Below are 57671 nucleotides of genomic sequence, written 5' to 3'. Positions count from 1 at the left end.
TACGAAGAAAAAGGCGAAGGGCCTGCCGTGTATTTCAAAATACCCGGTGCAAAGGGATACGTGGGGTTCATTTCGCCCATCAGCCATCACTTTTGCGCCCGGTGCAATCGGGTAAGACTCACCGCCGACGGAAAGCTGAAGCCCTGCCTCGATTCGGAAGACGAGGTAGACGTAAAGATGCTTTTGAGGGAGAGTGCTTCCGATGAAAAATTGAGGCAGGTTTTCATCGAAGCCCTCGCTAAAAAACCGGCAGGGCACAAAATGAACGTGGTGCCTTTCGAAAGAACAAAGAGGAACATGTGTCAGATAGGAGGATGAAAATGGAATTTACCCATATTGACAAAAGTGGAAGGCCGAAGATGGTAGATGTAAGTGAAAAGCCCGATACGGTGCGAAGTGCCGTGGCAAAGGGATATGTGGTGATGAAGCCGGAAACCCTGCAAATGGTAAAAGAGGGCCGGATGAAGAAAGGCGACGTGCTTTCGGTGGCGCAGGTAGCAGGCATAATGGCAGCCAAAAAGACGCCGGATATAATTCCTCTATGCCACAATATAAATCTCTCTGGGGTGGAAATGGAGTTTCAAATTTTAGAGGACAAAAATGCGGTGGCCGTTCAGGCCGTCGTACGCTCTGTAGGAAAAACGGGCGTGGAAATGGAGGCCTTAACGGCGGTATCGGCTGCGTGCCTTGCCATTTACGACATGTGCAAGGCGGTGGATAAAAGCATAGTGATAAAAAATATCCAGCTTGTTGAAAAAACCGGAGGCAAAAGCGGAGATTTCAAGAGGGAGGAGGAATTGCCATGGGAAGGATAGTGGCGGTTTCGATAAGCGAGAAAAAGGGAGAGAAAAAGCAAAACGTGAGGAGAGCCCGCCTTATAGAGGATTTCGGCCTTGAAGGCGACGCCCACGCGGGCTCATGGCACCGTCAGGTAAGTCTCCTTGCTAAAGAGAGCATAGAGAAGATGAAAAAAATGGGACTTGCGGTGGGACCGGGGGATTTTGCTGAAAATATAACCACCGAGGGAATTGATCTTGGCTGCTTGCCTGTAGGGACTAGACTCGAGATAGGCGATGCTCTTTTGGAGGTGACCCAGATAGGGAAAGAATGCCACAGCGGATGTGCCATCTTTAAACAGGTCGGACAGTGCATCATGCCGAGGGAAGGCATTTTTGCCAGGGTTCTCCGGGGAGGCGTTGTTTCGGAAGGTGATGAGATTAAGGTGATTCCTCTGATAAGGGTGGGGATACTGACCGCCAGCGACCGGGGGGCCAGAGGGGAGCGGGAAGATAAAAGCGCTAAGGTTATAGAAGAGTTGATTGCGACCGTAAACGGAAAGGTGGAGGAGTACATCCTGGTCTCCGATGACTTGGATGCGATAAAGGAATCCCTGATGGCCTTATGCGAAAAGGGACTGGATCTGATTTTGACCACAGGAGGGACCGGATTTTCTCCCCGGGACAATACGCCGGAGGCCACCCTTGCAGTGATAGAAAAGCAGGTGCCCGGGATTCCGGAAGCCATGAGGCAAAGGAGTCTAGAAAAAACCCCCCACGCCATGCTCTCCCGTGCGGTTGCGGGTATCCGGGGAAAGTCTCTTATCATCAACCTGCCGGGAAGCCCAAGAGCCGTTCGGGAAAATCTAGAAGTAGTGCTGCCTGCCCTGCCTCACGCCGTGGAACTTTTAAAAGTGGGGGTGAGGGATTGTGGGAGGATGGAAGAATAACGTATATTTTGCAGTGCATGGAGCAAAATATAATTAGTAAATACACAAAAAAGATTGAACTTGAATTAGGGAGAATTAAGGAAAAAGAGCCCAAAAACGCGGAGTTAAAAGATTTTTTTAGTTGTTTTGAGCCGTGATTTAAAATTGATTTTACAATTTTGTTAAGATATGATATAAATTGCTATTAGCACTCACCAATTGAGAGTGCTAATAATGTATGTTATGACCAAAAAAATTAAACAAAAAGGAGGGTTAACATGAACATAAAGCCATTAGGTGATCGCGTGGTTATCAAGGTTTTAGACAAAGAAGAAAAGACCAAAGGCGGTATAGTGCTGCCGGATACTGCAAAGGAAAAACCCCAGAAAGGTGAAGTGATAGCCGTAGGAACCGGAGAGGTCATCGATGGAAAGAAAGTGCCGCTTGAGGTTAAAGTGGGCGACAAGGTTATTTTCTCGAAATATGCGGGAACCGAAGTGAAGATAGACGATCAGGAATACCTAATCCTCAGGCAAAGCGACATCCTTGCCATCTTGGAATAAATTAAAGGGGGAGGTATGTAAAGATGGCAAAACAAATTAAATTCAATGAAGAAGCCAGAAGAGCCCTTTTGAGGGGTATCGATAAGCTTGCAAACACCGTAAAAGTGACGTTAGGGCCAAAAGGCCGCAATGTCGTCCTCGACAAGAAATTCGGGACCCCGACGATCACCAATGACGGCGTTACCATAGCGAGGGAAATCGAGCTGGAAGACCCCTTCGAGAACATGGGAGCTCAGCTTATAAAAGAAGTAGCCACCAAAACCCAGGATGTGGCAGGAGACGGTACGACCACCGCTACATTGCTGGCGCAGGCCATAATCCATGAAGGAATGAAGAATGTAGTCGCTGGTGCTAACCCGATGCTCATCAAGAGGGGTATCGAAAAGGCAGTAAAGGCTGTCGTAGAAGAGCTGAAGACTTTCAGCAAACCCGTAGAGACCAAAGAGGCCATTGCTCAGGTTGCGTCCATTTCTGCGGCTGACGAAGAAATCGGAAACCTGATTGCCGAGGCCATGGAAAAGGTCGGGAAAGACGGCGTAATCACTGTTGAAGAGTCCAAGACCATGGGAACCACCTTGGAAGTCGTTGAAGGTATGGAATTCGACAGGGGCTACATATCCCCGTACATGGTAACTGACCCGGAAAAGATGGAAGCTGTTTTGGGCGATCCATACATCCTCATCACCGACAAGAAGCTTTCCAATGTGCAGGACCTGCTGCCTATTCTTGAAAAAGTAGTCCAGTCCGGCGGAAAACTCCTCATCATAGCCGAAGATGTGGAAGGAGAAGCTCTGGCGACCTTAGTAGTGAACAAACTTCGCGGCACTTTATTGAGCGTAGCCGTGAAGGCCCCAGGATTCGGCGATCGCAGGAAGGCGATGCTCCAAGATATAGCAATACTCACCGGTGGCCAGGTCATTTCCGAAGAACTCGGCATCGACCTCAAGTCCGCAACCTTAGACATGCTCGGCAGAGCAAGACAGGTGAAAGTCAATAAAGAAAAGACCATTATAGTGGACGGTGCTGGCAGCAAGGAAGAAATCAAAAAGCGCATCAACTCCATCAAAGCTCAAATTGAAGAGACGACCTCCGACTTCGACAGGGAGAAACTGCAGGAACGCCTGGCGAAACTGGCTGGCGGCGTAGCGGTCATCAAGGTTGGTGCGGCTACCGAAACCGAGCTCAAAGAGAAGAAGCACCGCATCGAGGATGCGCTCTCTGCTACCAAAGCTGCGGTTGAAGAGGGTATTGTGCCCGGCGGCGGAACTGCATTCATCAACGCCTTGCCCGCACTCGACAAAGTCAACGCCGAAGGTGATGAGAAGATCGGCGTAGACATTATAAGAAGGGCCTTGGAGGAACCCGTAAGGCAGATTGCATACAACGCTGGCCTTGATGGTTCTGTGATCGTAGAAAAACTTAAGACCATGGAAAAAGGCATCGGTTTTGATGCACTCCGCGGAGAATTCGGTGACATGTTTAAGAAAGGCATCGTCGACCCGACGAAGGTAACCCGCTCTACGCTCCAAAACGCTGCAAGCCTTGCAGCCATGGTGCTCACCACCGAAGCCGTCGTGGCGGATATCCCCGAAAAAGAAAAGAACCAGCCTATGCCAAACCCTGACATGTATTAATCGAAAAAAAATCCCGCCGAAAATTTCGGCGGGATTTTTTTTTGCCTGTTGAAAAATTTAATCCGATGTTATATATTTTAAAGAGAAAACAAATGTTCGCAAAAATCGTGGCATAAAAATGAGTATGGCGACATATAGGTAGTATAAGGAGCTTTGTCCTATTTCGCGGTTTAAAACGTTCAGGGGGGAAAATAGATATGAATCCGGTGGTGTTCGAAATAAGGCGAAGGCTTGCAAAGGCACCTAGGCCTGCGTTCGTGGCGGCTTTGTTAAGGGATGACGGCACGGTTATCGACATTATACCGGCAATAGACAACAGGTCCATAGAAGCGGCAGCGAGAAGGCGAAGAGCCGGGAAAGCGGTTATAGTTGCGTTTCTTGAAAGCATATCGCAGGAAAAATTGAAGGAAATAGTTATGAGGTATAACGGCCTGATGCTGGAAACAGAATTCTATGCGATTGTACAGGATAGGCCGACATATTACACCGTGGCCTGGCTTAAAAAGAAAGCGGTGTGAAATGCCTTTATTTCCCAAGTCAGCCATGGCAATATGCAGTGGCTTATATCGGCTATGGCACCTTCACAGGACGATCTTCACTTCCAAAGTTTTTTTATCATACACCGGCACGCAGTCAATAACGTCAATTTGCAAACAGTAATCTATATCTTTTTCAAAGCCAAGGCCAAGAAGCCTTTTGTAGTGTGCTGCATGGGATATGAATGCTTTCAGGTTACTTTGGTATTTTAAGTAAAGGTCCCGGCAGGCGAAGGCCAGGTCCGAAAGCTCCGGTGGTTCTTTTTCCCTTTCTATGTTCCTTACCAGGATATCCACAATAAGGCCGGCACATGCGGAATCGTCGAGAGAAAATTCCCCCAGCGTCCCGGCGCAAACTATGGATACGCAGGGGGCTTCGCCGAGCAAGGCAAGCTTCAAGGCTTTTTCGGCTACTGCTGACGCGTTGAGAAAACAACCTATGAATACGTGCTCGGCGCTTTCGGAAGCCTTTATGGCCCTCGTTCCGTTGCTGGTAGTGAGGATGACCGTTTTGCCAGAAACCAGCTCTTTTTTGTATTCCAGGGGTGAATTTCCCAGGTCAAAGCCGGGAATCTTAACCGCGCCCCGCTCGCCGCCGAGGAGGACGTGACCTTCAAATTTCCTTGCTAGAATCAAAGCGTCATCCACAGAAGGCGCTGGGATGACCCTTTTTGCGCCGTTAAAAAGAGCTGTGGTTATGACGCTGGTAGCCCTGAGGACGTCTATTACTATTGCGGTTTTCCCGCTCAAATTTTTTACGCTGTCGCAGGTGGGATATACTTCAATTTGCATTCTTCTCTCCCCTTTGTGCAGAATTGCCCTTATTTTATTTATGTTTTATTAAATGCTTCCTCAACGGTTTTAAGAACAAACTCCGCATCTTTAATGGCCATTTCGACATATTCAGGCCCATACTCTTCGGTAGGGATGAAATCCTCGGCGCTGTAGAAGCTAAGTTCCTTTTCCTTGCGCAGGCGTTTCGAAATGCCTTTTATTTTTGTCGATAACAATTCTACCATTTCTTGGGCTTCCCGGACCATATCTGAATAAGGAGAAAAAATCTTCAACTCCGAGACTCATCTTTCCAATTTTTTTTGTTCACGAAAACCACCTTTTGGCCGGATTTCTTAAGGAAATTATATCAATCTTCATTTGACGCATCAACTTTTATGTTTTATAAATTGACAAACCTTTCGAAAAATGTTATATCTTTTAGTAAGGAAAATCGAATATAAGGGATACAGGTTCCGGCGAAATGCCGGCTAAGAGGGAAGTCCGGTGAAAATCCGGCGCGGTCCCGCCACTGTGATGGGGAGCCGCCTTATAGGATGCCACTGGGTGACCGGGAAGGCATAAGGCGGCGGTGAACCAGAGCCAGGAGACCTGCCTGTATCTTTTATACACTTACCTACGAGTGATAGGGGGTGTATAGAGGATGGATTTACACATAACCTCTTAACACTTCGTAGTTAAGAGGTTTTTTATTTTAAAAAATCTGAAAGGAGTTTTGAAAGTGAAAAAGACTGCTTCGTTCTTGACCTTGGTTATGCTTACCTTTTACCATGCCGAAGCTTATGCGATGCACATAATGGAAGGGTTTTTGCCCCTTTCATGGAGCGTCCTATGGTACGCTGTTTACATTCCGTTTTTGCTGGTTGGACTTTCATACATAAGAAAAAAGATCATGTCTAATGCTTCGGGCAAGGTGCTTCTGGGTTTTGCCGGGGCTTTTGCTTTCGTGCTCTCAGCCTTAAAACTGCCATCGGTTACGGGTAGCTGCTCCCATCCTACAGGTGTGGGCCTAGGGGCGATATTGTTCGGGCCCTTCCCGATGGCGGTAATAGGCGGCATAGTGCTGCTTTTCCAGGCTCTGCTCCTTGCCCACGGCGGGCTGAGCACCCTGGGGGCTAATTCTTTTTCTATGGCGGTGGCAGGTCCCTTTATTTCTTATTGGGTATATAGGGCGGCGAAGAGGGCGGGCCTTTCTCGAAATATCGCGGTATTTCTCGGAGCTTCTTTAGGGGACCTTGCAACTTACGCCGTTACTTCCTTACAATTGGCCCTGGCGTTTCCCGACAGGGTAGGAGGTTTTTTAGCTTCGTTTTTGAAATTTGCCGGGATCTTCGCAGTAACCCAGGTGCCCCTTGCAATAGCAGAAGGGATTGTAACGGTCGTTGCTCTGGATTTGCTTGAGCAGAGGGCAAAAGGTGCGGTGGAAAATATGATAAAAGGGGAGGGTCTTAATTGAAAGAAGGACGGCATTTGAGGCTTTTACTTGCCCTTATGGTCATCCTCTTGACATTGCTTTTTCTGTCATTTAAGCTTGACCTCGGATTTGAGGGCTCCGACGACAGGGCGATGGAGCTCATCTTAAATATTAATCCGGATTATACGCCTTGGCTTTCAAATCTATGGGAGCCCGAAAGCGACCTCATGGAGAAACTGCTCTTTGGATTTCAGGTAACGCTAGGACTTGTCCTCGGAATCTATTTTTATTTAAAACTGAAGGGAGCAGAAGATGTTTCTAGATAGATATGCTTACAACAATCGCTTAAAAGACGTAAACCCGCTTTATAAAATGGCTTTTGCCTTTTCGATGATGGTTCTGGGATTCGCTGGAGGGTTCTGGGTCCACCTTTTTATCTTTGCGATAATGGCGACTGCAGCGGTTTTTATAGCGGGGATAGACTTGAAGGGCTACGCAGGGCTGCTTTCAGGGGCAATGCTTTTTCTGCTGCCAGGAGCTTTTGTGGTATTCCTCTCTTCATATTCTCCAAGGGAAGCGGCTCTGCTTTGCAGCCGCTCCCTCGCGATGGTCTCGTGCTTTTATTTCCTTTGCCTTACTACTCCAGCCCTAGAAATAGTGGTGGCATTAAAAGGTCTGGGGGTGCCCCGGCTTTTTGTGGAGCTTGCTTTTTTGACTTACAGGCAGATTTTTACCTTGGCCGACTATGCGGGAATGATTTACAGCGCCCAGGCTGCAAGGCTCGGGTATATTAGTTTTGAATCTTCTCTTCGCTCCACGGGCCTTCTGGTCTCGGGACTTTTTACAAAGGCCATGGAAGGCTCCAATAAGCTTCAGATGGCGCTGGAGGCCAGGGGATATGACGGTGGAGAGCTGAAAGTCCTGGATATTCGTCCAAACGACAATAAGAAAGAAAATACCATTTTTGCAATGTGGGCTTCGATAATAGTCGTTTCGGCGATGATTCTCTCGGCTATTAACTCACTAGTAAAATGGGGAAAGGGATAAAATGGGAAAGTATTGGATGGAATTGATTGATGTCTACTACGCATATCCCGGCAGCGTTTGGGCTTTAAAAGGAGTAAACTTAAGGCTTGAAAAAGGGAAAAAAGTCGCCATATTAGGGCCGAACGGCGCGGGAAAGTCCACGCTGCTGTTTCACTTTATAGGTCTTTTGAAGCCCAAGAAAGGCGCTGTATATTACGAGGGTTCAAAGGTAGAGTATACAAAGGCTTTCTTGAAAACCTGGAGGCAAAAGGTGGGACTGGTCTTTCAGGACCCGGACGCCCAGATGTTTGCGGGAAGCGTATTTCAAGAGGTCTCCTTCGGGCCGATGAACCTCGGCCTCCAAGAAGATGAAGTGAGGAATAGGGTACTCAAAGCTCTTGAAACCATGGGAATAGATGAGCTGAAATATAGACCGGCGCATTTTTTAAGCTACGGACAAAAAAAGAAGGTCGCCATCGCCTCGGTTCTTGCGATGAACCCGGATGCGCTGGTGTTTGACGAACCGACGGCCTATTTAGACCCTAGGTCTTCGGCTGAACTGGTGGAAATGATGGAAAAATTATACCGCTTGGGAAAACAAATCGTAATATCGACCCATGACGTAGACCTGGCCTTTAGTTTTGCAGACTGGATAGTTGTAATGAAAGACGGCAAAGTCTTGGCGCAGGGAAACCCTTTAGAAATTTTTACCGACGATGAACTTATTGGAGAATCAGGTCTGGAAAAGCCCTTTATGGTAAAAATAGGCGATCTTCTTAAAAAGAGAGGACTGCTTAAAGGCTCTTTCCCCAGAGATTTTAAGCAGCTTGCCTCAATGCTCGAAAGCGACGGAGGGGATTGACTTGGCAAAAGGGTTCATGATTGCAGGAACCCATAGCGGTTCCGGCAAGACTACGCTGGCCCTCGGAATAATGGGAGCTTTTTCGGAAATGGGACAAGTGGCGGCCTTCAAGGTGGGGCCGGATTATATAGATACGGCTTATCACCGATTTGTAACAAAAACTCCATCGTACAACCTGGACATATTTATGCAGGGGGAAGAAAAACTCAGGGAATTGTATATAAAGAAATCAAAGGGCCGGTTTGTTTCGGTGGTAGAAGGGGTCATGGGACTTTTCGACGGCCTTGACGACACCGGCCATGCCAGCAGCGCCCACGTGGCAAAGGTCCTCGGGATTCCCGTGGTGTTGGTTGTGGATGCATCGGGAATGGCGAGGAGCATAAGCGCGATGGTAAAGGGTTACAAGGAATTCGACGAAGGCCTTAATGTTAAAGGGGTTATACTGAACAAGGTAAATAGCGAAAGCCACTATTTGCTCTTGAAACGGTGCCTGATGCAGGATTTGAAACTTCCGGCTTTAGGATACTTGCCGTACGACGAGGAGCTTTCCCTTCCGGAAAGACACCTGGGGCTTTTGCCCGTATGGGAAATGAGGAACCTGGAGGGGAAATTCCAAAAGCTATTTGAAAAAATAAAAAAATACATAGATCTGGAACAGCTTCTCGCAATGGTCTCCTGTGATGAAAATTTTGTATATCCCTGGGACAATATATCCTCCCGGGGAGTAGATCGGGTGAAAATCGGGGTTGCAATGGACGAAGCCTTCAACTTTTACTACCAGCAGAGCCTGGAGACCCTAGAATGTTTGGGGGCAGAACTTGTGTTTTTCAGCCCCCTTAAGGACCCTTTTCTTCCGGAGGGAATATCGGGGCTCATAATAGGAGGCGGTTTTCCTGAAGTTTTTGCTGAAAAGTTAAGCTCCAATAAAGAGATGATGAAATCCGTAAGGGAGGCATTCGAGGCCGGCATGCCGATTTACGCCGAATGCGGCGGATTGATGTACCTGGGCAGGAGCATAATAGACGGGGCAGGGAAAAGTTTTCCCATGGTTGGAGTGTTTGAGTTGGATTCGGTTATGACCGACGGACTTAAGCGTTTTGGATACGCCGAAGCTACGGTGGTTGATGAAACGGTTTTGGCCCCCGCTGGTGCTGTTGTAAAAGGCCATGAATTTCACTATTCCGAAGTTGTAAATGCAAAAGAAAAAACTTCCTACATCGTCAAAAAAAGAAGCAAAAGGACCTATAGATGCGGCTTTACGAAGAAAAATTGCCTTGGGACCTTTTTGCATCTGGATTTTTACGCAAACCCGGAGCTGGGAAGGCATTTTTTGGAAAAGTGTCGCCGCTTCAAGGAGGGAATTTTAAGATGAAGGCCTTACTTTTAATTGCCCACGGGAGCAGGGAAGGTAACTGCGCTCCTGTGATAAACAAGTTTATAAAAAAAGCGGAAAAATACGGGCGGTTTGAGCTGATCGATGCCGCTTATGTCCAATTCGAACGTCCTGCCATTAAAGATGTTGTAGATAAACTTGCTTCTTTGGGAGCGGATGAAATTTGGGCGGTGCCGGTGTTTTTGTTCGAAGGGGTTCACGTTAGGCACGACATACCTGAGCAGCTTAGGGAGGCGGCCTTTTACCATCCGGATATTCGAGTCGTGCTGACAAGGCCCATTGGTTACGACGAGAGAATTGTGGACATAATTTTCGATAGGCTCGATGGGGAAAAGATGGAAGTGAGGGATGGAAATTGGATTACCTGATAGAACCGATGGCGATAGAGAAAAAGAGCTTTGCGATAATTGAAAGGAGAATTAATAGAAAAATATTTTCCGAAGAAGAAATGGAAATTGCAAAGAGGGTGGTGCATGCTACCGCCGATTTTGAATTTGCTCGCTTGATGCGGTTCAATCGAAACGCAGTGGAGTCGGGTATCGAAGCCCTCAGGGCGGGATGGGATATCGTAACCGATACAAGGATGGCGAGAGCCGGGATAAGGAGGATTTTGGCGAGCAAATTCGGCTCCAGAGTGAAATGCTATTCGGTTTCGAAAAAAGCAAGGGAAATGGCAGAAGAAATGGGGATTACCAGGGCCATGGCGGGTATTATGATTGGTGCAGAAGAACCGAAAAATAGGATTTTCGTAATAGGAAATGCACCGACGGCCCTTTTTAAATTAAACGAGTTGATAAAAAAAGAGAAAATATCCCCTGCGTTGGTAGTGGGGGTACCCGTAGGTTTTGTCGGGGCGAAGGAGGCGAAGGAAGAGCTCCTCCAGCTTCCGGTGCCGAGCATCGCGGTTAAGGGATGCAAAGGAGGCACTCCCGTCGCTGTAGCGATAGTCAATGCGCTCCTTCTTCTTGCCGAGAGGCGGGATGGGGTTGAGTGACTACATTTTAAAAGACAAAAGAATGCTCAGGCTGGGTTATACCACCGGCTCATGTGCCGCGGCTTCGGCGAAAGCCGCCTCGTTGCTGCTTTTCACCGGAAGGGTGCCGGATTATGTGACGGTGGAAACCCCATCGGGAAAAACTTTAGAGATTAAAGTGGAGCAGAGCGAAAAAGGCGACGGTTGGGCAAAATGCGCTGTAAAAAAAGACGGAGGAGATGACCCGGATGTGACGCACGGCCTTTTGGTCTGGGCGAGGGTTGAAAAAAAGCTTTCCGGAGGCATAGAGATAGAGGCCGGCGAGGGCATAGGCGTCGTCACAAAACCCGGACTTTCGGTAAAACCGGGTGAGCCCGCCATAAACCCCAAGCCCAGGGAAATGATAGAAAGAGAGGTTTCAAAAGTCCTCCCCGAAGGGGAAGGCGTGAGAGTTGTAATAAGCATTCCAGGGGGAGAAAGGGTGGCCGAAAAGACCTTCAACCCCAGGCTGGGAATAATAGGAGGTCTTTCTATTCTTGGCACGACAGGAATCGTCACCCCGATGTCAACTGAAAGCCTGAAGGAAACGCTGGCTCTGGAGCTTTCGGTGCTTTCGGCAGAAGGCATAAAATCCTTCGCGCTCGTTCCCGGAAATTACGGGAGGGACTTTGCCAGGAAAATGGGATTTGAAGACGCATTTATAGTATCGTGCGGCAATTTCATAGGGTTTGCGCTGGATAAGGCTGTGGAGTACGGCTTTAAAAAAGTAAATATTATAGGTGAGATCGGAAAACTTATTAAGGTATCAGCGGGGATTTTCGACACGACAAACAGGATAGCCGACGCGAGGGCCGAAATTATTACGGCGTATGCAGCTCTCTTCGGCGTAGGGAAGGAGACATTAAAAAAACTCATGGACGTTGCCACTACGGCTGGGGCCTTGGATATTCTGGAAAAATATGGCGTCGACCTTAAAAATTTTTGCGGTTTTGTGGCGGAAAGGGTTTTGGAACGATGTGTCTGGTATACCCGGCAAAAAATAGGGATTTCCGTGCATCTTGTTTCCAGAGAAAGAGGACTTGTGGCAGTGGCGGGGGAGTGACCGGATGATAAGTGTAGTAGGGGTAGGCCCAGGCCACCTGGATTTTTTGACTTTTGCCGCCATAAAGAGGATAAAAGAGGCTGACCTGCTAATAGGGGCAAAGAGGCACCTGGAGCTGTTCCCGGACCTCCGGTGCGAAAAAATTGCATTCGATTCTAGAGTCGACCTGTGCGGGCTTTTGAAGAAAAAGGGGCGGATAGTAATCCTCGCCTCGGGCGACCCGGGAGTTTACGGAATTCTGGATGCTGTTTTAAAATGTGCCGATGAACGGGAGGTGGAGGTCCTGCCCGGAATAAGCGCTTTCCAGTATTTTATGGCAAAATTAAAACTTCCGGCAAAGGGAACGGCCGTATTGAGTATGCACGGGAGAAAGGTCGATATAGTGCCGGTGGTTAAAAAATACAAAGTGGTCGTGGTTTTTACCGATGGCGAGAACACGCCGCAGAAGATAGCCCAAACCCTCCTCTTGAACGAAATTACGGACAGGGTAATCCACGTGGGAGAAAACCTGTCGTATTCGGACGAAAGGCTGAAGAGTTTTACCGTAAGAGAGCTCGCATCGTGCCGCGACAAGTTTCAACTGAATTTGGTGGTGATAGAAAAATGTGGGAATACGGATTCGGAATACCCGATGACCTTTTTGTAAGAGGGGATGTCCCGATGACGAAAGAGGAAATCAGGGCGATTTCCCTTTCGAAATTGAGGCTTAAGAGGGATTCAGTTGTCTGGGACATAGGGGCGGGGACAGGGTCCATTTCGGTTGAAGCCGCGCTATTTTGCAAAGAGGGTGTGGTATATGCGGTGGAAAAGGACGAACAAGCGCTGAATCTCGTCGCGGAAAACGCGAGGAGATTCGGGCTTTCAAACCTGATACCCGTGCCGGGGGAGGCTCCTGAGGCGCTTTTAGACCTTCCGAGTCCCGACCGGATTTTCATAGGGGGGAGCAAGGGCAGGCTCGGAGATATCATAAGTTTCTCCTGCGAAAGGTTGAAGGAAGGAGGCAGGGTGGTGATAAACACCGTAACGGTGGAAAGCGCCTGTGAAGCCCTGAAAGCTCTGGAGTCTTCGGGTTTCAGCACGGAAATGGTGCTGCTTTACGTTTCCCGCGCAAAAAAAGTAAAGGACGTGCATATCTTAATATCCCAGAATCCGGTGTGCGTGATATCCGGCGATTTTAAAGGGAAAGGGGAAGGTGAATGAAAAAAGCTGCTGGGATTCTGTACGGAGTGGGCGTCGGCCCGGGAGACCCGGAACTCATTACCTTGAAAGCGGTAAGGGTCCTGCAGTCCGCAGATATGGTGGCGGCACCCGGCAAGGAAAAAAGTATAGCTTTGGAAATAGCAAAGCCCTACGTACGGGGGGATGTCATAGAGCTCAGGTTTCCGATGGGCCTTTCCGGTGCGGAAAGGGAAAGGGCTCTCGATGAAAACGAAAGGGTCTTGAGGGGATTTTTGAACGAGGGAAAAAAGATAGCCTTTATAACCTTGGGAGACCCCATGACGTACAGCACCTTTGCCTATATGGCCGAAAGGCTGAAGGACTTTCAGATAGAAATTGTCCCAGGGATAAATTCCTTTTCGGCGGCGGCCGCAAGGCTCAAACTATCCCTTGCCGAAGGGGACGAATCCCTGGCGGTGATTCCGGCCTCCAAGATGACCAGCTTGGATAAGGTCCTTGATGAATTTGAAAACGTAGTGGCCATAAAAATTTCGTCGCATTACGATGAGGTTCTGGAACTTTTCTCAAAAAAAGGGTTTTATTCTGCCCTCTCGGTAAGGTGCGGCCATGAAGGCGAAATCGCCACTTTCGAACCCGAAAGGTACAAGGGGCAAAAGGTTGACTACCTTTCGCTCCTCATAGGGAAGAAGGTGAAAAAGTGATATATTTTATCGGCGCAGGGCCGGGGGACCCGGAGCTGATTACCGTAAAAGGGAGGAAAATACTTTCTTCTTGCGACGTGGTGATTTACGCGGGTTCGCTGGTCAACCCCCTCGTTTTGAAGTACGCAAAAGGTAATGCCGGGATATACGACAGTTCCCGCATGGACTTGGATGAGATAGTAGAGGTGATGAAGGATGCCCACCAAAGGGGAATGGACGTCGCAAGACTTCACACCGGCGACCCGTCCCTTTACAGTGCGGTGAGGGAACAGGCTGTAAGGCTCGAAGAACTGGGGATCCCGTACGAGATAGTTCCCGGCGTCAGCTCCTTTTGCGCGGCATCTGCTGCGTTAAAAAGAGAGCTCACGGTGCCGGGAGTGAGCCAGACAGTAATAATTACCAGAATCCCCGGAAGGACTCCGGTGCCAGAAAACGAGGACTTGCAAAAGCTTTCGGCCCACAGAGCCACACTGGTGCTGTTTTTGAGCGCGGGCAACATGGAAGATGCTGTGGGGCGGATAATCGGCTCTTACGGCCCCGATGCGCCGGCGGCGGTGGTGTACAAGGCGAGCTGGGAAGACGAAAGGGTTGTGCGGGGAAAATTGAAAGACATCGCCGTCAAGGCAAAAAACGAAGGCATAGAAAAAACGGCCTTGTTGATTGTAGGAAACGCGCTCGGGGATAACTTTGAGCTTTCGAAACTTTATTCGCCCGATTTTTCCCACGGCTGTCGGGGTGCACGAAAATGAAGAGAGCTGTAATCGCAGTAACAGAAAGGGGCGGGAGTTTGGCCGCATTCATTGCAGAAAAGCTGAATGCGGACCTTTACCTCCCCGAAAAGTACGCAAAAGAAAAAGGCCTGGGCGAAAAAAAGGGCATATACCCGATAAGTGGGGAATTCGTGCCGTTCGTCGAGGGGATTTTTGACAGGTACCGGGCTTTGATTTTCGTTTCGGCAGTGGGTATAGCCGTGAGGGCAATCGCCGGAGCGGTAAAAAGTAAACTTCAAGACCCCGCGGTCGTGGTGGTTGACGAGGGTGGAAACTTTTGCGTGAGCCTGCTTTCGGGACATTTCGGAGGAGCCAACGAACTTGCGAAAGAAGTGGCGGGGTTGATAGGAGCCACACCGGTCATCACGACGGCCACGGATGTGGCGGGAATTAAAGCTCCCGATGACATGGCACGAAAGCTCAAGTTACACATAGAAAAGGCCGGGGACCTGAAGAAGGTAAATTCCTGCCTTTTGAGAGGAGAGAAGGTGGTTTGTGCGGTGGGGCCTGACTTTCCGAAAAAATTGATTGAAGACAACTTGTCCGTGCAAATTGTGGAATTGGATACTGTCCCCCGGGATGCAAAGGCGGCCGTTTTTGTCACCGATTATAAGATAGAGTCCCCAGGCATTCCTCACGTCGTCCTGAGGCCGAAAAGAATCGTTTTGGGAATCGGGTGCAAAAAGGGAGCGGATTTTCATAAGCTCAAATCTCTGATGGAAAGTTTTTTTCTGAAGCTGGGCCTTTCCGTTTCGGGTGTGGGGAAAATAGCGACGTTGGACATAAAAAAGGACGAAAAATGCATCCTTGAGCTTTCCGGATACCTGGGCGTTCCTGTCGATTTTTTCAGCGTCGGAGAATTAAAAAAATACGAATCTCTTTTCCCAGGGTCCTGTTTTGTGAAGGAAAAAATCGGCGTGGGAAGTGTCGCAAGACCTGCTGCCTTTATTTCGAGCTACAAAGGGGAGGAATTGGGATATATCAGCGGGGGAGGATTTACCCTTGCCGCGTACAGGAGGGTTTTTCATGAACTGGATTAAAGTGGTGGGAATCGGCCCCGGAATCATGGATGACCTGACTCCCAGAGCTTTAAGAGCCATCGTGGAAGCCAACGCCGTTGTGGGTTACGTCAAGTATTTGAAGTTCATCGACTCCCTCGTGAAAGGCAAAACGGTGGTGGCTTCCGGAATGAGAACGGAAGCCGAAAGATGCAAAAAAGCTATAGAACTTTATAAAAAAGGAATGAAAGTTAGCGTGATAAGCGGAGGAGACCCGGGGATTTACGGAATGGCCGGCCTCTTGCTGGAGCTTGCAGTGAAAGAAGGCTTAAGAGCCGAAATAGAAGTGGTACCGGGGATAACGGCTTTGAATTTTGCATCCTCTCTTCTGGGTGCCCCTATCATGCAGGACTTTGCGGCGATAAGCCTTTCAGACCACCTCACTCCCTGGCCGATAATCGAAAAGAGGCTCGATATGGCGGCGGCAGCGGATTTCGTGATTGCCCTTTACAATCCGGCAAGTTCCGAAAGGCCCGAAAACTTTAGAAAAGCCTGCGATGTTCTAATAAAGCACAAAAGAGCCGATACGCCGGTGGGAATAGTAAAAAATGCCTTAAGGGAAGGGGAGTGGGTGAAGCTGACAACTCTTTCCGAGGCCCCGGATTACCCCGTAGATATGAATACTATAATCATAGTGGGGTCTTCTTCCACGAAGGTGGTGGGCAACTGGATGATAACACCCAGGGGGTATAATATATGATACTGGTACTCGCAGGGACCGAGGAGGGGAGGAAACTTTCCGAAAACCTGTATAAAATGGGTCTTAATGTAATGGCCAGCGTCGTTTCCGAATACGGCAAAAGCCTTCTGGACCGCAATTTAAAGGCAAGGGCCGGTCCGCTGAACGAAGAGGAATTGAGCCAACTTATTGAAATACACGATATAAAAATATTAATTGACGCAACCCACCCCTTTGCCGCCGACATAAGCAGGAAGGCCATGAAGGTGTGCTCAGAAAAAAAAGTGAGGTACATCAGGTTTGAAAGGGAAAGCGCCGATCTGGACCTGCCGGGCGTGATAAGGGTTGATTCCTTCGAAGAGGCCAGGATGAAAGCGGAAGAATTCGAATCCATATTCCTCACTACGGGAAGCAGAAATCTTCACTTTTTTTCCGATTTAAAGAAAAAAGGGAAAAAGCTCAAAGTCCGGGTTCTTCCGAGCAGCGAAGTCATTAAAAAATGCGAAGAATTGGGCTTTTTGCCCGATGAAATAATAGCAGCCAAGGGCCCTTTCAGCGAAGAGATGAATTACATCATGTTCAGGGATTTTAAAGCAGAGGTAGTCGTGACAAAAGAAAGCGGGCCTACCGGAGGGGTGTTGGAGAAAATTAAAGCGTGCCGAAGGCTGAAGATACCGATTATCGTCGTTAGGCGGCCTTTTCTTCCATATCCTGTGGTGGTTCGAAACATAGAAGAACTTTTAAAGGAGATGGGACCTGAAATGGGATAGGCGAAATCTTCCTCGTAGGAGTGGACCACCGGGCGCCGGTGGAAGTTAGGGAAAAGGTAGCCGTAAGGAAGGATGATATAAAGGATTACCTTTTAAGGATAAAGGCGATTCCCGGTCTGAAAGAGGCGGTTTTGCTTTCTACTTGTAACAGGACTGAATTTTATGCGGTCGTGGGAGATGTGGCAAAACCCGGTGCAATGGAATTTTTTAAACTCTCGCGCGGAGATTACGAAGAAATTTCACGCTATATATACGTCCACGAAGGGGAAAAGGCAGTGAGGCATATTTTCAGGGTGGCCTGCGGATTAGAATCGATGGTCGTTGGAGAAGACCAGATTTTAGGGCAGGTAAAGGAGGCCTGGGAACGGTCTAAAGAATCGCAAAGCTCCGGCAAAATTTTAAACAGGCTTTTTCTTGATGCGGTGACCTTGGGTAAAAAGGTAAGGAGCGAAGTCAAAATATCGGACGTACCCCTTTCAGTGAGCTACATAGCTGTAAAATTTATAGAGGAATTTTTCGGAAGCCTTAAAGGGAAGAAGGTCTTCGTCCTGGGAACGGGCAAAACAGGCAGGATAACGATTAAAAACCTCATCCATAAAGGTGTAGAAGAAGTTTTCGTAACCAGCAGGACTTGGGAAAGAGCTTTAGCGCTGAAAGAGGAAATACCCGAAGTGAACCTGGTGCCTTACGAGGAAAAATACCGGGCTATGGCCCGTTGCCAGATTGTTATAAGCGCCAGCGGAGCACCGCACTATACTGTGGACCGGGAGAAATTTGCACAAATTTATACGGGAGGAGGCGTAGCTTTTTTGGACCTTTCCGTACCCCGGGATATAGACCCCGAAGTTGCCCGTTTGCCCAACGTCCAAATCTTTACTCTGGATGACCTCAAAAAAACCGCCGAGGAAAACCAAAAAAAGAGGCTTTACCTGGCTAAAAAAATCGAGGAAATGGTAGATAGTGCCGTAAAGGATTACCTGAATTGGTTGAAAACTCTTCAGGTGGTGCCGGTTATAAGGAAGGTTTCGGATTTTGCAAATACCGTATGCGCCGAAGAATTCGAAAATTTGACCCGCCGGCTGCAAAATGTGGACGACGAGGAAAAAAGGCAGATAAAGAGGGCCATGGAAAGGATTTGTTCAAAAATGACTGCAGTTTACCTGGAGACGATAAAACACCTGGCGCTCTTTGCTGGGGGTGATTTCGACGGCTAAATTGGTGCGGGTGGGCACAAGGCAAAGTGAGCTTGCCCTGATTCAGACGGAAATCATAATCGGAAAACTTTTAGAACATTTTCCCGACTGGAAATTCCAAGTCGTTAAAATAAAGACAAAAGGGGATAGGATGGAGAAAGCCGACCTCAAGGAAATTGGTGGGAAAGGCCTTTTCGTAAAGGAAATAGAAGAGGCTCTGCTTAGAGGAGAAATCGACTTTGCAGTCCACAGCATGAAAGATATGCCTTATGAAATACCGGAAGGCCTTGCCATAGCGGCAGTTTCGGAAAGAGAAGATCCCAGGGACGTTTTGATTTCGAAAAACAAAAAGACATTGAAAGAACTCGGTGCTCATTCAAAAATAGGCACTTCCAGTTTGAGGCGGCAGGTTCAGCTTAAAGCGCTCAGGCCCGACCTTGAGGTAATCCCGCTTCGAGGAAATATTGCCACAAGGCTGAGAAGGATGGACGAACTTGGTTTGGACGGCATAGTCCTTGCCGCGGCAGGCCTTAAGCGTTTGAAAATGGAAAGTCTTATCGCGGAGTATTTCTCCGTCTGCGAAATGGTGCCGGCCGCAGGGCAGGGAGCTCTTGCCGTGGAAACAAGAAAGGAAAGCGAATTCGAAAAGCTGTTAAAAAAGATAAATCACAAACCCACCGAAATTTCGATTTGCGCGGAGCGGGAATTCATGAAAGCCCTCGGCGGAAGCTGCAATTTTCCGATAGGAGCCTACGCCAGGATTGAAGGCGGTAAGATAGTTCTCACCGGCATGGTGGAGAAAAACGGAATGGTAAAAAAATCTACGACTTTCGGCGATATCGGAAATCCGAGAGAAGTGGGGGAAAATCTTGCAAAGTTGCTGGGTGATGAAGATGGCGGGTAAGGTTTATCTAGTGGGAGCTGGCCCTGGCGATGCGGGCCTCTTCACCTTAAGAGGGGCCGAATTGCTCAAAAAAGCCGACGTGGTCCTCTACGACCGGCTGGTAAACCCAGAGATTCTGAAATTCGCAAGAGAAGATGCCGAGCTCATAGATGTGGGGAAATCGCCGGGTGAAACCCCTGTGCCGCAGGATGAAATTAATAAACTTCTTTTCGAAAAAGCTAGAGAAAACCGCCTCGTGGTCAGGCTAAAAGGAGGCGACCCCTTCGTCTTTGGAAGGGGCAGCGAAGAGGCGCTCTATCTTGCGGAAAGGAAAATCCCTGTGGAAATCGTCCCTGGCATTACATCAGCCGTTGCAGTTCCGGCCTACGCCGGGATTCCCGCAACCTGCCGGGGGTTTTGCTCCTCTTTTCATGTCTTTGCGGGAAGCGAACATGTGGCGGATAAGTTCGACTGGAAATGCATCTCAAAGCTCGAAGGCACCCTGATTTTCCTGATGGGGGTGCAAAACATGGGCTACATTGTAAAAAACCTCATGGAGAACGGAAAGGACCCCAAGACCCCTTCTGCTGCGACGATGTGGGGAACTACCAGAAAGCAAAAAACGGTGGTAGCGGACCTTGAAAAAATAGAAGAAAAAGCCCGGAATGCGGGGATAGAAAACCCGGCGGTGCTCGTAGTCGGTGAAACCGTGAGTTTGAGGGAATATCTCAACTGGTTCGAGAAAAAGCCGCTTTTCGGCAAAAGGATTCTGGCTACGGGTAGTGGCGACGACTTTCCGCTTTTAAAAGAGTTGGGGGCCCAGGTCATCAGCTCCCCCACCATTAAAATAGTGTTTGATTTCGAGGAATCTAAAAAGGCCCTTGATAAAATGGTGGAAAAAGACCTCGTTATCTTTTCAAGTCCCAATGCGGTAAAGTCCGTAGTATCTGCCATGAGAAAAACAGGGTTTGATGTAAGAAACCTGGCGAGGGCGACTTTGGCCGCGGTGGGGAAAAAAACCGCAGAAATATTGAAGGAAAACCTGCTTTTTCCAGAAATCCTGCCTGAAAAATATACATCCGGGGACCTTTTAAAAGCAATTCCACCGGCGAAAAGAGGTGGAAAAGCCCTTGTGATTACCTCCGACATCGGCGGAAAAGAGCTAATAAAAGGGCTTGAGGAGTTAGGTTACGAAGCCGAAAAAATTGCCGCGTACAGAAATCTTCCCAATACCAGTGAAAAATGGAGGATTTTAAGAGAGGCCGAAATGGGATTTGACGCGGCGGTTTTTACAAGCCCTTCGACCTTTATGTACCTTGAACAATTGATAGAAGACCTCTCTTTTCTTAAGGGGAAAGCGATGATAGTTTCAATAGGACCCACTACGGCCAAAGCCATAGAAAAGAGAGGATTGAAAGTGGATTTGATGCCGGAGGAAAATACATTGGAAGGCATAGAAAAAGCCTTGCTGGAGCTATGGATGGGGAGGGAAAAAAGGTGCGGATTTTGAAAAGACCGAGAAGGCTCAGGATGTCGGAAGGTATCAGGGATATGGTAAGAGAAACCGAGCTTTCGGTAAAGGACTTAGTCTATCCTATATTCGTGGTGCCTGGCAAGGGTGTAATTCAGGAAGTGAAGTTAATGCCCGGGGTTTTTCGTTACTCTGCCGATATGCTTGCTCCAGTGGCGAAAGAGTTAAAGAGCCTGGGCATACCCGCGGTATTGCTTTTCGGCGTGCCAGAAAAAAAGGATTCCATGGCGAGCGAGGCATTCTCGAACGATGGAGCCGTGCAAAAAGCCATTGCCGCAATTAAGGAGGCAGAGCCTTCGCTTGTCGTTATCACCGATGTGTGCCTATGCGCTTACACCGACCACGGCCACTGCGGCCTGATAAAGGGTGGTGCGGTGGACAACGACTCCACTTTGGAGGTTCTATCGAAAGTGGCCCTTTCCCATGCCAGGGCCGGGGCCGACGTGGTGGCACCTTCAGACATGATGGATGGGCGGGTGCTGGCTATAAGGACCGCTTTGGACGAAAGTGGATATACCAATGTTTCCATAATGGCCTATAGCGCCAAGTACGCCTCGGCGTTTTACGGGCCTTTCAGGGAGGCGGCCGATTCCGCGCCGAGATTCGGGGACAGAAAGACTTACCAGATGGACCCCGCCAATTCAGACGAGGCTATAAGGGAAGTAGAGCTGGATATTGAAGAAGGGGCTGACATTGTGATGGTAAAGCCGGCCTTAGGGTACCTCGATATCATAAGGCGGGTGAAAAAGACATTTCCGGTGCCGGTTGCGGCCTACAGCGTAAGCGGCGAATACGCCATGATTAAGGCGGCGTCTGCGGCTGAGGCCATAGACGAAGAGAGGGCCGTTCTTGAGTTACTTACTTGCATAAAAAGGGCAGGAGCCGACATTATAATAACCTATTTTGCCAAGGATGTGGCAAGATGGCTCTTTACTTTCCTTTGATGATGAACCTGAAGGAGAAGAGGTGTGTTGTCGTAGGTGCCGGTGGTGTGGCCACAAGAAAGGTAAAGTCGCTGCTCGAGTGTGAGGCTCAAGTCGCGGTGGTTTCAAAGAGAGCCTGTTCGGACATAGTAAGGCTTGCACAAGAAGGGAAGATAAAATTAATAGAAAAAAGTTTTTCCCCTGAAGACCTCGACGGAGCCTTTTTGGTCTTTGTCGCTTCGGACGACCCGATTACCAACAGGCTGGCGGCCATGGAGGCTGTAAAGAGGGGCATTCCGGTGAATGTGGCAGACAGCCCCGAGCTTTCCACATTTTTAGTCCCGTCGTATTTTCGAAAAGGTCACCTAACCATCTCCGTTTCTACAGGAGGGAAAAGCCCGAGACTCGCAAGACGGCTGAAGGAATGGATTAAAAGTAATATACCTTCCGGTGTGGAAGAGCTTTTGTCAAAGCTTGAAAAGGAAAGGACCTTTGTAAAAAAATCGGGGCTTTCCATGGAGGAAAAGGTGAATTTTTACGATGAGATAATTGATAAAAGCGGAATTCTGAAAAAAAAGGGGGATATCGAAAATTGAAGTCGAGAAGTCTTTTCGAGAGAGCACGGGCCGTAATGCCCGGAGGAGTAAACAGCCCAGTCAGGGCTTTCCGGGTCGTGGGAATGGAGCCGGTTTTTATAAAAAGAGGTTACGGCAGCAGGATATGGGACGAGGACGGCAACGAATACATAGACTATGTTCTCTCCTGGGGGCCCCTGATACTGGGCCATTCTCATCCCGAAGTGGTCGAGGCCATAAAGAATCAGGTGGAGAAAGGCACGAGCTTCGGTGCGTGCACCCAAATGGAAGTGCTCCTTGCAGAAGAGATTGTAAGAAGCATTCCCTCGGTAGAGGTAGTGCGCCTTGTGAATTCCGGCACAGAGGCAACCATGAGCGCTATCCGGTTGGCAAGGGGCTACACTAAGAGGAAATACATCGTAAAATTTGCGGGCTGCTATCACGGCCACTCCGACGGCCTCCTGATAAAGGGAGGGTCTGGGCTTGTAACTTTTGGCGTTCCCGATTCGGCTGGGGTGCCTGAAGAAATTGCGGGCCTTACCATTGTAGCGCCTTACAACGACGAGGAGAAAGTAGCCGAAATTTTTGCCAAAAAAGGCGATGAAATAGCGGCTGTTATAGTGGAGCCGGTGGCGGGCAATATGGGAGTAGTGCCGCCAAAGGAAGGCTTTTTAGAAACTTTAAGGGAAATTACAAAAAAGTACGGGGCCTTATTGATATTCGATGAGGTGATAACGGGGTACAGGCTGTCTTTTTCTGGTGCACAGGGTTATTACGGCATAGAGCCGGACCTCACGACCCTCGGGAAAATCATAGGTGGTGGGCTGCCGGTGGGTGCTTACGGCGGCAGGGAGGAGATAATGAGGCTGGTTTCCCCCGAAGGGCCGGTGTACCAGGCGGGGACCCTTTCAGGGAATCCCCTCGCCACCGCAGCCGGATACGCCACTTTAAAGGTGCTTTCAGAAAATCCCGGGATTTACGATAAAATGGAAAGGCTCTCTGAAAAACTTTGCCGGGGGCTGAAGGACATTATGGAAAGGGCAAAAATACCCGTCTTTATAAACAGGGCAGGGAGCATGCTGACGATGTTTTTTACCGGCGAAGAGGTCAAGGATTACGATTCGGCGTTAAAGGCAGACACCACGATGTACGCCGCCTTTTTCAGGGAAATGCTAAAAAAGGGGGTGTACCTGCCGCCCTCCCAGTTTGAGGCCGTTTTTTTGAGCGCCGCCCACACCGAAGAGGACGTAGAAAGGACTTTGGAGGCCGCGGAGAGCGCCGCAGGAATCCTGGGAAAATTATAGGACTTGCAATAAATCCGCCTTTCTTTCATAGATTTTCATTAGGTAAATTGTAGTTTTGAAAGGAGGGCGGACCGTGTTCTATGACAGAGACTGGCATTCTGAAAAAGGAAAAATACCTCCGTACATGCCCGATAATCCAAGAGATGAAGAAAGACATGCTCTCTTGTGGCATTCGTTAAAAGAAGGGGGCCGCCCCGAGGATATAGATGAAGTAATAAAGGCCCTTTCACCTCCGCCCGATGTTACCACCATTGCACCGCCCGGCTGCTTTAAAGGGATGAGAGTCGGTATAATCGGAGGAGGACAAGCGGGACTTGCCGCAGCCTTTGAGCTCAGAAAGTTAGGTTTTGACATCACGGTTTTCGAGGCATTGAAAAGAATCGGCGGACGCTTTTACACCTATTATTTTGACGAAGAAGAAAGGTATTACGGCGAACTCGGGGCCATGAGGTTTCCTGTTTCCCACGAGACCACCTGGCATTATATTAATCTATTCGGACTCAATACCCGGCCCTTCGTCCAGAACAACCAAAATGCCTTATTGTATATAAAGGGCGAGAGAGTGAGAAACGACCCGAAAGGCAGAAACGTTGTGAAAAGGATATATCCGAGATTTAACCTATCTCTGAATGAAAGGAGCACTCTACCTGCAGAACTTCTGTTTTGCGCCCTCGAAAAGCCTCTTTTGAAGATGCCAGAAAGGATAAGACCAGAGATTGTTACGATAAGAGAAGCATATAGCCCCGAGATACTCTGCCTTGACCGCTACAGTGTAAGGGGCATTCTCCATGAGGCGGGCCTGAGCGAGGACGCCATAAGCCTTTTAGGGAGTCTTTCGCCCTTCGTAGGTTCCTTCCTCTATTACAACTACATGGAAATCCTTCAGGAAACGTACCCTTACGATTTCGTTTTCCTTTACGAAATAGTGGGAGGTGCGGTAAGGCTTCCCAGGGCTTTTTACAGGTCCCTTATGGACGAAAGCCCTTTTGAATATAAGGGTATCCCCAAGAACCTTCTGGGAAAGGTCTCCATAAAGCGCGGTGCTTACGTGGACGGGATATTCGGCCAGAGGCCCGACGGCAGGGTCACAGTAAGGTATAAAATTGGGGACACCGGGGACCACCTGCAGGAAGATTTCGACTTCGTTGTGTGCGCCCTTCCGTTTTCCACCTTGAGAAAGGCCAAAATAGACCCGCTTTTTTCCACGAGAAAAATGCAGGCAATACGGGAATTGGGCTACGCCCAGGCTCAAAAAAGCCTCCTCTTTTGTAGATTCCGGTTCTGGGAAAAGGGTGGACCCGAGGAGCGGATAATAGGCGGCGGAAGCTACACGGACCTTTTGATATCCCAGATTTGGTATCCATCCGATCATGCACGGTTGGTAAAAGCCGGAGAATACACCAAGTGGGATTTTCGCCCCGGCGTTTCTCCCGAGGAGCCGGGGGTGCTGCTTGCCTCGTATAACTTCACGCAGGATGCGGTAAGACTGGGCAATTTGCCGGAAGACATGGCTTTCGACACCGTCAAAAGGCAGGTGGAAGAGGTCCATGGTCTTCCTTTAGGCTATCTTGATAACGTAGCCATCGAGTTTGTGAGGGTTAATTGGGACGACGAACCGGCGCACCTCGGGGCTTTTTCGTATTACCTCCCTGAGCAAAAGAGGATATTCTCCTATGCCGTGTCCATCCCGGAATACAAAGGCCGGGTTTACTTCGCGGGGGAACATGTTTCCGGTACCCATTCCTGGGCGAACGGTGCTTTTAAAACTGCAATGCAGGCTGCCCTCGATATAGCAAAAGCCGCTTATAAAATTTAAATTTTTTTAATTTACAATGTATATACATCTAGACTTATATACCAAATAATGATATATTAAAAGTGGAGGGATTTTAATGTCGGTAAAAAAAGGGCCCATTCCAGCCTATTTCAGGCTAAAGAGAATAATAATGGACGATATAAAAAACCTGAGGATGAAGCCCGGGGACCCGCTGCCTTCGGAGAGGGAATACTGCGAGCGCTTCGGGCTCAGCAGAATGACGGTGAGGCAGGCTTTAAAGGAACTTGAGCACGAGGGAGTCATAGTGAGGGAAAGGGGGAGGGGGAGCTTCGTCGCAATTCCCCCGATAGAGCAGGAAGGCATAATGAGCTTTACCGAAATGGTCAAAGCAAGAGGCATGATACCTGAAACTAAAGTGTTGGAATTCAAAAGAATCCCTGCGGGGGAACTGGGGGATTTGCTCGAGATCGAGCCGAAAGAAGAAATATATAAGATAACCCGGCTGAGGAAAGCGAGCGGCGTACCGGTGGCGGTGGAAACGGTGTTCATCCCTGTGCTTTTAGTGCCCGGAATCGAGTCCGTCGACCTTTCCGGTTCGCTCTTTTCGACGTTGAGCGAACGCTACGGCATTGAGATCAGGAAATCGAAGACCAGTTTTTCTGCTATTTTTTCAACGCCGGAACTAAAAGAGCTGCTAATGCTGCGGGGGACAGAGCCTCTTTTAAAGGTGGAGAGCCTGAACTTTCAAGCAAAGCCGGTTTTTTACGAAATCTCGTACTACCGTTCGGACCAGTTCAAAATAACGGTAAATATCAACAGGTAGGGGGGATTTGAGGATGAAATTGATTATAGCAAAAGATTACGAAGAAATGAGCAAAAAGGCCGCGCAAATAATAGCGGAGGAAATAAAGAAAAAGCCGAATCTCGTGCTCGGCCTTGCGACGGGCGCAACGCCGGTGGGAACGTACCGGGAACTTGTGAAGATGTACAAAAACGGCGAGGTTGACTTTTCCCGGGTAATAACCTTCAACCTCGACGAATACCTGGGCCTTTCTCCCGATGACGAACGCAGCTATCATTACTACATGTACTCCAATTTCTTCAACCACGTCAACGTAAAGCCGGAGAACATACACATACCGAACGGTGTTGCAGAGGACATAGATGAAGAATGCCGTCGCTACGACGAAGCTATAGAAAAGGCCGGGGGTATAGACCTTCAGCTCTTGGGAATAGGCGTCAACGGCCACATCGGGTTCAACGAGCCGGGGGATGAGCTTTTGACGGCCACCCATGTCACCAATCTCGCGCCCGACACTATTAAGGCCAACGCCCGGTTTTTTGAAAGCATAGACGAAGTCCCGAAGAAGGCCATAACCGTGGGACTCGGGACCATAATGAAGGCAAAGAAGATAATTCTCCTTGCAAGCGGAAGGGAAAAGGCAAAAATAATGGCGGAGCTTTTGGATGAGGACGCCGTTTCGACGAAAGTACCGGCCTCGTTTTTGCTACTGCACCGGGACGTCACCATCATAATGGATGAAGAGGCCGCAAAAGTCTACTGCGGGAAAAAGGGCGGCGCACCGGGCACTGTCGGAAGGTAGGTGAACATAATGAATCTGGTCGTGAAAAATGCGAGGGTAATAACCCCTTATGAATTGTTGGAAGGGCATACGGTCATGGTAAAAAATGGCATAATCGTCGATATCAAGAAGGATTTGCCTGAAGAAAAGGCCGACGTCGTTCTGGACGCAAAAGGGCATTACTTAGGGCCGGGCTTTATCGACATCCACAACCACGGGAACTGCGGCAAAGACTTCATGGACGCCTCATTCGAGGCTTACGAGACCATGGCAAAGTTCCATTTGACCCACGGTGTCACTGGGTTTTTGGCCACCGTAATGACTGCTTCTTTCGACGAAATGAAAAAGGCCCTTTCTGTGGCGGCCACTTACATGAGAAAACAAAGCGGCGGAAAAAAAGCGAGGATGCTCGGGATATATCTGGAGGGGCCCTATTTTTCACCGAAAAAAAAGGGGGCCCAACCCTCCGAACATATAAGAAAACCGGACGTAAAAGAGTTGAAAGAATTGATAGAGGCTTCCTGCGGTACCGTGAAGGTGGTATCCCTTGCCCCTGAAGTGGAGGGGGCAGAAAACGCGATTAAGTTTTTGAAAGAAAAGGGGATTACCGTTGCCATGGGGCATACCGATGCCACGTACGAAGAGGCAAAAAGGGGTATAAATCTCGGTATAACCCTTGCTACTCATACCTTCAACGGTATGAGGGGGTTTGAACACCGGGAGCCGGGTGCGGTTGGGGCGTGCCTGACCGACGACAGGGTATACTGCGAGATAATATGCGATGGGATTCACCTCAGCAAGGCCGCCGTAGACCTTATAATCCGCGCCAAAGGCAGGGAAAAGATTGTGCTGGTGTCGGACGCCATGATGGCGGCCGGGCTTTCCGATGGCGAATATACCTTGGGCGGTCAGCGGGTTTTTGTGAAAGACGGCAGGGCCGCTTTGGCCGACGGCACTATCGCCGGCTCTACCCTCACCCTCGACAGGGCTGTAAGGTACTTGGTAAAGGAACTAGGGTTGCCTTTAAAAGATGCGCTCCGGATGGCGAGTTTGAATCCTGCCAGAGCCTGCGGGCTTGCAGGCAGAAAGGGCAGCATAGAGGTGGGGAAAGACGCCGACATGGTGATATTCGACGACAACCTGGAGATAAAAACTGTCATAGTGGGAGGAGAAGTTTTTGATTTTCGAAGTTGAAGGCGGAACTTAAAAGTACCCGCCCGATTTGTTTAACATGCGGCCCCCGAATTCCGGGGACTTTTTTCTCCTTCAGGTGAAAAGCGGTTCGTGCCCCAGACGCCGAGAAGAATCATTAATGCCCCTGCCGCATGGGTCAGGGTGAAGGGTTCGCGGCGGAAGACTACCCCCGCCAGGACCGAGATGACCGTGGTGAGATTAGAAAAGACAGCCGAACGGGAGGCAGGAAGTCTTGAAAGCGTGAAATTTACGAGGAAAAAAGCTACAACCGACGATAAAAGTCCAAGGTACAAAAGGGCGAAGATCACCTGGGGGTCGAAAAACGGTGAAAAATAATCGGCGACTTTACCAGACCTCATAAAAAGAATAAATGCGGCTCCATTGAAGAAGATCGCCCCGACCCACATCATGGCAAAAGTAATCTCAAAGGGAGAGTAATTCGATGAAAATTTTCTGCTGAAAATATTAAAAAATGCTGCGGATATGACGGCGCCTAGCAGTAAAACAAGCCCTATCTTGCTCCCAGCTACATCTGATGCTCCTTGCGAAGAGGCAATGACCATAACGCCTGCAACGGAGAGTACTGTGAAAAATATCTGGGGTACACTAAGCTTTTCGTTTAATATTAAGGCTCCTAGTACCGCAACAAATATAGGTATTAGGGCAATCATTAAGCCCGCCTGAGAGGCCGTGGTGTGCTTCACTCCAAGGGTTTCAAATATAAAATAGCATACCGGTTCCAAAAGCGAGACGAAAAGGAGCGGCTTGAAGCTTTTCCCTTTAAACGAGACAGGCACGATGCCAAGCGATGCTAATGTCGTAACCGCCAAAGCCGCCACGGCAAACCTGAAACCTATAAACCTTAGGGGATCGACTTTATCGAGAGCATTTTTTGTAAAGAGAAAGGAAAAACCGAAAATTGTGGAATAGCCCACTCCCGCAAGGTAAGCTTTTATTCTTTCTGCTTTCATAACATCACCTTGCTATATATTAACATAAATGTTTTGGTTATGGCAAAGAAAAATGGATTAAAAAGTAATAAGATTTTATGGCAAAATTTTAACTAAGCATAGATTTAGAAACTGAAATGTTGCTATAATAAACTATATAGCCTAAAATTTCAGTATAATATAGGTGGGGGAGTCAGCTTTGGCAACTTACACCGTCATAAAATCCTTCAACAACAATGTAGTACTTGCTTCGGACGAAAAAACAAAAGAGGAAGTAGTGCTGGTCGGGAGAGGTATAGGATTTAACGCTCGACCGGGTATCAGTGTTGACGATGCGAAGATAGAAAAAGTTTTTTATTTTTTCGACAAAGACCAATTTAGGCATTATGAAACTGTGATAAACAGAATAGATAAGCGCGTGATAGGTGTTGCAGAAGAGATCATAGCTATGGCGTGCAAGGAATTTAAGACTCCCCTGAACGAACACATCCACGTGGCCTTAGCCGACCATATAAATTTTACTCTGGAGCGCCTCGCCGTTGGTTTGGAGATAAAAAACCCTTTTTTAGACGAGATAAAGGTGCTGTATCCTGAGGACTACGAACTTGCCTGCAGAGCGGCAAGGCTCATAGAGGAAAGGTTCGGAGTAGAAATTCCCGATGGAGAAAAGGGCTTTATAGCGATGCACATACACTCCGCTAAGTCGAACAGGGAAGTCTCAAAGACCGTGAAGTACGCTTCGATGATAAACAAAATGATAGAGATAATTGAAGAAGAACTGGGGAGAAAAATCGAGAGGGACGGCATAAATTATGCTAGACTACTGGTGCACCTGAGATTTACATTGGAAAGGATAGATAAGGACATTCCCATAAAGAACCCGCTTCTTGCCAATATAAAAAGGGAGTTTCGAGGAAGCTACGCAATAGCTAAAAGACTAGGTAATTTTATTTACGAACGCATGGGCAAAAAAGTTCCTGACGATGAGTTGGGGTATCTTGCAGTGCACATTCAAAGGATTAATTTATCATTAGCCGGAGAACAATTGTGATGCACATATAATAAATTTTGAATAAGCAGAAAGTAACTTCAATAATTTAAAATTCGAAATTAACTTGTATCAATATTGGACAATTTCAATCTTTATTTTTTGCCTAAAATGTATCAATATAAGACAATATATCAAAGTTGTACCATATTGAAACAAATTAAATTTTTTGCAAATTATTATGCCTATGCAAAATCGCAAAAAGCCAAATTTGAGACTGTGGCATGAAGATTGCAAGGAAAGTTGAATTGAACGTAAAAAATTTATAAACCAAAAGGAGGCTTAAAAATGGTGCTGGACGACCTAACAAGGATGGCGGAACCTTATAGGATAAAGATGGTGGAACCTTTAAAGATACTGACGAGGGAGGAGAGAGTTGAAAAGATAAAAGAAGCGGGATATAACCCCTTCATGTTGAAATCGGAAGATGTATACATCGACCTTTTGACCGACAGCGGCACATCAGCAATGAGCGATTACCAGTGGGCCGGAATGATGCTGGGCGATGAGGCCTATGCGGGAAGCAGGAATTACATCCACCTGTGCGAAGTGGTAAAGGATGTATTCGGGTATAACTACACCGTCCCCACCCATCAGGGCAGGGGTGCTGAAAAGGTCCTGTTCCCCCTCCTCATCAAAAAAGGGCAGTACGTTTTGGGCAACATGCACTTTGATACGACAAAGGCGCATATCGAATTGGCAGGAGGCATTGCCAAAAATTTTGTGATAAAAGAAGCTGAAGATACCGAAAATTATCACCCCTTTAAAGGAAATTTTGACATAGAAAGAATGGAAGCCTTCATTAAAGAAGTCGGGCCCGAAAATGTAGCTTTCATCCTTGCAACGGTAACGTGCAACAGCGCAGGCGGCCAGCCGGTATCAATGGAGAATATCAAGGAAGTCAAAAAGTTAGCGGATAAATACGGCATAAGGTTTTTCATCGATGCTGCGAGGTTTGCAGAAAACGCATATTTTATAAAGGAAAGAGAAAAAGGATATGAAAATAAGACGATAAAAGAGATCGTAAGAGAGATGTTCTCCTACGCTGAAGGCTTCACCATGTCGGCGAAGAAGGATGCTCTCGTGAATATCGGAGGCATGATAGCGATTAAAGACGACGAAGAACTTTACAAGAAAGTACAGCAGATGGTAGTTCCCATGGAAGGTTTTGTAACTTACGGCGGCCTTGCAGGAAGAGACATGGAAGCCATGGCTCGCGGTTTGGAAGAGGTTCTCGACGAAAATTATCTATACTGGCGGGTTAACCAGGTCAAATACCTCGGCGACAAACTCAGGGAGGCAGGCATACCTATTCAATATCCCACGGGTGGACACGCAGTATTCATAGACGGCAAAAAGTTCCTGCCGCACATCCCCCAGACCCAGTACCCATCCCAGGTGATATGTGTGGAACTTTACATTGAAGCGGGTATAAGGGCGGTAGAAGTGGGAACCTTACTTGCGGGCAGAGACCCGATAACGAAAGAGGAAATACTCCCGGCGATGGATTTCGTAAGGCTTACCATACCGAGGAGGGTTTACACCAACAGCCACATGGATGTAATTGCAGAAGCAGTAAAAAGGGTCTACGCGAGGCGGGAGTCTTTAAAGGGCCTAAGGTTGGTCTACGAACCGCCGGTGCTCAGGCACTTCCTCGCAAGGTTAGAGCCGGTTGAATAAAATAAAAATTTTAGGGGTGAGGTTATGGAAAATTTTGAAAGGGATCAGTGGAAGTCGAGAGCTGGATTTATCTTTTCGACTGTAGGCGCTGCCGTCGGCCTCGGGAATTTCTGGCGCTTCCCCTTCATGGCCTATCAAAACGGAGGGGGCGCCTTCATCCTCCCTTATTTCTTTGCGCTCCTCACTGCGGGAGTGCCCCTTATGATTATGGAGTTTTCCTTCGGCCATAAGATGCGAGGCGGAGCCACCCTTTCTTTTGCAAAACTCGGAAAGAAGTACGAATTTATCGGCTGGTGGCAGACTATGGTGCCCCTCATAGTGATGTGCTATTATTCGGCTATAATTGCGTGGAGCTTGAATTATCTTGTATTTGCCATCACGCAGGCGTGGGGCGCCGATCCAAACGCCTTTTTCGGCGGGAAATTTTTGGGAGTGTCCAGCGGCCCATGGGACCTCGGTGGCTTCAGGTGGAATATAGCAGCAGGAGTAGCAATCGTATGGCTTTTGAATTACACCATTACCAAAAAGGGAATATCAGGCGGCATTGAAAAAGCCTGCAAAGTAATGACTCCGTTATTGGCAATTTTAATGGTAATCATTACAATAAGAGGCTTAACCTTACCCGGTGCGGCTTATGGCCTCAACTGGTTTTTAAAGCCCGACTTTTCAAAGATAATGAACGCGAAGGTATGGATAGCTGCTTACGCTCAGGTATTCTTTTCCACTACCTTGGCTGTTGGCGTTATGATAGCTTATGCAAGTTACTTGCCGGAAAAATCTGATATTGTCAACAACTCGTTTATTACCGTATTTTCAAACTCCAGCTTCGATTTCATGGCGGGACTTGCCGTATTCAGCATCCTCGGCTATGTCTCTGTGGCTTCGGGAGTGCCCTTTGAAGAGGTAGCGACAAGCGGTGCAGGTGTGGCTTTTGTAGCATTCCCAAAAGCCATAAGTATGCTGCCAATGCCCAAGTTCCTGCAGAGCATTTTCGGAATTATTTTCTTCTTTGCGCTGTTCATAGCCGGGATTTCTTCTAGCATCTCCATGTTGGAATCCTTTGCTACCGCTGCCCTTGATAAGTACAATATGTCGAGGGAGAGTATAATAACGAGGATATCCATCGGCGGATTTTTAGGAAGCATGTTTATCGCTACCGGCGCAGGCGTTCACATCCTCGATATCGTAGACCACTTCGTCGGAAACTACGGGATAGCCCTCTTGGGGTTAATAGAGGCCATTTTGCTGGGATACGTGTACGGAACGGATAAAATAAAAGAGCACGCCAACAGATATTCGGATTTCAAAATAGGCTGGTGGTTGGACTTTTGCGTGAAGTACCTCACTCCTGCTATCTTGGGTTACATGTTTATACAAAACATCGTCAATGAGTTCAAAGCGCCTTATGGCGGATATCCAATGAGCGCTGTGGTAATTCTTGGCTGGGGTGCGGCGATAGGGATGCTTGTTGCGGCTTTATACCTTTCGTCGAGGCCGTGGACCAAAATGGACCCCTACTTGCAAACGGACAAAAAGGTGGTGTCTGAAAATGACTAACGGGGCAATGGAACCCGGCGCGATAGCAATGCTTATTTTCGGCGTTACGCTGCTCTATGGAGGCCTTGCACTCTTCATCTCCATCGCTTTAAGAAAGGCAAATAGATGAATTTGTTTGCGGAATAAAAAGCCTCTGGAGTTTGGCAACGCGGGGCTAAATATTAGCCGCCGTGCCTGCTCTAGAGGTTTTTTGTGTAGTTAATTTATGGGAATAAAAGGAAAAGAGCTAGGCTATAAAATTGTGATAAAATAGTAGTACCTAGACCTGATATTTTGGGCGGAAGGGGGTGCGCCAGTGAAAATCCTTTCCGAAATGATAAATAGCATTGAAATCGTTCTAAACCACGTTCATGAGGGAATCGTAATTGCCGACAGGGATGGAAAAGTGCTCTATGTAAACGAAGCAAATGAAAGGATTACCGGCCTTGAAAACAGCAAGATTTTAGGAAAATATGTCAAAGATGTGGCGCCGGAATCCTCCATCCCGGAAGTGATAAAAACTGGGAAGGAAAAGCTCGGGGTAAAGACCCGAGTAAACGACCGGTACGTAATTTCCAATATAGTGCCTATAAAAGACAAGGAGAGCAACGAATTAATAGGGGCTATTTCGGTCTTTCTAGACATCACGGAACTTGAAACTTTAAACGCAAGGCTCATAAAAGCGCAAGAGAAGATAAATAAGCTTTCCCTTCAGCTTTCTAGCTTTATGGGGAATGAAGAGCCAATAATTGGCAAGAACGCAAAAATGCAAAAGGCTTTTTCCCTCGCGTTAAAAGCGGCCAATGTAAATTCTAATGTGCTGATAATAGGGGAAAGCGGCACCGGTAAGGAAGTGGTGGCAAAATTCATCCACGAAAAAGGCACAAGAAAAAATAAACCCTTCGTTGCGGTAAACTGCGGGGCTATACCCGAAAACCTTTTGGAGAGCGAGCTTTTTGGATACGAAAGGGGTGCCTTCACAGGAGCATCGTCTAAAGGCAAGCCCGGTCTTTTTGAACAAGCAAACGGCGGGACGATTTTCCTCGATGAAATAGGAGATATGCCTTTCGCTTTGCAGGTAAAACTCTTAAGGGTCTTGCAGGAAAAGGAGATTATGAGGGTAGGGGGCACACAGAAAATAAAACTGGATGTAAGGGTGATAGCAGCTACTAACAGGGATTTAGAAACGATGGTAAAAGAAAAGAAGTTCAGAGAAGACCTGTATTACCGTTTGAACGTAATAAAAATAGACCTTCCGCCTTTAAGGGAAAGAAAGGAAGACCTTCCCCTTTATATTTCCTATTTTTTGAACAAACTGTCGTCAAGGCTCGGCAAGGAAAAGCCGAAGGTCGCATCGGCTGCAATGAAATTGCTTTTGAATTATGATTATCCTGGGAACATCAGGGAACTTGAAAATATCCTGGAAAAAAGCCTCATTATCGATGATGACGGCTCGATAACCGTAGAGGACCTGCCCGATTACCTTCTTAAGGGAAACACTTATAAATATTTTGATTTACTTAAAGAGCGGTGGCCGAAACTTTATGAAGTAGAAAAAAGCGTTATAGAAGAGAGTATAAAAGTTTTTAAAAATAAAACGAAGGTTGCAGAAATTCTGGGCATTCCCCGTTCCACCTTATATAGAAAAATAAAGGAATACGGAATAAAATGCTGATGGTGTGCTGATTTTCATAGTTGCTTTTATTATCGTGATGTGGTAATATATATACACAAATGTTTTTACAATTGCAGATAATATCAGGTTTGAAACCGGCGTGTTACCGAAAAAAGCGGGCATTAGCCGGGAAGGGAGTATATTTCCTTCCCGGCTTTTTGTTTTGGCAAGGAGGTGGTGGATTGGAAAAACGATAAAAAAGCAAATACTACTATTTAAAATCTTTCAAAGGGGGTCATAACCGTGAAAGGTATTTTGGGCAGCCTGCAAAAATTGGGCAAAGCTCTTATGATGCCGATCGCAGTGATGCCTGCCGCGGCACTCCTTTTGAGGCTTGGAGCTGAGGATGTGCTCAATATTCCGGTGGTAATGGCAGGCGGCGCGGCAATTTTTGACAACCTCCCGCTGATATTTGCCCTTGGAGTATCGATGGGCCTTGCCGGCGGTGCGGGAGCTGCAGCCCTTGCCGGAGGAGTAGGATATTATGTACTCATAAATGTTCTCAAGGCCATAAACCAGGACATAAACATGGGCGTTCTTGGTGGAATAATAACTGGTATAGTGGCGGCACAACTTTACAACAAGTACAAAGACATAAAACTTCCGGACTTCCTCGGGTTCTTCGGGGGAAGACGCTTCGTTCCAATAGTGACTTCGGCGACAATGTTAATCCTCGGCATAATTTTAGGTTTTGTGTGGCCGCCCATTCAAAAGGCGATTTACGCAGCAGGCGAGTGGATAATCGGAGCCGGTGTGCTTGGCGTATTCGTCTTCGGGGTTTTGAACAGACTTTTGATACCCTTCGGACTTCACCACGTCATAAACAGCCTTGTGTGGTTCGTTTTTGGCGAGTACACCAATGCGGCGGGCAAAGTAGTCACAGGTGACCTTCACAGGTTTTTTGCTGGCGACCCGACAGCCGGTATCTTCATGACGGGATTTTTCCCAATTTTCCTCTTCGGGCTTCCGGCAGCGTGCCTTGCGATGTTGCACGAAGCTAAGGATTCGCAGAAGAAAGCTGTAAGCGGAGTGCTTTTTAGCGCCGCTCTGACTTCGTTCCTCACCGGAATTACGGAGCCGATAGAATTTTCCTTCATGTTCCTTGCACCTGTTTTGTATGCTATACATGCGATTTTGACCGGGGTTTCCCTTGCACTGACTTATGCCTTTGGCATAAGGCACGGTTTTGGCTTTTCCGCAGGGCTTATCGACTATGTCTTAAATTACGGGCTTGCCACAAAACCGATACTTTTAATACCTATCGGCCTTGTCTACGGTGCCATCTATTATGCAATCTTCAGGTACATCATAAGGAAATACGATTTGCCGACGCCGGGCAGGATAGAAGGCGAGGCCACCGAGACTAAAACTACGGCAAAGGCAAGCGAAAGGGCAGAGAAGATTCTAAAGGGCCTTGGCGGCAAAGCCAACATAAAATCCCTCGATGCCTGCATAACCCGCTTGAGGTTAACGGTTGAAGACGAAAAGGCAGTCGATGAAGAGCTTTTGAAAAAAGCAGGAGCGACCGGTGTAATGAGGCTTGGCGGCGGAAATCTGCAGGTTGTAGTAGGAACCGAGGCTGAATTGATAGCAGAAGAGATAAAGAAAATGCTATAATCTAGTAAAAAGAGCGCGGCGAGTAAAACTCGCCGCGCGAAATTTAAAAATAAGGGGGACAAAAGAGTGCTTTTTAGCATTTTTGGCAGAAATAAACTAGGCGACCCTGTGGTGAAAATCATGGCACCGATGAGCGGAAAGGTGGTGGACCTTGAGGAAGTTCCGGATAAAGTGTTTTCCGCAAAAATGGTGGGTGACGGGATAGCCATAGAGCCTTCCGAAGGATTGGTGGTTTCGCCATTCGATGGCTTAGTAAAGCAGGTTTTCCCGACGGGTCATGCTCTTGTGGTGGAATCAAAAGAAGGGCTTCCACTGCTCATCCATATAGGAATAGAGACAGTCAACCTAAAAGGTGAAGGATTTAAGGTTCTCGTGTCGGAAGGGCAAGCTGTAAAGGAGGGGACTCCTCTTGTAGAGTTTGAGATTGGACTTATGAAAGATAAGGGTTTTCCAATAGTAAGTCCTTTAGTTATCCCTGAAATGGACCTGGTGGATAAGATAAAATTAAGCGGCCTAAAGGAAGTCAAGAAAGGCCAGGACGTGCTAATTGAGGTTTTTCTAAAAAGAAAGGATGAGAATAAATGAAAAGGATTTTTGAATTGGGCTTTAACGATTTCATGACTATGAAAAAATCAGAAATAATAGATTGCATAAAAGCGTCCGAAGGAAGGACGGTGATGGCTGAGACGGTTATCGCTGTGATGCCTCTTATCTATGGCGTGAGCAACGTAGAACTTGCGGCATCCTTCGGGGCGGACCTTATAACCTTGAACACGCTGGATCTTAAAAGGCCCTTCGTGTACGGAATAGACGATGAAGGAATCGACCTTACACTTGGATTGGAAAGTTTGAATCAATTGATGAAAAGGCTGGAGCAAAAAAGAGATATCTCGGGGTATGCCCGAAAGATTAAGGAGATTGTGGGAAGGTTTATTGGCGTAAATTTAGAGCCGGTACCGGAAGACAAGGATTATCCCGGTGGCAGAGTATTGAGCGAGGAAAACCTCGAAAAGGTAGTCGAAATGGGATTCGACTACGTGGTGATAACCGGAAATCCGAAGACCGGCGTATCGAAAGAAGGTATCCTGAAGGGTATTGAAAAAGCCCGGAAAATATTGGGCGAAGACGTCTTAATAATGGCTGGCAAGATGCATGCTGCTGGCGGTGAAAATATTTACGATCCGGAGGCTTTGGGTGATTTTGCGAAGGCCGGAGCCGACGTTGTCCTTGTTCCGGCGCCGGGGACAGTTGTGGGTGTCGACCTTGAGCTAGCAAAGCAAATGATAGAAAAAATCCACAAAGCCGGAGCTCTTGCCATGACCACCATAGGTACCTCTCAGGAAGGGGCAACGGCGGGAGTTATAGAAAATATAGCTTTGCTCTCGAAAATGGCTGGAGCCGACATCCAGCATATAGGTGATGCTGGATATTCTGGGATAGCATTTCCGGAAAACATAATGGCCCTTTCCATTGCCATAAGGGGGAAAAGGCATACTTTCAGGAGAATGGCGTACTCAATGAGGAAGTAGCTATTATACAAAAATCCCTCGGAAGGATGGCGGCTGTCATAATAACTTTTTAAAATCTCACCTAATTCCCTTATTCATTGTGAATGCTCAAGTCTTAAGTTATTGCTGCTTTTTGAATAGTAGAAAATGTTTGTAGATTTGTATACAGTATACCTTAATTTTTAGACATTAGAAAAAGCACATTATTTTTCATACCCATTTTCCTAAAATAACCACATTGTCTTTTAAGGATTGTAATGAATTTTTAAAAAAGATATAATATAAACGGGAAGTATCACTGTACACAATAAATTGCACGGCAAGCTGTCGGGCAAGGGGGTGAAAGTTTTGGAAAACTACCTGGAATTTATTAAAAAGGCTTGGAAAGATTTCATAGAAAACGGAAATCTAAATCCATTCATAAAACCTATAATTGCTGAATCGTGGAAAAGATGCAAAAAATTTGGAGTAGACCCTATGGGAGGAGTTGGAAAAGTATTAAGCAAAGATTTATTGGAGCTTAGGATAAAGGAAAACGAAGAATTGATCTTAATAGCTCATCCGATAATGGAAAACATATATAATATGGTGGCAGGTTCTGGTTTTGTAATAATACTTGTGGATAAAGATGGCTATCTGATAGATGTCATCGGGGACGAAGAAGTTATGGAAAGGGCTGTTGAACTAAACTTCGTGAAAGGTGCACTGTGGACGGAAAAAGCGGTCGGGACAAACGCCATAGGAACTTCTTTATTTACGGATAAACCTGTACAGGTTATAGGTGCTGAGCACTACTGTATAACGCATCATTCCTGGACATGCTCTGCGGCACCTATCCATGATGAAGAAGGCAATATAATAGGATGTCTCGATATGTCAGGAAGCTGTTATAAAGCTCACCCTCATACCTTGGGTATAGTTCTGGCTGGTGCTTATTCGATAGAAAAACAGATGGCTTTAATGAGATCGCATAAACTTATAAATGCTACTTATGATTCGATATCTGAAGGCATGATAATAACGGATGAAAATTTACAGGTGAAAAAGGCAAATGACATGGCTGCAAAAATTTTAGGGCTTACGCTAGAGGAAATCTTGAAAGCAGATATTAAAGATTTGCTGCGGGATGTGAATCTCGTAAATACTGTTTTGAAATCAGGGAATCCTTACTATGACATAGATTGCAATTTTTATGTGAAGGATAAGAGAATAGCGTGCAGCGTAAATGCGGTTCCTGTGGTATCGAACAAAAAAAGCATAGGAATTGTCATAACTTTTCGAGAAGTAAAATATATTCACAATGTTGTTAATAGAGTAGTGGGATATAAAGCAGCTTACAGGTTTGAGGATATAATAACAAGAAATGAAGAGATGAAGAGGATCATAGAGTCGGCCAAGAGGGCGGCATTGAGTGACTGCAATATCCTTATAGAAGGAGAGAGCGGGACGGGAAAGGAGTTATTCGCCCAGGCTATTCATAATTACAGCAGACGTGCCCAGGGACCGTTCGTTGCAGTGAATTGTGCTTCGCTTCCAAGGGAGCTGGTCGAAAGCGAACTCTTCGGGTATGAAAAAGGAGCTTTTACGGGAGCATTGAAGGAAGGTCATCCGGGCAAATTTGAATTGGCCGATGGCGGTACGATATTCCTTGATGAAATTGGAGAATTGCCACTGGATCTGCAATCTAAACTGCTGAGAGTTCTGGATAATAAGAGGATTACCAGGATTGGAGGGACCTATGAAAAAAGGCTTAATGTAAGAATCATAGCCGCTACGAACAGAAACCTGAGGGAAGAGGTGGAAAGGAAAAATTTTAGAGGAGATCTTTATTACAGGCTTAATGTTATAAACATAAAACTGCCGCGCCTGGGGGATAGAAAAGAGGATATAGAATTGCTGGCCCGCTATTTTATAGAAAGGCTAAATCACAAAAACATCGCTCATCCCAAGATTTTGGGCAAAGATTATATAGAAAAATTAAAGAATTATGACTGGCCCGGAAATGTCAGAGAACTTCAGAATGCGATAGAAAGGTCGTATTATTTGTGTGAAGGAGATGTTATTACTGAAGAATATTTGCCGGATAACATACTTCGAAGTGTGAAAAAGGGCAAAATTAATTTAGATTCGGTTCTTCCTTTTGAGGCTCTCGAAAGAGAAAATGTTAAAAATGCACTTTTGAATTGCAAAGGTAATGTAAACAGAGCGGCTGAACTTCTTAATATAAGCAGGGCTACGATGTATCGAAAGATTAGAAAATATAATATAGACTTGAAGTCCATAAAAATGAATCAAAGTGAGATTTTTAATTAGGTTTATATAGTTTTAGAAATCTGTATTATATCAATAATGAGAAAAGGCGCTGTGTCATAACTGAGACGCGTTGACCTAGAGCCCGCAAAAATGCGGGCTTTTTTGTTTGGCACGAGTTTTGCACCTATAAGCATGGAAATAAAGCCATATAAAAGTTTCAAGGTGGAAAAATATGAGCACGAGAGGAGGTGGTTTTATAAGAAGATTTGTGATCGAATTTGGATATGGAGTTGACCTCCATGGACAGGATGTGAACAATGCGGCCAAAAAAGCTGTGAAAGATGCGATTTCACACAGTTGCCTGTGTGGGCTTACTGAAATTTTAAACATTGAGAACCTGGACGATGTGATTGTAGAAGTTACGGTGGCGGTATCGAGACCTGAAGAGATTGATGAAGATGCCATAAAAGAATTATTACCAATTGGGAAAAAGTCTGTAAAAGCGGTTGAAGGGGGAATGAGTGTTTCGGGTCTCAATCTGACTCAATTTGGAGACATAAATGACAGTATAGAAGTTGCTGTTGCCTGTATAACGGTAGGCATAGAATAAGGAAGGAGGGGTATTTGTGGATTTAACAAAAGAATTGTTTCTTGATATGTACACCAAAATGAATAAGATAAGGAAGTTTGAGGAGAGGGTTTCGGAGTTATTTGCCCAGGGAAAGATTCTTGGTTTCGTTCATTTGTATATAGGTGAGGAGGCCACTGCTGTAGGAGTTTGCGAAAATTTGACGGATAAAGACTATATAACCAGCACTCACAGAGGCCATGGACATCTGATCGCCAAGGGTGGCGACCTCAAATTTATGATGGCTGAGCTCTACGGTAAGGTGACGGGATACTGTAAAGGTAAGGGGGGCTCTATGCATATTGCCGATGTACAAAAAGGAATTTTAGGTGCTAATGGTATAGTGGGCGGTGGCCTTCCTATAGCTTGCGGTGCGGGGCTGTCGGCAAAATTGAGGGGCACAGATCAAGTTACGGTGTGCTTCTTCGGCGATGGAGCTTCTAATCAGGGAACTTTTCACGAGGCTCTAAACATTGCTTCAATATGGAAATTGCCTGTTGTTTTTGTATGTGAGAATAACCTTTATGGTATATCCATGAGGCAGGATAAGCACCAGGCAATAGCCGATATAGCTGACAGGGCAATGGCTTATGGCTTCCCCGGAGTAACGGTAGACGGCAATGACGTGCTGGCCGTTTATGAAGCTGCACGGGAAGCTGTAAAAAGAGCAAGAGAGGGTGCTGGGCCGACACTTATTGAGTGCAAGACTTACAGGTGGAGAGGTCACTTTGAAGGAGATCCGACGGTGTACAGGCCCAAGGAAGAAGTGGAAGAATGGATGGAAAGGGATCCTATACCCAGGTTGGTTCGGTATATATTGGACAATAACATCGCCACAGAGGAAGAATTAAAAGATATTGAAGAAAACATAATAAGAGAACTTGAGGAAGCTGTAAAGTTTGCAGAAGAGAGCCCCTATCCTGAGGAGACTTCTGCTGTTGAAGATGTCTATACAGACCTTGTGGAGGAAGGGAGAGTAAGATGAGACAATTAACGTATGCTGAAGCTATAAGGGAAGCCATAAGGAATGAAATGAAGAGGGACCCGCGGGTATTCATATTAGGTGAAGATGTAGGGAAATTCGGTGGATGCTTCGGCGTCACCCAGGGTCTTGTCGATGAATTTGGAGAGGAATTGGTAAGGGATACTCCGATATCGGAGGAAGCCATAGCCGGCGTCGCAGTAGGCGCTGCTGCGACGGGTATGAGACCGATAGCAGAAATAATGTTTATGGATTTTGTTACCGTTGCTATGGATCAACTGGTAAACCAGGCAGCGAAGATGAGATACATGTTTGGTGGAAAAATTTCTTTGCCAATGGTTATAAGACTTCCCGAAGGTGGAGGGCTGCAGGCGGCGGCTCAGCATTCGCAGTGCCTTGAGGCCTGGTTGACCCACGTGCCGGGCATTAAAGTAGTATATCCTTCAACCCCCAAAGATGCCTTGGGATTGCTCATTTCCTCCATAAGGGATGATAATCCTGTTGCATTTATAGAACACAAGCTTCTATATAATTTAAAAGGAGAGGTCCCGGATGAGAATGAGCCGATTCCTCTCGGAGTTGCCGATGTAAAAAGGCCCGGAAGTGACGTAACTATAGTGGCTACAGGTTTAATGGTCCATAAGGCGTTAAATGCGGCAAAGGAGCTTGCAAAAGAAAGTATAGAAGCGGAAATCGTTGATCCCCGGACGCTTTTCCCGTTGGACAAGGAGACGATCTTTAGCTCTGTAAAGAAGACCCATAGGGTAGTTATAGTTACGGAAGAGGTTAAGAGAGGCGGATGGGGAGGAGAACTGGCTGCACTAATTGCCGAAGAGATTTTTGATTATCTGGATGCTCAAATAGTGAGAATAGGGTCATTAAATGTGCCGATACCTTTCACTACTCTGCTTGAAAACTATGTAATACCCAATGAAATTGACATAATAAATGGGGTGAAGTCAATTTTATAGATTAAAAAAGGTGAGGGGGTAACTTCAGTTATCCCCTCACCTTGATGGAGGACGGCATGAAAAAAATTGGAATAATAGCAAATCCTGCCTCAGGTAAGGATATAAGAAGGTTGGTTGCACATGCGACGATAATAGATAACAATGAAAAAGTAAATATTGTAAAGAGAATAATACTGGCATCCCAGGAGCTGGGAATTGAGAAGATTTATATAATGGCCGATACTTTTAATATCGGCTACAAGGCAGCGAGCGACCTTGCCTATCTAAAACAGTTAAAAGCTGATGTGGAAATACTGGACATGCCTCTAACTGCTAGCTTCAAGGATTCTATGGTTGCCACCAGTATGATGGAAAAAAAGGGCGTCGGCTGCATATTGTCTTTAGGCGGGGACGGAACCAACAGGGCCATTGCCAAAGTTATTAATGATACGCCGCTGCTTCCGATATCAACCGGCACCAATAACGTCTACCCATCTATGATAGAAGGAACAGTGGCCGGCATAGCTGCGGCTGTTGTAGCTTCAGGTCTATTTGACAAAGCTGCCACATGCAATAAAAACAAACGGATAGAAATATACAAAGGAAGGGAATTGGCAGATATTGCCCTAATAGATGCTGTTATTTCAAAGGAAAGCTTTATCGGCGCAAAAGCTATATGGGACCCAAAAAGCATAACTGATATATTTGTAACCAGAGCTCATCCTGCTTCAATAGGGTTTTCTTCAATAGTGGGCTATAAGGAGATAATTGATGACAGGGAAGACGTTGGGGCTCACATACAGTTAGGGACAGAGGGGGAAACCATCCTGGCGCCTATAGCACCAGGAGTTTTAAAAAAGGTAAACGTAAAAAAATTTAATTTGTTGAAGCTGAATGAAGATTATATTTACTATGCCGAGAATGGAGGTATTATAGCCCTTGATGGTGAAAGAGAAATACCCGTCAGAGCAGGTGACTGTATTTTATTCAGGATTTCAAGGAACGGACCTTATCAGGTAGATATCAGGAAGACTTTAGAGATCGCTCAAAAAACTGATTTTTTTCGAAAGGTGTGATGGCGTATATGGCGGTTTATATAGTGATGCCAAAACTTGGTCTCACTATGAAAGAAGGAATTTTAACTAAATGGCTGAAAAAAGTTGGGGAAAAAGTAGCAAAAGGGGAAGAGGTAGCCGAAGTCTCCACCGAAAAGATTACCAATGTGGTTGAATCTCCTGCAGATGGGATTTTGGGGAAAATTTTGGTAAGTGAAGGCGCTGTTGTACCTGTAGCTGCTCCGATCGGTATTATCCTGGCTGAAGGTGAAAAACTCCCGGTAGAAGATGAGGCAGGTCCTACAAGTACTTCTCCTTCTGCCGTGGCTGTACAGGCCGATAGGCTTAAAACAACGGAAGAAGAAAATAATCAGGAAAAGTTTGTAAAAGCCACGCCCTTGGCCAGAAAGATTGCAAAAGAGAACAATGTGGATCTTTCCCTCATTGCCGGTACCGGACCCGGTGGCAGAATTACCGAGGAAGACGTAAGGAAATATATGGAAAATAGAATTAATGTAAAGAAAGAGAGCCCTGCGGCGGTTGAGGAGGACACGGGATCTGTAAAAAGAGTGCCAATGGACAATATGAGAAGGGTCATCGCCGAGAGGATGAAAAATAGCTGGATTAATGCTCCTCATGTCACGGAGAATATTAAAGTTGATGTTACCGAACTTGTTAAGTTCAGAGAAGAGCTTAATAAGTTTGGTGATGAGAAATTTACTTATACCGACTTAATAGCTAAAGCGTGTGTGCTTGCACTCAAAAGAAACCCTGTAATAAACTGGTCTATTGAAGGAGAGTATATAATCCAGCACGAAAAAATAAATCTCGGAATAGCAGTTGCTCTAGAAAATGGGTTAATAGTTCCGGTGATAAAGGATGCCGGGGCAAAATCCCTTACGGAGCTCTCCAATATGATAAAAGACCTGAGTGCTAGGGCCAGGGAAAATAAATTATCTCCCGAGGAAATAAAAGATGGCACGTTTACCATAACGAATCTCGGCATGTACGGTATAGATAGCTTTACGCCTATTATAAATCCGCCGGAAAGCGCTATATTGGGAGTTAATACGATATACAAAGAACCCTCCGTGGTGGGAGACAGTATATCTATAAGACAGGTTATGATGCTGAGTCTGTCTTTCGATCACAGACTTATAGATGGCGCGACGGCTGCCAAATTCCTGATGGATCTCAAGCGTATACTAGAAAATCCTGCAGTACTGGCTCTGTAGAGATTTGCATTTTGCGGGGTGAGGTGGTAAAGCATGGACTACAACGTAATAGTAATAGGAGGCGGACCTGGCGGTTATACGGCTGCCATAAGGGCGAGTGAACTGGGAGCAAGGGTTGCCCTGGTAGAGGAAAATTCATTAGGTGGCACGTGCCTTAACAGAGGCTGTATACCTACTAAGGTTTATGCGCACGCCGCATCGATAATAAATGAAATAAAAAAGGCCGGGCAGTTTGGTATAGCAGCCCAGTATACTCTCGACGTTAATAAACTGAGAGCGAAAAAAGAGAAAGTGATAGAAAGGCTCGTGGGCGGCGTGGGCTACCTTATGAGGGCGTACGACGTGGACGTCATAAAGGGCAAAGCCAAATTTCTCGACAGAAACACAATACAGGTGGACAGGAAATACACAGCAGAAAAATTCATCATAGCTACAGGTTCAAAAACACTTTTTCCACCGGTGCCGGGTATTGACCTTCCCGGCGTCATGACCAGTGACAGGGCCCTCGAGCTGGAAAGGGTACCGGAGAGAGTCGCGATAATAGGAGCGGGGATAATAGGGCTTGAGTTTGCCAATATATATAGCTCGTTGGGCAGCCAGGTCGCCGTAATAGAAATGCTGCCGGAGATGTTGCCCATGGTAGACAGGGACATAGCCGGTATATTGCAGAGCGCCCTCGAAGATAGGGGAATTGAGCTACATCTCAACAGCAGGGTTGAAAAGATAGAAGAGGGCCCGATAGTGGTGTTTACAAAAGGCGGGAATACCGAACGGCTGGAGTGCGATGCGGTACTGGTGGCAGTGGGAAGGGTAGCAAACGTGAACGGCGTTGAAGTGCTCAAGCTGCAGATGGAAGGAAAAGGAATAAAAGTGGATGACTTTATGAGGACGAATATTGACAACATATACGCAGTGGGAGATGTAACAGGAGGAATACAGCTTGCCCACGTGGCAGCCTATCAGGGCATAATTGCAGCTCACAATGCCGTTGGAGAAAAAAGGAAGGCCGACATGAAGGTCGTGCCGAGCTGCGTATATACAGAACCGGAGATTGCGTGGGTGGGGTTGAATGAGACTCTAGCCAGAAAAAAATACGGGGATATCAAAGTAGGAACCTTTACCTATTCGGCCTCAGGCAGAGCGCTGACTATGGGAGAAGATTATGGCTTAATAAAGATGATAGCCGAAGCAAAATACAACCAGATAGTGGGAATGGAAGTTATCGGCAGGGATGCCACGGAAATAATACACGAAGGCGTGCTGGCTATAAAGGAAGAATTTACGGCAGAGGAAATAGCGGAGACGATACATGCGCACCCGACCATATCGGAGTGTATAAAGGAAGCGTGTGAAGATATATTGGGTTTGCCTATAAATAAGGTCCGAACATCAAATAATTTATGAGACTGATTATCTATATTTACTTTTTCTTTATGAATCTGCCCCAAAATGATATAATAGTCAAAAAGAAGCGGCAACAGGGTTTGCCGCTTTAAATTTCCTTACACAATGAGGTGGTTTGATGGCGGATGAAAAAGAGCTGAAGAAAAGGTTGAGGTGCGATTATCTGGAAAAAAGGTCAAGGCTCTCGGAAGAAGAGGTGAGGGAAAAGAGTGCAAAGATAATGTCCAGCCTTTTCGAGCTGGAGGACTTCAAAAAAGCCGGCTTTGTCATGTTTTACGTGGACTGCAGAAACGAAGTGATGACAAAGGATGCTATTGAAAAGGCCCTTTCAATGGGAAAAAGGGTGGCCGTGCCAAAGACGGTGAAAGGCGAGGGGCTTTTGGCGATAGAGATAAAAAACCTCGGTGAACTTTCCTGTGGAGTTTTTGGCATTCTAGAGCCTGAAAATGACGAAAATCGGATAGACCCCGGCGAAATAGACCTGGTGGTGGTTCCAGGCATTGCCTTCGACAGAAGGGGTTACCGGTTAGGGTACGGGGCTGGCTACTACGACAGGTTTTTGCCAAAGCTCCGGGAAGGAGTTAAAAAGATAGCGGTAGCTTTTGAAATGCAGCTTGTAGATTTATTGCCGACAGAGGACCACGATGTCAGAATGGATGCTCTATTGACGGAAAAACGGCTGTATACGTTTGCATGAGAACATTACGAACATTATATAAAAACAGGATAGAAAAAATACGTGAATTATGTAATAATATTAAGAGAGTAGGATAAAAAGAACGCATTTAGAGAAGGAGGAGTGGTGTTGCCTTTAAAAGATAGGGAAACGGTTGTGATTTTGGATTTCGGTGGCCAGTACAGCCAGCTCATAGCCCGAAGGGTGAGGGAAGCCCACATATATTCCGAGATACTGCCCTACGATACTCCGTTAGAAAGGCTACTGGATAAAAAACCAAAAGCCATAATCCTTTCCGGCGGCCCGGCCAGCGTATACTCAAAAGACGCGCCGCACTGCGACAAAAGGCTTTTTGAAACGGGCATTCCGATTCTAGGAATCTGTTACGGGATGCAGCTTATGTGCCACCTGCTGGGAGGCAGGGTGGAAGCGGCGAGGGCAGGGGAATACGGCAGGGCGGAACTTTCTGTAGTAGAAGAAGGAGGCCTTTTTGATGGCCTCGAAAAGAAGATTCAGGTATGGATGAGTCATGGAGACTCCATTGTCGAGCTCCCCGAAGGATTTAAAACGCTTGCTTTTACCCAGATTACACCGCACGCAGCAGTGAGCAATGGGAAAAATTTATTCGGCGTTCAGTTTCACCCCGAGGTGGTTCACACCCCAGACGGCAAAAAAATCCTTTCGAATTTCCTTTATAAAATAGCTGGCTGCAGCGGCTCCTGGACTGCAGAGGCTTTCGTGGAGGAACAGGTAAGGCTCATAAGGGAAAGGGTGGGAAACAAAAGGGCCCTCTGCGCCTTGAGCGGAGGGGTCGATTCTTCGGTCGCTGCGGTAATTGCCCACAGGGCTATCGGCGACAACCTAACCTGCATTTTCGTAGACCACGGCCTTCTAAGAAAGGGCGAAAAGGAGCAGGTGGAAAATACCTTCAGGGAAAAGTTTCAGATGAACCTCATCGTGGTGGATGCTAAAGAGAGATTTTTGAAAAAGCTAGAAGGCGTTACAGATCCCGAAACGAAGAGGAAAATTATAGGCGAAGAATTCATAAGAGTTTTTGAAGATGAGGCAAAAAAGCTAGGCAGGATTGACTTTTTAGTGCAGGGGACTTTATACCCTGACGTAATAGAAAGCGGAACTAAGACGGCTGCAGTGATAAAAAGCCACCACAACGTGGGAGGCCTTCCAGAAAATCTCGATTTCGAGCTCATCGAACCCCTGAGAGACCTTTTCAAAGACGAGGTAAGGGAAGTGGGCTTGAAGCTCGGCCTTCCCGAGGAAATAGTATTTCGCCATCCCTTCCCGGGGCCGGGCCTTGCGGTGAGAATATTGGGAGAGATAACGACCGAGAAATTGCGCATAGTCCGGGAGGCTGATGCCATAGTTACGGAAGAGATAAAAAAAGCCGGGCTTTACGGGGATATATGGCAGGCTTTTGCTGTGCTCACCGATGTGAAAAGCGTAGGTGTGATGGGAGATAGCAGGACTTACGCCTATACTGTAGCTGTCCGGGCCGTGACGAGCGAGGACGGGATGACCGCCGACTGGGCAAAAATTCCCTACGATGTGCTGGATAAAATTTCAAGGAGGATAACAGGCGAAGTTCCAGGAGTAAACAGGGTGGTTTTTGATATAACCTCGAAACCGCCTGCTACTATAGAGTGGGAGTAAAATTAACATAAGATTAACAAATCATTAATTTTATATTAACGCAGGGGTTGTATACTGGTGGTGAAAATATTTTTGAGAGGAGAGGTAGTGTGACGTCCAAAAAAATAAGACCCCTGCTTTTATTGTTCCTCTCAGCATTATTAGTGCTCACTGCCTGCGGTGGCAGGAATGATGGAGGTGAAGGAAATTCGACTTTAAGCGGGAACATCGAGATCGACGGCTCTAGCACCGTGTACCCTATTACTGAAGCGGTAGCGGAAGAGTTCATGAAAATTTATCCGGAAGTGAACGTCACAGTAGGAGTATCCGGCACAGGTGGAGGATTTAAGCGGTTTGTGGTTGGAGAAATAGACATAAATGACGCTTCTCGTCCTATAAAAGAGGAAGAGATCGAAAAGGCAAAACAAAACGGCATTGAATTCATCGAACTTCCGGTAGCCTACGACGGCATTACGGTAGTTGTCAATAAGGAAAACGACTGGGTTGACAGCTTGACGATCGAAGAATTGAAAAAGATATGGTCGCCTGACAGCAAAGTCACAAAATGGAGCGACATAAGGCCGGGATGGCCTGAACAGAAGATTAACCTCTACGGTCCGGGAACCGACTCTGGGACATTCGAATATTTCACCGAGGCAGTCAACGGGAAGGCCAGGGAGAGCCGCTTCGATTACACTGCCAGTGAAGATGACAATGTTTTGGTCCAGGGAGTGAGCCAGGACAAGTACGCCCTTGGGTACTTCGGATTTGCGTACTACTTGGAAAACATGGATAGATTAAAAGCGGTTAAGATTGATAGCGGCACAGGACCTGTTGAGCCAACTATGGATACAATAAGGGAAGGCACTTATAAGCCCCTGTCGAGACCGCTATTCATCTACGTAAACAAAAAATCGTTGGAGCGTCCCGAAGTGAAAGAATTTGTCAATTTTTACATGAAAAATGCGGGGAAACTTGCAAGCGAAGTAGGGTACGTCCCCATGGCCGAGGACGTATATAATGAAAATCTCAGCAAATTAAAGTAGCCAGCTCCCCCTTGAAAAAAATTAGGCGGCCGGGGTGAAACTCGAGCCGTCGGATTTTTTGCCCTTTTAATCTTTAAATTTTTGTAAAAAATTGTTTAAGCCAAAATTAACTTCTTGGAGGAATTTATAAATGAAGGAAAAATTTATCAAGGTTATTTTGGCATCAGCAGCTTCGGCTTCGGTGTTAATAATGATAGGTATAGTTTTTTCGCTTTTAGAAGAGACTGCCGGTTTTTTCAAAGAAGTCACCATAAAGGAGTTTTTGACACAGACAAGGTGGACTCCCCTTTTTACCCCGGCACATTACGGCATATTGCCGCTTATCTGCGGGACGGCTCTTGTGACGTTGATAGCGGTGATGGTGGCGGCGCCGGTAGGGCTTGCCAGTGCTTTGTACCTCAGTGAATACGCTCCGGATTCTTTAAGGCGGGTGGTTAAGCCGGTCTTAGAAATACTTGCCGGAATACCCAGTATAGTTTACGGCTACTTCGCCCTAACTTTCATCACGCCCATTATAAGATCCGTATTCCCGCAGGCCAACGTTTTTAACGCGTTAAGCGCGGGCATAGTAATGGGTATAATGCTGATTCCCATGGTCTCGTCGCTCAGCGAAGATGCCATGTTATCGGTGCCTAACTCATTGAGAGAAGCGGCCTATGCTCTAGGGGCTACAAAACTTGAAGTTTCCTGCAAGGTAGTGCTGCCCGCTGCGACTTCTGGGATAGTCGCCTCATTTATTCTAGCCATATCGAGGGCAATAGGCGAGACGATGATAGTGGCCCTTGCTGCTGGAAGCACCCCGAAGCTTACCTTTAACCCTCTAGAAAGCATACAGACGATGACGGCTTTCATCGTACAGGTTTTGTTGGGCGATGCGCCTTTTGGCTCGATTGAATATAAAAGTGTATACGCGGTTGCAAGCGTGCTCTTTGCGATGACGTTGTCTCTAAATATTGTGGGTAATTTAATAGTCCGCCGCTACAGGGAGGTATATTGATGTCGGCGCAAGAAGTTAAATTCCGTCCCCGCCTCGAGAGGCGAAAATGGATCGACGCAACGTCAAAATTCGCATTTGCAGGTTCTGCATTTTTCGGAGTTACGGTGCTTTTCGTCCTCCTTTTTAGAATAATTTTGGACAGCTTGGGCTGGCTGGATTTACAGTTCCTAACTTCCTTTCCATCCCGCTTCCCTGAAAAGGCGGGAATCTTTCCGGCTTTATTGGGCACGATATACGTAATTTTAATAACTGCTGCTTTCTCTATCCCTATAGGAATTGCCGCTGCGATATTTCTGGAAGAATATGCAAAAAAGAACAAATTGGTCTCTTTTATACAGCTTAATATCTACAATTTGGCAGGAGTCCCGTCGATAGTATACGGCATACTGGGACTTACGGTGTTCGTCCGGTGGATGAAGCTCGGAAGGAGCCTTTTGGCTGGCGGGCTGACAATGGGGATTTTGGTGCTTCCGGTTGTCATAGTATCGGCCCAGGAGGCCATCCGCGCTGTGCCGGATTCATGGAGGGAAGCGGCTTATGCGCTGGGAGCGACTAAATGGCAGACAGTGCGCTATGTGGTGCTACCCACGGCACTTCCGGGGATAATGACCGGCGTGATTCTCGCCCTGTCGAGGGCAATAGGCGAAACGGCACCTCTTATCCCGATTGGGGCGCTGACTTTTATTAGGACCTTGCCGAAAAGCCCCTTTGATTCGTTCACCGTGCTCCCTATCCAGATTTACAACTGGACGTCGCGGCCCCAGGAAGACTTCAGGGCCATAGCTGCGGCTGCCATAGTAGTGCTGCTTTTTGTCTTGCTCTCGATGAATTTCGTTGCCATAATGATTAGAAATAAGTACCAACGAAGGATAAAGGAAGTGTGATGATGGAAAGAGCATTGTCAATCCGAAATCTCAAAGTCAGCTATAAAGATAGGGAAGTATTAAAAGGCATTGACCTTGACATTTATAAAAATAAAATTACTGCCATTATAGGGCCTTCGGGTTGCGGGAAAAGCACCTTGCTAAGATGCATGAACAGGATGATAGACATCGTTGAGGGAGCTAAAGTCAGCGGGGAGGTCCTTTTCGGCGGCGAAAATATTTATGCGCCGGGTGTAGATCCCGTAAAGATACGCTTCAAAATAGGCATGGTATTTCAAAAACCCAACCCATTTCCCAAAAGCATTTTCGAAAACGTTGCCTTCGGGCTAAAGATAAACGGATATACGGGAGATATCCCGTATATGGTCGAGAAGTCACTCCGCTGGGCAGGACTTTGGGAAGAAGTCAAGGGCAGGCTGAAAGATGACGCCTACGTCCTTTCCGGCGGCCAGCAACAGCGGTTGTGCATAGCAAGGGCCTTGGCCTTGGAACCCGAAGTGCTCCTTTTGGATGAACCCTGTTCGGCCCTCGATCCTGTTTCGACGCTTAGGATAGAAGAACTGCTGCTGAATTTGAAAGAAAGGCTCACTATCGTAATCGTAACCCACAACATCCAGCAGGCTGCGAGGATTGCCGATTATACTGCATTTTTGCTCGATGGAAATCTAGTGGAGTTCGGAGAGACCAGCAGTATGTTTACGGTCCCGAAAGATAAGAGGACGGAAGATTTTATAACAGGCCGGTTTGGATAAAAGGCCTGTTTTTTTTAATATATAAAAGTTGTGCAGAAAAGTTTAATTATGCTATAATAATTATGCGTATAGCGGCTAATGTGATATATTAATAAACTTCTTATTAGGGGGGTCTAATGACAAATGGCCAAATTGACATTAACGGTAATAAAGGCAGACATAGGTGGCTGTGTGGGACACTGCAGCGTACACCCGCAGCTTTTGGATGAAGCAAGGAATTTCATTGAAGAAAAAGGTAAAGGTCTTTTGGAAGATTACGTCGTCACTCACGTAGGCGATGACATTAACCTCATCATGACGCACAGGAAAGGTGTCGATTGCTCTGATATTCACAAGCTGGCGTGGGATACTTTTCTTTCCTGCACTCAAGTCGCAAAGAGGTTAAAACTTTATGGAGCGGGGCAAGACCTTCTTGCCGATTCTTTTTCTGGAAATATAAAAGGAATGGGTCCTGGAGTTGCTGAAATGGAGTTTGAAGAGCGCCCCAGCGAGCCCGTTATTGTTTTCATGGCGGATAAAACGGAGCCCGGCGCCTGGAATTTGCCTCTTTACAAGATGTTTGCAGACCCTTTCAACACCATAGGGCTTGTCATTGACCCGAAGATGCACGACGGGTTTAAATTTGAGGTTTTAGATACGGTGGAGAATAAGAAAATAGTATTCAACTGCCCAGAAGAGATTTACGACATGCTTGTATTTTTGGGAGCTTCCAACCGCTATGCTGTTAAGGCCGTATATAACAAGAAAGGCGAGCCTGCTGCGGTATCTTCTACGCAAAGGATGAACCTGATGGCCGGAAGGTATGTGGGTAAGGACGATCCGGTGCTCATAGTCCGCTGCCAGAATGGTTTCCCGGCTGTGGGTGAAGCCCTGGAACCCTTTGCCAATCCCCACCTGGTGGCCGGATGGATGAGGGGTTCCCACTTCGGTCCGCTTATGCCGGTATCCTGCGATGATGCCACTCCCACCAGATTTGACGGGCCGCCGAGGGTAGTGGCCATGGGATTCCAGTTGGCAGAAGGAAAGCTTGTAGGTCCCCAGGACATGTTTGCTGACGTAGCCTTCGACAGAGCAAGGCAAAAGGCTTTAAAGATAGCTGACTACTTACGGCAGCTTGGGCCTTTCGAGCCGCACCGCCTGCCTTTGGATGAGATGGAATACACGACCATGCCTCAGGTCATGGAGCGATTGAAAGATAGGTTTGAGTAAGTCTAAAAGCCCCCCTTCCTGCGGAATTCAAAGCCGCACGAAGGGGATTTTTTTGACTGAGAAGAAGGATTTTATAAAGTTAATGTAGAAACAATATAAACTACTAAATATAAATATAGAAAAGCATAAAATATAAAATAATAATGAAAATTAATTGACAAGGGGGGATTGAGGGCAGGAAAAAAAACTAAAGATTTATGATTAACTAAAACAATTTGTGCGAGGTGAATTCGAGTGGAAAAGCGGGAAACCTTTGCAACTAGATTTGGTTTTATCGCTGCCGCGATGGGGCAGGCGATTGGCACCGGAAACGTATGGCGTTTCCCCCGGGTAGCAACCGCTAACGGCGGCGGTCCCTTTATGCTAGCTTATATACTGGCAATCCTCGTATGGAGCATCCCGCTTTTGATGGCAGAAGTGGTGATAGGAAGGAAGACCAGGAAGGGCACAGTCGGAGCTTTTAGGGATTTCATGGGGGAAAAGTACACGTGGATGGGTGCATGGGTCGGCTTTGTGTGCTTTGCGCTGGGTGCTTATTACTCGGTTACAATGGCTTGGACTCTTAGGTACTTCTTCTACGGGCTTTTTGGAGTATTAAAACCCGGAGTTGATACGGCGGCCTTGTGGAATGGATTTATATCTTCGCCATGGCAGGGAGTTATGTTTCACGCCCTTGCGGTAGGAATGGCGGCTTTCGTGGTATTCAGGGGTGTTCAGGGCGGCATTGAAAAGGCTTCCAAGCTCATGATTCCAACTTTATTTGCGCTCTTGGTCATCGGAATGATAAGGGCCCTTACCCTGCCCAATGCAGTAGGTGGATTGAATTACCTTTTCAACCCCGATTTTGGTAAGGTATTGAGCGGCAAGGTATGGCTTGAGGCTTTTACCCAGGCGGCGTGGTCGACTGGAGCCGGTTGGGGCTTCATGATAACTTATGCAGTATACACCAAAGAAAAGGAAGATGTGGCAGCAAACAGCTTTATAACGGGACTTGCCGATACTTCGGCGGCTCTTATTGCAGGAATGACGGTAATCCCCACCATTTTCGCACTGGCGCCTGAGCATCTTAAAGAGGCTATAGGGGCGGGCAATACTGGACTCACTTTTATATGGCTTGCAAAATTGTTCCCACAGATGCCGGGAGGGCAGGTAATTGCGACTCTGTTTTTCCTAGCCATGGCTTTTGCGGCCTTAACTTCGCTTTATGCTATGTACGAAGTCAGCATAAGAAACTTTATGGACGCCGGATGGTCTAGGCAAAAGGCTGCTACATTTGTGGTGACGTTGAGCTTCCTTTGCGGTATACCTTCTGCGGTCAACATAAACATTTTCGAAAATCAGGACCTGGTGTGGGGAGTTGCACTATTAGTCAGCGGGCTTTTTGTGGCGCTCGCCGTGATAAAGTACGGGCTCGAAAAGGCGAGGGTGGAGGACATCAACGCCGTCTCCGATGTAAAGGTGAACAAGTGGTGGAATACATGCATAATGCTTTTCCCGGCAATGTTTGCGGTAATTTGCGGATGGTGGGTCTACCAACAGTTTACATGGTATCCCGAGACGTGGTGGAATCCTTTTGAAGTGTACAGCCCCGGCACTACCTTCGCCCAGTGGGCTATAGTGATAATAGTGCTGCTTATTTACAATGATAGGTTGGCGAGGGCTATAAAGCCAAGTGAGCCTGGGGTTATGACAAGAACAGACGGGAAGGGAGTGTAAATTGTGAACCCGGGAAGCCTCATTACAATGATAGTGGTGCTGGGGATAGCGTGGGGTGGTATGCTTTACTTCATTAATATAGCATTTAAAGCTCAAGGACAGGATAGAAGGTAACATCACACTAAAGCCGCGAAGGAAAGCTGAAGACTTCGCGGCCCTTTATTTTTTAATTAAAATATTGAATGATACTGTATAATATGATAATAGAATATTCAAAAAATCTCGTGGGAGGGAAAAATTATGACCTCGCCCGCGGTGAACGTAATAAGGAGTGATGACAGCATTGCCTTTCAAAAAAAACTTCAGCTAAAAGCCCATTCAGTTTTAGACCTTTCTGGAGCAAAAGGACTCAGGTTCTACAGCGAAAAAAAGTTCTTTCAAAGGCTCAAAGAAAACCTGAATTCAGTAAGACCGGGCATTACTTTCTTGGGCCCCGGCGATTTTCACCACCTTTCGCTTTGCCTGCTTGATAATTTAAAAAGTGCTCCTGTTCTTGTGTTGTTTGACCATCACTCTGATATGCAGAGTTCACCTGACGATTTAATTACCTGCGGATCTTGGGTGGGGTTGGCACTTAAAGAAAACAAAATAAAAAAGTGCGTAATTGTCGGTGTAAATTCGAAAGATGAAGGCTTGTATAAATCTCAGGATGCGAAAAGGACAGTGTTTTTCCCGGAAGAACTACCTCACGAGATTAAACTTTCCGGCATAATGAGAGAAATTACTGAAGCCGAATGGCCAGTTTACATAAGCATAGACAAAGATGTACTTACAAAGGATGATGCTCATACTAACTGGGACCAGGGCAGGATGAGCCTGGGAGAACTTCTGGAAATCTTGGAAGCTATAGGCGAAGTAGCGGACGTAGTAGGGGCTGATGTTTGCGGAGAGTGGCGATTGCCACCGGATCCTGTATTCGTGACAGTTGACGATATAAAGAAGACAAATATCAATGAACGGGCTAATCTAAAAATCCTAGAAAAACTTTTGGAAGTATGGCAAAAGGATAAAAAAAATAGTAAAATATCCTTGTACAAATTCTAAGGCGAGGAGGAAGTCTTTATGGATTTAAAGGCGGACATAGGTGTTATAGGCGGAACGGGCTTTTACGCCTTTTTAGACGATGTTAAAGAAATAACGGTGGAAACTCCTTATGGTGCTCCCAGCGACAAAATAGCCCTTGCGAAAATAGCGGATAAGACTGTGGCCTTCCTTCCAAGGCATGGCAAGGACCATAGGTTCCCGCCGCATGCAATAAACTACAGGGCAAACATCTACGCCCTAAAACAGTTGGGCGTAACGAGGATTTTGGGCCCCTGCGCATCGGGCAGCCTTCAGCCCCACATAAAACCGGGGGATTTCGTGATATGCGACCAGTTCGTAAACCGCACCTGGGGAAGAAAAGATACTTTTTACGACGGTCCGATTACTACGCATATCGGCGGTGCCGAGCCTTACTGCCCCGAGCTTAGAAAAATAGCAATTGAAGTGGCGAGGGAAAAAGGCTTGCCCTTTCACGAAAGGGGGACCGTCGTGGTTGTCCAGGGCCCAAGGTTTTCTACAAAAGCAGAAAGCCGGGAATTTTCGAGCCACGGATGGGAAGTAATAAACATGACTCAGTACCCGGAAGTGGTACTTGCGCGGGAACTGGAGATTTGCTACGCCAACATTACGTTGGTAACCGACTATGACGTTGGCCTTGAAGGCCATCCTGACATAGAGCCCGTGAGCCACGAGATGGTGCTTAAGGTATTCAACGAAAATCTGGGGAAATTAAAGGACCTGATATATACAATAATAGAGAGAATCCCAAAAGAGCGCCACTGCCGGTGCGGTGAAGAATTAAAAACCGCCCGCATGGGCTAAGGAGGGCTTTTATGCTGGTAAACGAGTACAAATCAGGGCGAGAATTTTTAGGAAGACTGGAGCACGGAAAGGACCTGCTTTCGTCCTTGCTTTCGCTGGTGGAAGGAAAGGACATAAAAGCGGGAATAGTAAAAGTAATAGGTGCGTGTAAAAAGTCGGTGGTGGCCATTTACGACCAGGAAAAAAAGGAATACCGCAATGTAGTTTTGGAAAGACCAATGGAAATATTAAGCTGTA

61 protein-coding genes and 1 riboswitch (2 of these 62 running past the window's edge) are annotated in these 57671 nt (G+C 46.8%); of the genes, 58 read left to right on the top strand and 3 right to left on the bottom strand.

The annotated features are described in order from the left end of the window. From moaA to BUB66_RS05325, 6 genes are all read left to right on the top strand, one after another. On the top strand, positions 1 to 318 hold the final stretch of the coding sequence (gene moaA, locus BUB66_RS05350; protein WP_073255791.1) for a GTP 3',8-cyclase MoaA. Its footprint begins 657 nt before the window's first position; only the last 318 of its 975 coding nucleotides appear in the window; the start codon falls outside the window, past its left edge; the stop codon is at positions 316 to 318. 2 nt (positions 319 to 320) lie between these two features. Next, complete coding sequence (gene moaC, locus BUB66_RS05345; RefSeq protein WP_073255786.1) at positions 321 to 815, top strand: cyclic pyranopterin monophosphate synthase MoaC; 495 nt, start codon at positions 321 to 323, stop codon at positions 813 to 815. Continuing rightward, positions 803 to 1726: an MOSC domain-containing protein gene (locus BUB66_RS05340; RefSeq protein WP_073255783.1), complete on the top strand. Its 924-nt coding sequence runs from the start codon at positions 803 to 805 to the stop codon at positions 1724 to 1726. Before moaC ends, BUB66_RS05340 begins: the two co-directional genes overlap by 13 nt. A 257-nt stretch (positions 1727 to 1983) precedes the next feature. Next, positions 1984 to 2268 carry a co-chaperone GroES gene (groES, locus tag BUB66_RS05335; protein WP_073255780.1) on the top strand — a complete coding sequence of 95 codons (285 nt, stop codon included), beginning with the start codon at positions 1984 to 1986 and terminating at the stop codon, positions 2266 to 2268. A 23-nt stretch (positions 2269 to 2291) separates the two neighbouring features. Further along, a complete protein-coding gene (gene groL / locus BUB66_RS05330; RefSeq protein ID WP_073255777.1) occupies positions 2292 to 3902 on the top strand; it encodes a chaperonin GroEL in 1611 nt (536 codons plus the stop codon). A gap of 197 nt (positions 3903 to 4099) precedes the next feature. Next, positions 4100 to 4420, top strand: a complete 321-nt coding sequence (locus BUB66_RS05325; RefSeq protein ID WP_073255775.1) for a hypothetical protein — start codon at positions 4100 to 4102, stop codon at positions 4418 to 4420. A 63-nt stretch (positions 4421 to 4483) separates the two neighbouring features. On the opposite strand, the gene BUB66_RS05320 is transcribed toward BUB66_RS05325, so the two are convergent. Continuing rightward, positions 4484 to 5230: a 2-phosphosulfolactate phosphatase gene (locus tag BUB66_RS05320; RefSeq protein WP_073255772.1), complete on the bottom strand. Its 747-nt coding sequence runs from the start codon at positions 5228 to 5230 to the stop codon at positions 4484 to 4486. A gap of 38 nt (positions 5231 to 5268) precedes the next feature. After that, positions 5269 to 5457, bottom strand: coding sequence for a hypothetical protein (locus BUB66_RS11895; RefSeq protein WP_198409372.1), 189 nt, complete (start codon positions 5455 to 5457; stop codon positions 5269 to 5271). 206 nt (positions 5458 to 5663) lie between these two features. After that, a riboswitch (cobalamin riboswitch) is annotated at positions 5664 to 5843 on the top strand. A gap of 141 nt (positions 5844 to 5984) precedes the next feature. Here BUB66_RS11895 and BUB66_RS05310 point away from each other — a divergent pair. From BUB66_RS05310 to nagA, 25 genes are all read left to right on the top strand, one after another. Continuing rightward, positions 5985 to 6686, top strand: a complete 702-nt coding sequence (locus BUB66_RS05310) for an energy-coupling factor ABC transporter permease (RefSeq protein WP_073255980.1) — start codon at positions 5985 to 5987, stop codon at positions 6684 to 6686. Continuing rightward, on the top strand, positions 6683 to 6970 hold the full coding sequence (locus tag BUB66_RS05305; protein ID WP_084098809.1) for an energy-coupling factor ABC transporter substrate-binding protein: 288 nt from the start codon (positions 6683 to 6685) through the stop codon (positions 6968 to 6970). The genes BUB66_RS05310 and BUB66_RS05305 overlap by 4 nt, the downstream gene beginning before the upstream one ends. Continuing rightward, positions 6957 to 7691, top strand: a complete 735-nt coding sequence (gene cbiQ, locus BUB66_RS05300; RefSeq protein WP_073255769.1) for a cobalt ECF transporter T component CbiQ — start codon at positions 6957 to 6959, stop codon at positions 7689 to 7691. The genes BUB66_RS05305 and cbiQ overlap by 14 nt, the downstream gene beginning before the upstream one ends. Before the next feature lie 16 nt (positions 7692 to 7707). Then, positions 7708 to 8532: an energy-coupling factor ABC transporter ATP-binding protein gene (locus BUB66_RS05295; RefSeq protein ID WP_244269758.1), complete on the top strand. Its 825-nt coding sequence runs from the start codon at positions 7708 to 7710 to the stop codon at positions 8530 to 8532. Position 8533: 1 nt separating this feature from the next. Then, positions 8534 to 9904, top strand: coding sequence for a cobyrinic acid a,c-diamide synthase CobB (locus BUB66_RS05290; protein ID WP_073255763.1), 1371 nt, complete (start codon positions 8534 to 8536; stop codon positions 9902 to 9904). Then, on the top strand, positions 9901 to 10293 hold the full coding sequence (locus BUB66_RS05285) for a sirohydrochlorin chelatase (protein WP_073255760.1): 393 nt from the start codon (positions 9901 to 9903) through the stop codon (positions 10291 to 10293). The genes BUB66_RS05290 and BUB66_RS05285 overlap by 4 nt, the downstream gene beginning before the upstream one ends. After that, positions 10281 to 10919, top strand: coding sequence for a precorrin-8X methylmutase (locus BUB66_RS05280; RefSeq protein ID WP_073255757.1), 639 nt, complete (start codon positions 10281 to 10283; stop codon positions 10917 to 10919). Before BUB66_RS05285 ends, BUB66_RS05280 begins: the two co-directional genes overlap by 13 nt. Beyond that, the gene (cbiD, locus tag BUB66_RS05275) at positions 10912 to 12000 is read left to right on the top strand and encodes a cobalt-precorrin-5B (C(1))-methyltransferase CbiD (RefSeq protein ID WP_143156221.1); all 1089 of its coding nucleotides are present in this window, start codon (positions 10912 to 10914) and stop codon (positions 11998 to 12000) included. Before BUB66_RS05280 ends, cbiD begins: the two co-directional genes overlap by 8 nt. 4 nt (positions 12001 to 12004) lie before the next feature. Beyond that, complete coding sequence (gene cbiE / locus BUB66_RS05270) at positions 12005 to 12646, top strand: precorrin-6y C5,15-methyltransferase (decarboxylating) subunit CbiE (protein ID WP_073255751.1); 642 nt, start codon at positions 12005 to 12007, stop codon at positions 12644 to 12646. Then, positions 12604 to 13200 carry a precorrin-6Y C5,15-methyltransferase (decarboxylating) subunit CbiT gene (cbiT, locus tag BUB66_RS05265; protein WP_073255748.1) on the top strand — a complete coding sequence of 199 codons (597 nt, stop codon included), beginning with the start codon at positions 12604 to 12606 and terminating at the stop codon, positions 13198 to 13200. The genes cbiE and cbiT overlap by 43 nt, the downstream gene beginning before the upstream one ends. After that, complete coding sequence (gene cobI, locus BUB66_RS05260) at positions 13197 to 13880, top strand: precorrin-2 C(20)-methyltransferase (protein ID WP_073255745.1); 684 nt, start codon at positions 13197 to 13199, stop codon at positions 13878 to 13880. The genes cbiT and cobI overlap by 4 nt, the downstream gene beginning before the upstream one ends. Beyond that, complete coding sequence (gene cobM, locus BUB66_RS05255; RefSeq protein WP_073255742.1) at positions 13877 to 14629, top strand: precorrin-4 C(11)-methyltransferase; 753 nt, start codon at positions 13877 to 13879, stop codon at positions 14627 to 14629. The genes cobI and cobM overlap by 4 nt, the downstream gene beginning before the upstream one ends. After that, on the top strand, positions 14626 to 15690 hold the full coding sequence (locus BUB66_RS05250) for a cobalt-precorrin 5A hydrolase (RefSeq protein WP_143156220.1): 1065 nt from the start codon (positions 14626 to 14628) through the stop codon (positions 15688 to 15690). Before cobM ends, BUB66_RS05250 begins: the two co-directional genes overlap by 4 nt. Then, positions 15677 to 16408, top strand: coding sequence for a precorrin-3B C(17)-methyltransferase (gene cobJ, locus BUB66_RS05245; protein WP_073255739.1), 732 nt, complete (start codon positions 15677 to 15679; stop codon positions 16406 to 16408). Before BUB66_RS05250 ends, cobJ begins: the two co-directional genes overlap by 14 nt. After that, positions 16405 to 17157 (top strand): precorrin-6A reductase, encoded by a 753-nt coding sequence (cobK, locus tag BUB66_RS05240; protein WP_073255736.1) that lies wholly within the window; start codon positions 16405 to 16407, stop codon positions 17155 to 17157. The genes cobJ and cobK overlap by 4 nt, the downstream gene beginning before the upstream one ends. Next, on the top strand, positions 17154 to 18371 hold the full coding sequence (hemA, locus tag BUB66_RS05235; protein ID WP_084098805.1) for a glutamyl-tRNA reductase: 1218 nt from the start codon (positions 17154 to 17156) through the stop codon (positions 18369 to 18371). The genes cobK and hemA overlap by 4 nt, the downstream gene beginning before the upstream one ends. A 10-nt stretch (positions 18372 to 18381) precedes the next feature. Next, positions 18382 to 19254 (top strand): hydroxymethylbilane synthase, encoded by an 873-nt coding sequence (hemC, locus tag BUB66_RS05230; RefSeq protein WP_244269757.1) that lies wholly within the window; start codon positions 18382 to 18384, stop codon positions 19252 to 19254. Next, on the top strand, positions 19220 to 20743 hold the full coding sequence (gene cobA / locus BUB66_RS05225; protein ID WP_244269756.1) for a uroporphyrinogen-III C-methyltransferase: 1524 nt from the start codon (positions 19220 to 19222) through the stop codon (positions 20741 to 20743). Before hemC ends, cobA begins: the two co-directional genes overlap by 35 nt. After that, positions 20731 to 21708: a porphobilinogen synthase gene (hemB, locus tag BUB66_RS05220; RefSeq protein WP_073255727.1), complete on the top strand. Its 978-nt coding sequence runs from the start codon at positions 20731 to 20733 to the stop codon at positions 21706 to 21708. Before cobA ends, hemB begins: the two co-directional genes overlap by 13 nt. Then, on the top strand, positions 21687 to 22283 hold the full coding sequence (locus BUB66_RS05215; protein ID WP_073255724.1) for a precorrin-2 dehydrogenase/sirohydrochlorin ferrochelatase family protein: 597 nt from the start codon (positions 21687 to 21689) through the stop codon (positions 22281 to 22283). Before hemB ends, BUB66_RS05215 begins: the two co-directional genes overlap by 22 nt. A gap of 35 nt (positions 22284 to 22318) precedes the next feature. Next, the gene (hemL, locus tag BUB66_RS05210) at positions 22319 to 23566 is read left to right on the top strand and encodes a glutamate-1-semialdehyde 2,1-aminomutase (RefSeq protein ID WP_073255974.1); all 1248 of its coding nucleotides are present in this window, start codon (positions 22319 to 22321) and stop codon (positions 23564 to 23566) included. A 73-nt stretch (positions 23567 to 23639) separates the two neighbouring features. Next, positions 23640 to 25382 (top strand): flavin monoamine oxidase family protein, encoded by a 1743-nt coding sequence (locus BUB66_RS05205; protein ID WP_244269755.1) that lies wholly within the window; start codon positions 23640 to 23642, stop codon positions 25380 to 25382. Positions 25383 to 25458: 76 nt separating this feature from the next. Beyond that, positions 25459 to 26166, top strand: a complete 708-nt coding sequence (locus tag BUB66_RS05200; protein WP_073255721.1) for a GntR family transcriptional regulator — start codon at positions 25459 to 25461, stop codon at positions 26164 to 26166. 13 nt (positions 26167 to 26179) lie between these two features. Next, positions 26180 to 26947 (top strand): glucosamine-6-phosphate deaminase, encoded by a 768-nt coding sequence (gene nagB / locus BUB66_RS05195; RefSeq protein WP_073255717.1) that lies wholly within the window; start codon positions 26180 to 26182, stop codon positions 26945 to 26947. 9 nt (positions 26948 to 26956) lie between these two features. Then, positions 26957 to 28120 (top strand): N-acetylglucosamine-6-phosphate deacetylase, encoded by a 1164-nt coding sequence (gene nagA / locus BUB66_RS05190; protein WP_073255714.1) that lies wholly within the window; start codon positions 26957 to 26959, stop codon positions 28118 to 28120. A 32-nt stretch (positions 28121 to 28152) separates the two neighbouring features. Here nagA and BUB66_RS05185 read toward each other — a convergent pair whose 3' ends face one another. Continuing rightward, complete coding sequence (locus tag BUB66_RS05185) at positions 28153 to 29091, bottom strand: DMT family transporter (RefSeq protein WP_073255711.1); 939 nt, start codon at positions 29089 to 29091, stop codon at positions 28153 to 28155. A gap of 178 nt (positions 29092 to 29269) precedes the next feature. Here BUB66_RS05185 and glcT point away from each other — a divergent pair, with 178 nt between their 5' ends. From glcT to BUB66_RS05060, 27 genes are all read left to right on the top strand, one after another. Next, complete coding sequence (glcT, locus tag BUB66_RS05180) at positions 29270 to 30121, top strand: glucose PTS transporter transcription antiterminator GlcT (protein WP_073255708.1); 852 nt, start codon at positions 29270 to 29272, stop codon at positions 30119 to 30121. 285 nt (positions 30122 to 30406) lie between these two features. Beyond that, entirely contained in the window at positions 30407 to 31798 is a 1392-nt protein-coding gene (locus BUB66_RS05175; RefSeq protein ID WP_073255705.1) for a tryptophanase, read from the top strand. A gap of 24 nt (positions 31799 to 31822) precedes the next feature. Next, the gene (locus BUB66_RS05170) at positions 31823 to 33355 is read left to right on the top strand and encodes a sodium-dependent transporter (RefSeq protein ID WP_073255701.1); all 1533 of its coding nucleotides are present in this window, start codon (positions 31823 to 31825) and stop codon (positions 33353 to 33355) included. Then, complete coding sequence (locus BUB66_RS12025; protein WP_198409369.1) at positions 33348 to 33464, top strand: MetS family NSS transporter small subunit; 117 nt, start codon at positions 33348 to 33350, stop codon at positions 33462 to 33464. The genes BUB66_RS05170 and BUB66_RS12025 overlap by 8 nt, the downstream gene beginning before the upstream one ends. A 186-nt stretch (positions 33465 to 33650) precedes the next feature. After that, positions 33651 to 35009, top strand: coding sequence for a sigma-54 interaction domain-containing protein (locus BUB66_RS05165; RefSeq protein WP_143156219.1), 1359 nt, complete (start codon positions 33651 to 33653; stop codon positions 35007 to 35009). Positions 35010 to 35297: 288 nt separating this feature from the next. After that, a complete protein-coding gene (gene nagE, locus BUB66_RS05160) occupies positions 35298 to 36626 on the top strand; it encodes an N-acetylglucosamine-specific PTS transporter subunit IIBC (protein ID WP_425291870.1) in 1329 nt (442 codons plus the stop codon). A 66-nt stretch (positions 36627 to 36692) separates the two neighbouring features. Further along, the gene (locus BUB66_RS05155; RefSeq protein ID WP_244269754.1) at positions 36693 to 37211 is read left to right on the top strand and encodes a PTS sugar transporter subunit IIA; all 519 of its coding nucleotides are present in this window, start codon (positions 36693 to 36695) and stop codon (positions 37209 to 37211) included. Beyond that, positions 37208 to 38155, top strand: coding sequence for a DUF7916 family protein (locus tag BUB66_RS05150; protein WP_073255695.1), 948 nt, complete (start codon positions 37208 to 37210; stop codon positions 38153 to 38155). The genes BUB66_RS05155 and BUB66_RS05150 overlap by 4 nt, the downstream gene beginning before the upstream one ends. A gap of 327 nt (positions 38156 to 38482) precedes the next feature. Further along, positions 38483 to 40447 carry a sigma-54-dependent Fis family transcriptional regulator gene (locus BUB66_RS05145; protein WP_073255692.1) on the top strand — a complete coding sequence of 655 codons (1965 nt, stop codon included), beginning with the start codon at positions 38483 to 38485 and terminating at the stop codon, positions 40445 to 40447. A 172-nt stretch (positions 40448 to 40619) separates the two neighbouring features. Further along, positions 40620 to 40997, top strand: a complete 378-nt coding sequence (locus tag BUB66_RS05140; protein WP_073255689.1) for a Lin0512 family protein — start codon at positions 40620 to 40622, stop codon at positions 40995 to 40997. 46 nt (positions 40998 to 41043) lie between these two features. After that, positions 41044 to 42000 (top strand): pyruvate dehydrogenase (acetyl-transferring) E1 component subunit alpha, encoded by a 957-nt coding sequence (gene pdhA / locus BUB66_RS05135; RefSeq protein ID WP_244269762.1) that lies wholly within the window; start codon positions 41044 to 41046, stop codon positions 41998 to 42000. Next, positions 41997 to 42968: an alpha-ketoacid dehydrogenase subunit beta gene (locus BUB66_RS05130; protein ID WP_073255683.1), complete on the top strand. Its 972-nt coding sequence runs from the start codon at positions 41997 to 41999 to the stop codon at positions 42966 to 42968. The genes pdhA and BUB66_RS05130 overlap by 4 nt, the downstream gene beginning before the upstream one ends. Before the next feature lie 56 nt (positions 42969 to 43024). Continuing rightward, positions 43025 to 44023 (top strand): ATP-NAD kinase family protein, encoded by a 999-nt coding sequence (locus BUB66_RS05125; RefSeq protein ID WP_073255962.1) that lies wholly within the window; start codon positions 43025 to 43027, stop codon positions 44021 to 44023. A gap of 8 nt (positions 44024 to 44031) precedes the next feature. After that, positions 44032 to 45237: a dihydrolipoamide acetyltransferase family protein gene (locus BUB66_RS05120; RefSeq protein WP_073255959.1), complete on the top strand. Its 1206-nt coding sequence runs from the start codon at positions 44032 to 44034 to the stop codon at positions 45235 to 45237. 33 nt (positions 45238 to 45270) lie between these two features. After that, entirely contained in the window at positions 45271 to 46641 is a 1371-nt protein-coding gene (gene lpdA, locus BUB66_RS05115; RefSeq protein ID WP_073255680.1) for a dihydrolipoyl dehydrogenase, read from the top strand. Positions 46642 to 46759: 118 nt separating this feature from the next. After that, the gene (locus BUB66_RS05110) at positions 46760 to 47338 is read left to right on the top strand and encodes a 5-formyltetrahydrofolate cyclo-ligase (protein WP_073255677.1); all 579 of its coding nucleotides are present in this window, start codon (positions 46760 to 46762) and stop codon (positions 47336 to 47338) included. A 108-nt stretch (positions 47339 to 47446) separates the two neighbouring features. Then, positions 47447 to 48985, top strand: coding sequence for a glutamine-hydrolyzing GMP synthase (gene guaA / locus BUB66_RS05105; protein WP_073255673.1), 1539 nt, complete (start codon positions 47447 to 47449; stop codon positions 48983 to 48985). Between the two features lie 89 nt (positions 48986 to 49074). Next, entirely contained in the window at positions 49075 to 50010 is a 936-nt protein-coding gene (locus BUB66_RS05100; RefSeq protein ID WP_073255670.1) for a PstS family phosphate ABC transporter substrate-binding protein, read from the top strand. 130 nt (positions 50011 to 50140) lie between these two features. Next, on the top strand, positions 50141 to 51007 hold the full coding sequence (gene pstC, locus BUB66_RS05095) for a phosphate ABC transporter permease subunit PstC (RefSeq protein ID WP_073255667.1): 867 nt from the start codon (positions 50141 to 50143) through the stop codon (positions 51005 to 51007). After that, on the top strand, positions 51007 to 51891 hold the full coding sequence (gene pstA / locus BUB66_RS05090; protein WP_073255664.1) for a phosphate ABC transporter permease PstA: 885 nt from the start codon (positions 51007 to 51009) through the stop codon (positions 51889 to 51891). The genes pstC and pstA overlap by 1 nt, the downstream gene beginning before the upstream one ends. Continuing rightward, positions 51891 to 52643, top strand: a complete 753-nt coding sequence (pstB, locus tag BUB66_RS05085; RefSeq protein ID WP_143156224.1) for a phosphate ABC transporter ATP-binding protein PstB — start codon at positions 51891 to 51893, stop codon at positions 52641 to 52643. The genes pstA and pstB overlap by 1 nt, the downstream gene beginning before the upstream one ends. Positions 52644 to 52766: 123 nt before the next feature. Then, on the top strand, positions 52767 to 53852 hold the full coding sequence (gene fbp / locus BUB66_RS05080) for a fructose-1,6-bisphosphate aldolase/phosphatase (RefSeq protein WP_073255658.1): 1086 nt from the start codon (positions 52767 to 52769) through the stop codon (positions 53850 to 53852). A gap of 234 nt (positions 53853 to 54086) precedes the next feature. Next, a complete protein-coding gene (locus BUB66_RS05075; RefSeq protein ID WP_143156218.1) occupies positions 54087 to 55568 on the top strand; it encodes a sodium-dependent transporter in 1482 nt (493 codons plus the stop codon). Between the two features lie 3 nt (positions 55569 to 55571). Further along, positions 55572 to 55682, top strand: coding sequence for a MetS family NSS transporter small subunit (locus BUB66_RS12020; RefSeq protein ID WP_143156217.1), 111 nt, complete (start codon positions 55572 to 55574; stop codon positions 55680 to 55682). 126 nt (positions 55683 to 55808) lie between these two features. Next, positions 55809 to 56612 carry an arginase family protein gene (locus BUB66_RS05070; protein ID WP_073255653.1) on the top strand — a complete coding sequence of 268 codons (804 nt, stop codon included), beginning with the start codon at positions 55809 to 55811 and terminating at the stop codon, positions 56610 to 56612. A gap of 18 nt (positions 56613 to 56630) precedes the next feature. Then, a complete protein-coding gene (locus tag BUB66_RS05065; protein WP_073255650.1) occupies positions 56631 to 57434 on the top strand; it encodes an S-methyl-5'-thioadenosine phosphorylase in 804 nt (267 codons plus the stop codon). A gap of 11 nt (positions 57435 to 57445) precedes the next feature. Further along, a protein-coding gene (locus BUB66_RS05060; RefSeq protein ID WP_073255647.1) for a PPC domain-containing DNA-binding protein crosses the window boundary here: on the top strand, positions 57446 to 57671 show its 5' portion. It continues 200 nt past the right edge of the window; the window shows 226 of its 426 coding nt (coding positions 1-226); the start codon lies at positions 57446 to 57448; its stop codon lies beyond the right edge, outside the window.

Origin of the sequence: Caldanaerovirga acetigignens (assembly GCF_900142995.1) — a bacterium.
Lineage (GTDB): Bacteria > Bacillota > Thermosediminibacteria > Thermosediminibacterales > Thermosediminibacteraceae > Fervidicola > Fervidicola acetigignens.
Note: the sequence above shows the minus strand (reverse complement) of the source record. Positions and strands in the feature narration are given on the sequence as shown.

Bases quoted from the DNA above. Each gene is read 5' to 3' on its own strand.
- BUB66_RS05320 (WP_073255772.1), bottom strand. From the start codon at position 5,230: ATGCAAATTGAAGTATATCCCACCTGCGACAGCGTAAAAAATTTGAGC.
- fbp (WP_073255658.1), top strand. From the start codon at position 52,767: ATGGCCAAATTGACATTAACGGTAATAAAGGCAGACATAGGTGGCTGT.
- BUB66_RS05340 (WP_073255783.1), top strand. From the start codon at position 803: ATGGGAAGGATAGTGGCGGTTTCGATAAGCGAGAAAAAGGGAGAGAAA.
- BUB66_RS12025 (WP_198409369.1), top strand. From the start codon at position 33,348: ATGACTAACGGGGCAATGGAACCCGGCGCGATAGCAATGCTTATTTTC.
- BUB66_RS05215 (WP_073255724.1), top strand. From the start codon at position 21,687: ATGGCTCTTTACTTTCCTTTGATGATGAACCTGAAGGAGAAGAGGTGT.
- cobJ (WP_073255739.1), top strand. From the start codon at position 15,677: ATGAACTGGATTAAAGTGGTGGGAATCGGCCCCGGAATCATGGATGAC.
- BUB66_RS05325 (WP_073255775.1), top strand. From the start codon at position 4,100: ATGAATCCGGTGGTGTTCGAAATAAGGCGAAGGCTTGCAAAGGCACCT.
- pstB (WP_143156224.1), top strand. From the start codon at position 51,891: ATGATGGAAAGAGCATTGTCAATCCGAAATCTCAAAGTCAGCTATAAA.
- cobI (WP_073255745.1), top strand. From the start codon at position 13,197: ATGAAAAAAGCTGCTGGGATTCTGTACGGAGTGGGCGTCGGCCCGGGA.
- BUB66_RS05310 (WP_073255980.1), top strand. From the start codon at position 5,985: ATGCTTACCTTTTACCATGCCGAAGCTTATGCGATGCACATAATGGAA.
- cobK (WP_073255736.1), top strand. From the start codon at position 16,405: ATGATACTGGTACTCGCAGGGACCGAGGAGGGGAGGAAACTTTCCGAA.
- BUB66_RS05250 (WP_143156220.1), top strand. From the start codon at position 14,626: ATGAAGAGAGCTGTAATCGCAGTAACAGAAAGGGGCGGGAGTTTGGCC.
- cbiT (WP_073255748.1), top strand. From the start codon at position 12,604: ATGTGGGAATACGGATTCGGAATACCCGATGACCTTTTTGTAAGAGGG.
- BUB66_RS05150 (WP_073255695.1), top strand. From the start codon at position 37,208: ATGAAAAGGATTTTTGAATTGGGCTTTAACGATTTCATGACTATGAAA.
- groES (WP_073255780.1), top strand. From the start codon at position 1,984: ATGAACATAAAGCCATTAGGTGATCGCGTGGTTATCAAGGTTTTAGAC.
- BUB66_RS05285 (WP_073255760.1), top strand. From the start codon at position 9,901: ATGAAGGCCTTACTTTTAATTGCCCACGGGAGCAGGGAAGGTAACTGC.
- BUB66_RS05065 (WP_073255650.1), top strand. From the start codon at position 56,631: ATGGATTTAAAGGCGGACATAGGTGTTATAGGCGGAACGGGCTTTTAC.
- BUB66_RS05110 (WP_073255677.1), top strand. From the start codon at position 46,760: ATGGCGGATGAAAAAGAGCTGAAGAAAAGGTTGAGGTGCGATTATCTG.
- BUB66_RS05175 (WP_073255705.1), top strand. From the start codon at position 30,407: ATGGTGCTGGACGACCTAACAAGGATGGCGGAACCTTATAGGATAAAG.
- BUB66_RS05295 (WP_244269758.1), top strand. From the start codon at position 7,708: ATGGAATTGATTGATGTCTACTACGCATATCCCGGCAGCGTTTGGGCT.
- BUB66_RS05140 (WP_073255689.1), top strand. From the start codon at position 40,620: ATGAGCACGAGAGGAGGTGGTTTTATAAGAAGATTTGTGATCGAATTT.
- BUB66_RS05200 (WP_073255721.1), top strand. From the start codon at position 25,459: ATGTCGGTAAAAAAAGGGCCCATTCCAGCCTATTTCAGGCTAAAGAGA.
- moaC (WP_073255786.1), top strand. From the start codon at position 321: ATGGAATTTACCCATATTGACAAAAGTGGAAGGCCGAAGATGGTAGAT.
- nagB (WP_073255717.1), top strand. From the start codon at position 26,180: ATGAAATTGATTATAGCAAAAGATTACGAAGAAATGAGCAAAAAGGCC.
- nagA (WP_073255714.1), top strand. From the start codon at position 26,957: ATGAATCTGGTCGTGAAAAATGCGAGGGTAATAACCCCTTATGAATTG.
- pstC (WP_073255667.1), top strand. From the start codon at position 50,141: ATGAAGGAAAAATTTATCAAGGTTATTTTGGCATCAGCAGCTTCGGCT.
- BUB66_RS05130 (WP_073255683.1), top strand. From the start codon at position 41,997: ATGAGACAATTAACGTATGCTGAAGCTATAAGGGAAGCCATAAGGAAT.
- lpdA (WP_073255680.1), top strand. From the start codon at position 45,271: ATGGACTACAACGTAATAGTAATAGGAGGCGGACCTGGCGGTTATACG.
- groL (WP_073255777.1), top strand. From the start codon at position 2,292: ATGGCAAAACAAATTAAATTCAATGAAGAAGCCAGAAGAGCCCTTTTG.
- cbiQ (WP_073255769.1), top strand. From the start codon at position 6,957: ATGTTTCTAGATAGATATGCTTACAACAATCGCTTAAAAGACGTAAAC.
- pstA (WP_073255664.1), top strand. From the start codon at position 51,007: ATGTCGGCGCAAGAAGTTAAATTCCGTCCCCGCCTCGAGAGGCGAAAA.
- BUB66_RS11895 (WP_198409372.1), bottom strand. From the start codon at position 5,457: ATGGTAGAATTGTTATCGACAAAAATAAAAGGCATTTCGAAACGCCTG.
- BUB66_RS05125 (WP_073255962.1), top strand. From the start codon at position 43,025: ATGAAAAAAATTGGAATAATAGCAAATCCTGCCTCAGGTAAGGATATA.
- cbiE (WP_073255751.1), top strand. From the start codon at position 12,005: ATGATAAGTGTAGTAGGGGTAGGCCCAGGCCACCTGGATTTTTTGACT.
- hemL (WP_073255974.1), top strand. From the start codon at position 22,319: ATGCCCGGAGGAGTAAACAGCCCAGTCAGGGCTTTCCGGGTCGTGGGA.
- nagE (WP_425291870.1), top strand. From the start codon at position 35,298: ATGATGCCGATCGCAGTGATGCCTGCCGCGGCACTCCTTTTGAGGCTT.
- pdhA (WP_244269762.1), top strand. From the start codon at position 41,044: ATGTACACCAAAATGAATAAGATAAGGAAGTTTGAGGAGAGGGTTTCG.
- BUB66_RS05120 (WP_073255959.1), top strand. From the start codon at position 44,032: ATGGCGGTTTATATAGTGATGCCAAAACTTGGTCTCACTATGAAAGAA.
- BUB66_RS05185 (WP_073255711.1), bottom strand. From the start codon at position 29,091: ATGAAAGCAGAAAGAATAAAAGCTTACCTTGCGGGAGTGGGCTATTCC.
- BUB66_RS05070 (WP_073255653.1), top strand. From the start codon at position 55,809: ATGACCTCGCCCGCGGTGAACGTAATAAGGAGTGATGACAGCATTGCC.
- BUB66_RS05170 (WP_073255701.1), top strand. From the start codon at position 31,823: ATGGAAAATTTTGAAAGGGATCAGTGGAAGTCGAGAGCTGGATTTATC.